This is a genomic window from Parabacteroides timonensis (assembly GCF_900128505.1).
Taxonomy (GTDB): Bacteria; Bacteroidota; Bacteroidia; order Bacteroidales; family Tannerellaceae; genus Parabacteroides; species Parabacteroides timonensis.
Window position 1 is genome coordinate 2,920,560 of the sequence record NZ_LT669941.1, and the last position, 57,671, is coordinate 2,978,230.

General features: G+C 42.8%; 40 protein-coding genes and 2 rRNA genes (1 of these 42 only partly in view). 20 read left to right on the plus strand and 22 right to left on the minus strand.

Features of this window, described 5'->3' with window-relative positions:
- Window positions 1-140 precede the first annotated feature (140 nt).
- The 10 genes from pstC to BQ7394_RS19460 all read left to right on the plus strand — a co-directional run bounded on the left by pstC (window position 141) and on the right by BQ7394_RS19460 (window position 13,445).
- Window positions 141-1,328 (plus strand): phosphate ABC transporter permease subunit PstC, encoded by a 1,188-nt coding sequence (gene pstC, locus BQ7394_RS19415; RefSeq protein ID WP_075558903.1) that lies wholly within the window; start codon window positions 141-143, stop codon window positions 1,326-1,328.
- Between the two features lie 7 nt (window positions 1,329-1,335).
- The gene (gene pstA, locus BQ7394_RS19420) at window positions 1,336-2,223 is read left to right on the plus strand and encodes a phosphate ABC transporter permease PstA (protein WP_075558904.1); all 888 of its coding nucleotides are present in this window, start codon (window positions 1,336-1,338) and stop codon (window positions 2,221-2,223) included.
- A 43-nt stretch (window positions 2,224-2,266) separates the two neighbouring features.
- Complete coding sequence (gene pstB / locus BQ7394_RS19425) at window positions 2,267-3,019, plus strand: phosphate ABC transporter ATP-binding protein PstB (RefSeq protein WP_075558905.1); 753 nt, start codon at window positions 2,267-2,269, stop codon at window positions 3,017-3,019.
- Between the two features lie 39 nt (window positions 3,020-3,058).
- A complete protein-coding gene (phoU, locus tag BQ7394_RS19430) occupies window positions 3,059-3,733 on the plus strand; it encodes a phosphate signaling complex protein PhoU (RefSeq protein WP_075558906.1) in 675 nt (224 codons plus the stop codon).
- An 84-nt stretch (window positions 3,734-3,817) separates the two neighbouring features.
- A complete protein-coding gene (locus BQ7394_RS19435; protein WP_075560132.1) occupies window positions 3,818-4,399 on the plus strand; it encodes an RNA polymerase sigma-70 factor in 582 nt (193 codons plus the stop codon).
- 94 nt (window positions 4,400-4,493) lie between these two features.
- Window positions 4,494-5,498 (plus strand): FecR family protein, encoded by a 1,005-nt coding sequence (locus BQ7394_RS19440; protein WP_075558907.1) that lies wholly within the window; start codon window positions 4,494-4,496, stop codon window positions 5,496-5,498.
- A gap of 144 nt (window positions 5,499-5,642) precedes the next feature.
- On the plus strand, window positions 5,643-8,942 hold the full coding sequence (locus BQ7394_RS19445; RefSeq protein ID WP_075558908.1) for a TonB-dependent receptor: 3,300 nt from the start codon (window positions 5,643-5,645) through the stop codon (window positions 8,940-8,942).
- Window positions 8,943-8,954: 12 nt separating this feature from the next.
- Window positions 8,955-10,562, plus strand: a complete 1,608-nt coding sequence (locus tag BQ7394_RS19450; RefSeq protein ID WP_075558909.1) for a RagB/SusD family nutrient uptake outer membrane protein — start codon at window positions 8,955-8,957, stop codon at window positions 10,560-10,562.
- Window positions 10,563-10,574: 12 nt separating this feature from the next.
- A complete protein-coding gene (locus BQ7394_RS19455) occupies window positions 10,575-12,182 on the plus strand; it encodes a LamG-like jellyroll fold domain-containing protein (protein ID WP_075558910.1) in 1,608 nt (535 codons plus the stop codon).
- A gap of 168 nt (window positions 12,183-12,350) precedes the next feature.
- Window positions 12,351-13,445 (plus strand): porin, encoded by a 1,095-nt coding sequence (locus BQ7394_RS19460; RefSeq protein ID WP_075558911.1) that lies wholly within the window; start codon window positions 12,351-12,353, stop codon window positions 13,443-13,445.
- Window positions 13,446-13,778: 333 nt separating this feature from the next.
- Here BQ7394_RS19460 and BQ7394_RS19465 read toward each other — a convergent pair whose 3' ends face one another.
- Window positions 13,779-16,244 carry a glycoside hydrolase family 95 protein gene (locus BQ7394_RS19465; protein ID WP_075558912.1) on the minus strand — a complete coding sequence of 822 codons (2,466 nt, stop codon included), beginning with the start codon at window positions 16,242-16,244 and terminating at the stop codon, window positions 13,779-13,781.
- A gap of 33 nt (window positions 16,245-16,277) precedes the next feature.
- Window positions 16,278-18,107, minus strand: coding sequence for an ABC transporter ATP-binding protein (locus BQ7394_RS19470; protein WP_075558913.1), 1,830 nt, complete (start codon window positions 18,105-18,107; stop codon window positions 16,278-16,280).
- Window positions 18,108-18,219: 112 nt separating this feature from the next.
- Here BQ7394_RS19470 and BQ7394_RS19475 point away from each other — a divergent pair, with 112 nt between their 5' ends.
- From BQ7394_RS19475 to BQ7394_RS19490, 4 genes are all read left to right on the plus strand, one after another.
- On the plus strand, window positions 18,220-18,708 hold the full coding sequence (locus tag BQ7394_RS19475; protein WP_075558914.1) for a radical SAM-associated putative lipoprotein: 489 nt from the start codon (window positions 18,220-18,222) through the stop codon (window positions 18,706-18,708).
- 146 nt (window positions 18,709-18,854) lie between these two features.
- Window positions 18,855-19,703, plus strand: a complete 849-nt coding sequence (locus tag BQ7394_RS19480) for a radical SAM-associated putative lipoprotein (protein WP_075558915.1) — start codon at window positions 18,855-18,857, stop codon at window positions 19,701-19,703.
- An 18-nt stretch (window positions 19,704-19,721) separates the two neighbouring features.
- Window positions 19,722-20,792, plus strand: a complete 1,071-nt coding sequence (locus BQ7394_RS19485; protein WP_075558916.1) for a TIGR04133 family radical SAM/SPASM protein — start codon at window positions 19,722-19,724, stop codon at window positions 20,790-20,792.
- A 46-nt stretch (window positions 20,793-20,838) separates the two neighbouring features.
- On the plus strand, window positions 20,839-22,596 hold the full coding sequence (locus tag BQ7394_RS19490; RefSeq protein WP_075558917.1) for a DUF4091 domain-containing protein: 1,758 nt from the start codon (window positions 20,839-20,841) through the stop codon (window positions 22,594-22,596).
- 93 nt (window positions 22,597-22,689) lie between these two features.
- On the opposite strand, the gene BQ7394_RS25730 is transcribed toward BQ7394_RS19490, so the two are convergent.
- Window positions 22,690-23,628 carry a hypothetical protein gene (locus BQ7394_RS25730; RefSeq protein ID WP_075558918.1) on the minus strand — a complete coding sequence of 313 codons (939 nt, stop codon included), beginning with the start codon at window positions 23,626-23,628 and terminating at the stop codon, window positions 22,690-22,692.
- 371 nt (window positions 23,629-23,999) lie between these two features.
- On the opposite strand from BQ7394_RS25730, the gene BQ7394_RS19500 reads away from it, so the two are divergent.
- Together BQ7394_RS19500 and BQ7394_RS25735 are read left to right on the plus strand one after the other, a co-directional pair.
- Complete coding sequence (locus BQ7394_RS19500) at window positions 24,000-24,470, plus strand: hypothetical protein (RefSeq protein WP_075558919.1); 471 nt, start codon at window positions 24,000-24,002, stop codon at window positions 24,468-24,470.
- A gap of 66 nt (window positions 24,471-24,536) precedes the next feature.
- Window positions 24,537-24,701, plus strand: a complete 165-nt coding sequence (locus BQ7394_RS25735; protein ID WP_235848784.1) for a hypothetical protein — start codon at window positions 24,537-24,539, stop codon at window positions 24,699-24,701.
- Between the two features lie 81 nt (window positions 24,702-24,782).
- Here the strand turns inward: BQ7394_RS25735 and BQ7394_RS19505 are convergent, their stop codons facing one another.
- From BQ7394_RS19505 to BQ7394_RS19555, 10 genes are all read right to left on the minus strand, one after another.
- Window positions 24,783-25,124, minus strand: coding sequence for a type II toxin-antitoxin system RelE/ParE family toxin (locus BQ7394_RS19505; RefSeq protein ID WP_075558920.1), 342 nt, complete (start codon window positions 25,122-25,124; stop codon window positions 24,783-24,785).
- Between the two features lie 465 nt (window positions 25,125-25,589).
- Window positions 25,590-26,672, minus strand: coding sequence for a DUF6383 domain-containing protein (locus BQ7394_RS19515; protein ID WP_139317730.1), 1,083 nt, complete (start codon window positions 26,670-26,672; stop codon window positions 25,590-25,592).
- 129 nt (window positions 26,673-26,801) lie between these two features.
- Window positions 26,802-28,115 carry a ribosome biogenesis GTPase Der gene (gene der, locus BQ7394_RS19520; protein ID WP_075558923.1) on the minus strand — a complete coding sequence of 438 codons (1,314 nt, stop codon included), beginning with the start codon at window positions 28,113-28,115 and terminating at the stop codon, window positions 26,802-26,804.
- 24 nt (window positions 28,116-28,139) lie between these two features.
- Window positions 28,140-29,030: a GTPase Era gene (gene era / locus BQ7394_RS19525; protein WP_075558924.1), complete on the minus strand. Its 891-nt coding sequence runs from the start codon at window positions 29,028-29,030 to the stop codon at window positions 28,140-28,142.
- Window positions 29,014-30,018 carry a beta-ketoacyl-ACP synthase III gene (locus BQ7394_RS19530; protein WP_075558925.1) on the minus strand — a complete coding sequence of 335 codons (1,005 nt, stop codon included), beginning with the start codon at window positions 30,016-30,018 and terminating at the stop codon, window positions 29,014-29,016. The genes era and BQ7394_RS19530 overlap by 17 nt, the downstream gene beginning before the upstream one ends.
- Window positions 30,019-30,121: 103 nt before the next feature.
- On the minus strand, window positions 30,122-30,307 hold the full coding sequence (gene rpmF, locus BQ7394_RS19535) for a 50S ribosomal protein L32 (protein WP_009859681.1): 186 nt from the start codon (window positions 30,305-30,307) through the stop codon (window positions 30,122-30,124).
- A 12-nt stretch (window positions 30,308-30,319) separates the two neighbouring features.
- On the minus strand, window positions 30,320-30,901 hold the full coding sequence (locus BQ7394_RS19540) for a YceD family protein (protein WP_075558926.1): 582 nt from the start codon (window positions 30,899-30,901) through the stop codon (window positions 30,320-30,322).
- A gap of 88 nt (window positions 30,902-30,989) precedes the next feature.
- Window positions 30,990-32,147: a sensor histidine kinase gene (locus tag BQ7394_RS19545; RefSeq protein ID WP_075558927.1), complete on the minus strand. Its 1,158-nt coding sequence runs from the start codon at window positions 32,145-32,147 to the stop codon at window positions 30,990-30,992.
- A gap of 189 nt (window positions 32,148-32,336) precedes the next feature.
- Window positions 32,337-32,447 (minus strand): 5S ribosomal RNA (rrf, locus tag BQ7394_RS19550).
- A gap of 115 nt (window positions 32,448-32,562) precedes the next feature.
- A 23S ribosomal RNA gene (locus BQ7394_RS19555) occupies window positions 32,563-35,387 on the minus strand.
- Window positions 35,388-35,455: 68 nt separating this feature from the next.
- Here BQ7394_RS19555 and BQ7394_RS19560 point away from each other — a divergent pair.
- Window positions 35,456-36,745: a 3-keto-disaccharide hydrolase gene (locus BQ7394_RS19560; protein ID WP_075558928.1), complete on the plus strand. Its 1,290-nt coding sequence runs from the start codon at window positions 35,456-35,458 to the stop codon at window positions 36,743-36,745.
- Between the two features lie 49 nt (window positions 36,746-36,794).
- On the opposite strand, the gene BQ7394_RS19565 is transcribed toward BQ7394_RS19560, so the two are convergent.
- The 7 genes from BQ7394_RS19565 to BQ7394_RS19595 form a co-directional block, all read right to left on the minus strand.
- On the minus strand, window positions 36,795-37,166 hold the full coding sequence (locus tag BQ7394_RS19565) for a Spy/CpxP family protein refolding chaperone (RefSeq protein ID WP_075558929.1): 372 nt from the start codon (window positions 37,164-37,166) through the stop codon (window positions 36,795-36,797).
- A gap of 107 nt (window positions 37,167-37,273) precedes the next feature.
- Window positions 37,274-38,866, minus strand: coding sequence for a beta-N-acetylhexosaminidase (locus BQ7394_RS19570; protein WP_075558930.1), 1,593 nt, complete (start codon window positions 38,864-38,866; stop codon window positions 37,274-37,276).
- A gap of 103 nt (window positions 38,867-38,969) precedes the next feature.
- On the minus strand, window positions 38,970-41,261 hold the full coding sequence (locus BQ7394_RS19575; RefSeq protein ID WP_075558931.1) for an alpha-L-rhamnosidase-related protein: 2,292 nt from the start codon (window positions 41,259-41,261) through the stop codon (window positions 38,970-38,972).
- Window positions 41,262-41,273: 12 nt separating this feature from the next.
- Window positions 41,274-44,225: a glycosyl hydrolase gene (locus tag BQ7394_RS19580; RefSeq protein WP_075558932.1), complete on the minus strand. Its 2,952-nt coding sequence runs from the start codon at window positions 44,223-44,225 to the stop codon at window positions 41,274-41,276.
- Between the two features lie 89 nt (window positions 44,226-44,314).
- A complete protein-coding gene (locus BQ7394_RS19585) occupies window positions 44,315-46,105 on the minus strand; it encodes a RagB/SusD family nutrient uptake outer membrane protein (protein ID WP_075558933.1) in 1,791 nt (596 codons plus the stop codon).
- A gap of 20 nt (window positions 46,106-46,125) precedes the next feature.
- Window positions 46,126-49,509 carry a TonB-dependent receptor gene (locus tag BQ7394_RS19590; protein ID WP_082212048.1) on the minus strand — a complete coding sequence of 1,128 codons (3,384 nt, stop codon included), beginning with the start codon at window positions 49,507-49,509 and terminating at the stop codon, window positions 46,126-46,128.
- A gap of 190 nt (window positions 49,510-49,699) precedes the next feature.
- Window positions 49,700-50,755, minus strand: a complete 1,056-nt coding sequence (locus tag BQ7394_RS19595) for a FecR family protein (protein ID WP_075560134.1) — start codon at window positions 50,753-50,755, stop codon at window positions 49,700-49,702.
- Between the two features lie 153 nt (window positions 50,756-50,908).
- On the opposite strand from BQ7394_RS19595, the gene BQ7394_RS19600 reads away from it, so the two are divergent.
- Entirely contained in the window at window positions 50,909-51,466 is a 558-nt protein-coding gene (locus BQ7394_RS19600) for an RNA polymerase sigma-70 factor (protein WP_075558934.1), read from the plus strand.
- Between the two features lie 208 nt (window positions 51,467-51,674).
- Window positions 51,675-54,476 (plus strand): TonB-dependent receptor, encoded by a 2,802-nt coding sequence (locus BQ7394_RS19605; protein WP_075558935.1) that lies wholly within the window; start codon window positions 51,675-51,677, stop codon window positions 54,474-54,476.
- A gap of 102 nt (window positions 54,477-54,578) precedes the next feature.
- Here BQ7394_RS19605 and BQ7394_RS19610 read toward each other — a convergent pair whose 3' ends face one another.
- Together BQ7394_RS19610 and BQ7394_RS19615 are read right to left on the minus strand one after the other, a co-directional pair.
- Window positions 54,579-55,865, minus strand: coding sequence for a Gfo/Idh/MocA family protein (locus BQ7394_RS19610; RefSeq protein WP_075558936.1), 1,287 nt, complete (start codon window positions 55,863-55,865; stop codon window positions 54,579-54,581).
- Between the two features lie 108 nt (window positions 55,866-55,973).
- Entirely contained in the window at window positions 55,974-56,567 is a 594-nt protein-coding gene (locus BQ7394_RS19615; RefSeq protein WP_075558937.1) for a rhomboid family intramembrane serine protease, read from the minus strand.
- Window positions 56,568-56,663: 96 nt separating this feature from the next.
- Here BQ7394_RS19615 and cls point away from each other — a divergent pair, with 96 nt between their 5' ends.
- Window positions 56,664-57,671: the 5' portion of a cardiolipin synthase gene (gene cls, locus BQ7394_RS19620; protein WP_075558938.1), read on the plus strand. Its footprint extends 432 nt past the window's final position; 1,008 of the gene's 1,440 nt are visible here — the first part of the coding sequence; it begins with the start codon at window positions 56,664-56,666; its stop codon lies beyond the right edge, outside the window.

A 57,671-nucleotide genomic window follows, 5' to 3' on the forward strand; every position in this document is an offset into this window, starting at 1 on the left:
TGCGTAGTCCGGCTTTTTTATTCCGCTCATTCCATGTGTAACATTTTTGCAACACCAATGTAACATTTACTTCAAAGCGCCTTAACCTGTTCTTAATACATGTTACCTTACTTTGCACTCAGAACAAACAGGTAAATGACGTGAGAAAGTTTTTTGAAAAAATTGTAGAAGGAGGACTCCTGATCAGCGGAAGTGTAACCAGTTTCACGATCCTGTTGATTGTCTTTTTTCTTTTTAAAGAAGCATCCGGTCTTTTCAGCAGTCCGGTAGTGGAAGAAGGATATGTACTTGCTGTGAATAAGGGGAATGACGTAAGCCATCTTTCACCGGAAACGATCATGGATATTTTCGATGCCAAGATAACCAACTGGAAAGAGGTGAACGGTAAAGATGAAGAAATCCTGGTTTTCCGTTTTTCCGATCTGACACAGTATTACAGTGAAGAAGAACTGGGCGACGAATTCCAGTATGTCCCCGAAAAGATCAGTGAACTGGTCGGCAAAGAGCCGGGAATAATAGCTTTCTTCCCTCAACAATATCTGGCTGAGCCTTTTGACGGGACAGTCCTCCCAGAAGAAAAGATCTCACTCTCCGATTTCTTTGCCGGAACAAAATGGTACCCGACCTCAGCACCAGCTCCTATCTTCGGATTGATCCCGTTATTATTGGGAACCTTGTTGGTCAGCATCGGGGCAATCGTTCTTTCTTTACCTTTCGGTATGGCAGTTGCCATCTACCTGGCTGAAATAGCCAACAAACGCACCCGGGAAATACTCAAACCGGTTATCGAACTTCTGGCAGGTATTCCTTCCGTTGTATATGGCTTTTTCGGACTAGTGGTAATTGTCCCGTTGATACAAAAAGGACTGAACCTTTCGGTCGGAGAAACAGCTTTTGCCGGCAGTGTCGTTCTGGCTATCATGGCATTACCGACCATTATCACCGTTGCAGAAGATGCCATGCGCACCACACCGCGGGCAATGAAAGAGGCTAGCCTCGCATTAGGAGCCACCCAATGGCAAACAATTTATAAGGTAATCATTCCCTACTCCATTTCGGGTATCACCTCAGCAGTGGTTCTCGGTATCGGCCGGGCTATCGGCGAAACAATGGCCGTACTGATGGTAACAGGGAATGCCGCAGTCATACCGACCTCGTTCTTTGAACCGGTACGAACCATCCCTGCCACGATCGCAGCCGAACTGGGAGAAGCTCCGGCCGGAGGCGCTCATTATCAGGCTTTGTTCCTGCTGGGAGCCGTTCTGTTCATTATCACACTGATATTAAGTATCACGGTAGAATATATTTCATCCAAAAGAAAAATCTAAATAAGTTATGGCACCTATTCTGAAACTAGGCAATATCGATATAAAGAAACGGACTTCACAGAAACTGGCATTCGGCATATTTACGCTTCTTAGCTATCTGGTCGTCGTTATTCTTTTTCTCATCCTCGGATTTATCATTATAAAAGGAGGTAAAGTAATCAGTTGGGATTTCCTTACGGAAGCTCCCGCAGAAGGAATGACTGCCGGAGGGATTTATCCCGCCATCGTCGGTACGCTTTACCTGGTACTGGGTAGTAGTCTGATCAGCTTTCCGATCGGGATCATGAGCGGTATTTATATGAATGAATATGCGACAAACGGAAAACTGATCCGTTTCATCCGTATCATGACAAACAATCTGAGCGGTGTCCCTTCAGTGGTGTTCGGTTTGTTCGGTATGTCCCTGTTTGTTGTTACATTGGGGTGGGGAGACTCGATCATTGCCGGTTCATTCACACTGGCATTGATGTCGTTGCCGCTGATTATCCGTACCACGGAAGAGGCCTTGAAAAGTATCGATGACTCGTTCCGTCACGGGAGTCTGGCACTGGGAGCTACCAAGTTACAGACTATCCGGCGAGTGGTACTCCCGATGGCTTTTCCGAATATCATTACCGGGCTGATCCTGTCGGTGGGACGTGTGTCGGGAGAGACGGCTCCTATCCTGTTCACTGTAGCCGCCTACTTCCTGCCTCAGCTGCCGGAAAGTATCTTTGACCAATGTATGGCATTGCCTTACCATCTGTACGTAATTTCAACCAGCGGTACGGACATCGAAGCATCCCGTGGAATGGCCTACGGAACAGCATTGGTCCTGATTGCAATCGTGTTAGTTGTCAACTTACTTGCCAATGCACTGAGAAAGTATTTCGCAAAGAAAGTAAAAATGAACTAACTGATATATTACAACTACAACAATAAAAAACAACAAAAAGAATATGATAAAGATTGATGCCCGTAACGTAGATTTCTATTATGGCGATTTCCATGCCTTAAAGAATATCTCGATGCAAATTGAAGCAAACACCTCCGTTGCCTTTATCGGGCCGTCGGGCTGCGGTAAGTCTACCTTCCTGCGATTGTTTAACCGTATGAACGACCTGATCCCCGATACTCGTATGACCGGCAATATCCTGATCGACAACCGTAATATTTATGATAAGGGAGAGAAAGTGGACCAGCTTCGTAAGAATGTAGGTATGGTATTCCAGAAACCGAACCCTTTTCCTAAAACGATCTTCGAAAACGTTGCCTACGGACTACGTGTAAACGGAATAAACGATAACGATTATATCGAAGAGACAGTTGTCAAAACTCTTAAACAGGTAGTTCTCTGGGATGAGGTAAAAGACAAACTGAAAGAGTCGGCCTTCGCATTATCCGGCGGTCAGCAGCAACGCTTGTGTATTGCCCGTGCATTGGCGATCTCCCCCTCTATTCTTTTGATGGATGAGCCGACTTCGGCCCTCGACCCGATTTCCACCAGCAAGATCGAAGATCTGATACACGAGCTCAAAAGCGAATATACGATCGTGATCGTTACTCATAATATGCAGCAAGCAGCTCGTGTGAGCGACAAAACGGGGTATTTTTATCTGGGTGAACTGATCGAGTTCGATAATACACGAAAGATATTTACCAATCCGGAGAAGGAGTCGACTCAGAATTACATTACGGGAAGGTTCGGGTAATTGAAAATCGAGAATTGAAAATTAAAAGATTATATATATATGAAAGTTATAGATCAGGAGATTGCCTCCTTAAAAAACAGTATCAGCGAAATGTGGGCTTTGGTCCACCAACAATTATATAATGCCGGCGAAGCGATGCTTACCGGAGATAAGGAACTGGCTTATAAAGTGATCAGCCGCGAACGTCGTGTGAATGCTTTCGAGTTGAAGATAGACAGCGATTGCGAAGATATCATCGCCCTTTACGCTCCTGTCGCCGTCGACCTGCGTTTTGTTCTTGCCATGTACAAAATCAATACGAACTTGGAACGCCTGGGTGATTTTGCCGAAAGCATCGCCCGTTTTGCAGGAAACCTGCCGGAAGGTGCCCCCGTCGATCCGCAACTGATCAAAGAGACACGGGTAGAAGAGATGCTGAAAGAACTGCTCAATATGCTTACCCTCAGCCAGGAGGCCTTCGAAAAAGAAAGTTCGGAAATAGCCTCCCGTATTTTCCTCAAAGACAACCTGATCGACGAGATTAACCATAACTCCACCCGGATCATTGCCGACTACATCGAGAAACATCCGGGAAGCGCCCTGGTCGGACTTTATATGGCAGGTGTGATCCGTAAGATGGAACGCTTCGGCGACCATTGTACGAATATCGCCGAAGAGTTGATCTTCTATCTGGATGCTAAAGTAATGAAGCATATCGGAAAAACAGAAAATTAAAATAGGCATAAATAAGATTTGTGTTTTACGTTTCTATCTCGTAATATTGTATCCCGAAAAGGGACCAACATCTACAATACTATCGTGGAGATTCATGAAACAGAATTAATAGACGGGTTAAGAAGTGGGGAAAGTAAAGCTTACCGTACTTTATTTGACAACTATTATCATCTTCTATTTCGTATTGCCTGTCAATATGTAAGGGATGATACGGTGGCCGATACCATTGTCGGAGACGTATTATCCCATATATGGGAAACACGCACATCTCTCCGTATTACCTCTTCCCTACAAGCCTATCTGGTTTGTTGCATACGTAACTATGCACTTAACTACCAGAAGAAAATATTCGCAGACCGGGAGATCAGCCTCGACGACTATGAAGAATATCCGGAAGCGATCCTTCAGGGTATGTTCCTGTCTGATGAATATCCATTGGGACATTTGCTGGAAAAAGAACTCAGTGAACAAATACTCCGAGAGATAGATAAACTGCCTCGCGAAACCCGGCAGGTTTTTATCTGTAGCCGGATCGAAGAACTAGGTTATGATGAAATAGCCGATAAAGTAGGTATATCCGTCAATACTGTCAAATATCATATCAAGCAGGCTCTTGCCACTCTCCGCAGTCGTATGAAGGGATATTTATCCTCCCTACTTTTCTGATTATTTACTGCCGGATTATTTTTTGAAAAAATATTTCATTTTCCACTACCCTCGCACTATTGGAATGTTGTCTTTAGGGTAAGAAGCAATAAAAATGGATCAGAAAAGACAACAAGAATACTACGACGAACTGATTACCGGCTATCTGAACCGATCGCTTTCCCGTGAACAGGAGAAAGAACTCGGTCGTTGGGTAGCCGCTGACGAGTCTCATAAAAGATATTATTATGAGATGACCGAGTTATGGTTATCCTCATACGACATACATCATAAGAAAAAAAGAAAGAACGAAGCCGTATTCCGCCGTTTCGCCGAACAGGCCGGATTACAGAAGCCTAAGCAGCTGTTCTTACGGAAATATACCCATATCGCAGCCTCCCTGTTAATCGGAGTTTTCCTGGGCAGTGCCGGATTATACCTGTTCGACCGATCCGGCCGGCAGGACGACCAGGCGATAGTACGCACCATCGAAGTACCGCTCGGTTCACGCAGCCGTCTCCAGCTGGAAGACGGAACTATCGTATGGTTAAATGCCGGCAGTAAGTTCAGCTGCCAGCCCGGATTTTCCCAAAAGCACCGGCAGGTAGCATTGGAAGGCGAAGGCTATTTTGAAGTTGCCCGTAACGAAAAGCTCCCCTTCATCGTCAATGCCAAAGAGATCGATGTAAAGGTATTGGGAACAAAATTCAATGTCAAAGCCTATTCCGACGAACAGGAGATCGCCGTAACCCTGGCAGAAGGTTCCGTGAATATGATCGATAAAGCTGCTCCCTCCAATTCCGTTATCATGGTACCCCAACAGCAAGCTATATATAACAAACTGACGGGAAAAACAGAAGTACGGAAAGTTTCTACGGAGGCTGTCTGTCAATGGACCACAGGAGCACACTTCTTCAACGAGATCAGTTTCGACGAAATTGCCGGACAACTGGAAAAAGCTTTCGACGTAACATTTATCTTCCGTAATCCCGAACGCCGGCAACTTCGTTTCTTCGGAGAATTCCGCAATACGGATACACTCGACGATATCCTGACAATCATGTCATCCAGTGAAAAATTCACTTACAGACGCAATAACAATATCATTGAGATATATTAAAACAGTTGATAACCCCATAAAGAAAGGAGAACCAGAAAAGGAAAGAGAAAAGCACAAAAAAAGAGCCGGAAAATGTTCGCACCATTTCCCGACTCACGAGTTCATTAAAACTTAATAGTTAAATTCTAATCACATTACAAAAGTATGGAAAACATTCTTTATAAAGAAAGAAAAATCACGCTAATTGTTTGCTCCAGGCTCCAGGTAGCCCTGTTATGTTTGATACTCTTTACAGCCAGTATCCAGCAAACATTTGCAGCATTACCACAAAATCAAAAGAGCACGTTGAATCTGCAGAATGTAACTCTGAAAGAAGCTTTCGAGACGATCAGGAAACAGAGCGATTACATTTTCTTTTTTGAGACCGGAGATGTCGATACCCGGCAAAAAGTCAGTCTGCAAATAAGCAGTGAATCTATCAACGATGTATTAAACCAGGTACTGAAAGGGAAAGGCCTGAAATACGAGATCAAGAACAAGCACATTATCATCAAACCGGAGAAAGCACCTCAACCGACTCAATCATCCCGCCAGTCGGGAACGATAAGCGGTACCGTCACCGACGAAAAAGGGGAACCGATCATTGGTGCCAATATCATGGTCAAGGGGACTACGAACGGGACTGTCACAGACCTGGACGGCAAGTTCACCCTTCAGGCTACTCCCGGCGATATCCTGGAGATCAGTTATATCGGCTATAACCCCTTACAGATAAAGGCAGGTACACAAACGACCCTATCCATTAAAATGACGGAAGACACACAAAATCTGGAAGAAGTCGTTGTCGTAGGATACGGTACACAAAAGAAATCGGACCTGATCAGCGCCATAAGTTCCGTTCGCGGGCAAGACTTGATCGAACAACCCGTGCCGCGTGTCGACCAGTTGCTTCGCGGACGTGTTGCCGGTATGCAAGTCGTTCAGTCAAACGGTACGCCCGGAACATCTTCATCCATTCGTATCCGAGGTGGCAACTCCCTTTCTGCCAGTAACGAACCTCTGTATGTGATCGACGGATTTGTTGATGCCGGTGACCTGAATTCATTAAACCCGAACGATATAGAGTCCATCGAAGTGTTGAAAGACGCAACATCCACGGCTATATACGGTGCTCGTGGTTCCAATGGTGTCATTCTGGTAACAACCAAACGTGGTAAAGCCGGCAAAGCAACATTCGATGTAGAAGCTTCCTACGGTTGGCAAAAACTACCCCATAAAATCGACTTACTTTCAGCAACCGAATATGCATCCTATTTGAACAAAGTAGCCCAGATCAACGGGACGACAATTCCTTATGCCGATCCATCCAAGGTCACAGGTGTTGACTGGCAGGATGAGCTTTTCCGTACTGCTCCGGTTTACAATCTCAACTTTTCCAGCAGAGGCGGTACTGAAAAGATCAAATATCTTGTTTCCGTCAATCATTTCGACCAGGAAGGTATTATGATCGGTTCCGGATTCAACCGCACAACATTCCGCACAAACGTGGATGCGGAGATCAAGCCGTGGTTCAGTATGGGAACGACCGTCAGCCTTTCTCATGAGTTTCATGATCTATCGACCATGCCTTCCGATCCCGACAACCATTTCGAAATGGCTGTATATGGCGTCGGTATGTCTCCTATAGGAAGTGCCGTGAATGAAGACGGTTCATACAACTATACGGAGCCCAGCCGTCCGACCGGACGTAACCCGTTAGCCGAAGCATTGTTGCCGACCGACGAAAAAAACGGATATTATCTGCTGAACAATTCTTATCTACAATTCAAACTCGACCCTCACTGGGTATGGAAATCGACATTAGGTGTAAAGTGGAATTACCAGCGTGAAGATTATTTCTCACCCAGAAAAGGTTCGTACCTGGAAAAGACGAATAGTGCAAAGGCCCTCACATCCGAGAGCCAGGACCTATTGACGGAACATACGTTGACATATAATCTGAAAAAAGAGGTACATTCACTTTCCGTTCTGGCAGGTTTTACCGCCCAGAAAGGGCATGACAAAGGCTTGAATACCGAAGTCTCTAATTTTGCCAATGACATCACAGGCTTTCACGACCTGAATGCCGCACAGGTAAAAGACAAGGTTGAATCCGGTTATCACAACTGGGGATACATGTCCTATCTTTCACGTATCAACTATGCGTACGATAATCGTTACTTATTGACAGTCGTTGCCCGTTATGACGGTTCATCCCGTTTCTCAGAAGGAAATAAATGGGCTTTCTTCCCTTCCGTATCAGTAGGATGGCGCATTACGGAAGAAGCTTTCATGAAAAAGCAATCCGTCATAAACGATTTGAAACTGCGTACCAGTTACGGTCGTGTAGGTAACCAGGCTATCGACATTTACTCCACACAATATCTCTTTTCATCCGGAAGTACGATTCTGGGTGGTTCCCAAATCGTCACCTATACTCCGAGCGAAGTTCCCAATCCTAACCTGACATGGGAAAAGACCGATCAGTTCGACCTAGGTATCGACTTCTCGCTTTTCAACTCCCGTCTAAGCGGTTCTTTGGATTTCTATCATAAGAAGACACGCGATTTGCTTTGGAAGATTTCCGTTCCTTCATACATCGGACAATCCACACAGCTACAAAACTTGGGATCATTAAAGAATACAGGATTTGAACTTTCATTGAATGCTTCATTGATCGACAATAAGGATTGGAAATGGGATGCTAACTTCAATATTTCAACCAACCGCAGTAAAGTATTGAGTCTGGGACCGGATAAATATAAATACGTAGGAGAACATTGGGGTGGTTATTACAGTAGTATACTGAAAGTAGGCGAACCTATCGGACTTTTTTACGGACAAGTATACGAAGGTGTCCTGACGCAAGAAGAAATCGATGCCAAAGGATTGAATGCCCGTCCGGGAGATGCTAAATTCAAAGATATCAAAGACGATCCCAACAACTCAACGGTCATAGGAAATGCCAACCCTGATTTCTTCGGAGGTTTCGGCACGACGGTCAGCTGGAAGGGACTCTCTTTAAATGCATTCTTCCAATACTCCGTAGGCAACGATGTCTTAAACCTGAACAGTGCTTACTTTCTGCCGGGTAATTCGGCTGTAAACTGCTACCGCGATCTGGCAGAACAGATCTGGACTCCTGAAAATCCGAACACATCGGTAGCTCGTCCGAGTAACGAATACATCTATGCGGTCGACACAAGATTTGTGGAAAACGGCAGTTTCCTCCGGTTGTCGTCCCTGACACTGGCTTACGACCTGCCGATGAAATGGTTGAGCCCCATCGGATTTTCCGCTGCCCGCGTCTATGCAACAGGAAATAACCTGTTCAACATCTGTAACTACCGGGGATATGATCCGGAAGTCAGCTTATATTCAAGTAGTCCTATTTTAAGAGGTTACGACTGGGGACAATACCCTATGAACCGTTCTTTCACATTAGGCGTTAAATTTACCTTATAATACTGATAGCATATGAAAATTTTCAAAATATTACCGTTTGTTTTTCTCCTGCTGAGCTCATGTTCAGGTTTATTGGATGAAAATCCTAAAGGGGATGTTGCCGGAAGCAATTTCTTCATCGACGAAAACAATGCTCTTTCCTGTGTTAACGACCTATACAATGCATTTGCCGATGCAAATGTATATACTCGCCAGGCCATGATGGTTATGGAATTCGGGACAGACATCGGGACCCGCTCCCCGACAGACAACTGGCCAACTCTCGACCCGATAGCAACTTATACTCATAATGCATCGGCAGAGCGTATCGGATGGACGTGGCGCGACGGATTCAAATATATTCGCAACGCCAACCTGGCAATCGCCAATATCGAAGCAATGGACGAAAGCTTGTTTAAACAGATACCTAAGGAACGTCTGCTGGCAGAAGCCCGTTTCGTCCGTGGTTTCCTGTACTTCCACTTGACCAACTTCTTCGGGGATCTGCCGGTAATACTCGAACCGGTAACAGATATAGATGCCTATCTGACATTAAGTCGCACTCCTGCATCCCAGGTCCGGAATGAGGTTGCTCTTCCCGATCTGCAATATGCAGCTGAAAACTTACCTGAGTTCGACGAGTATAGCACCTCTGATGCAGGAAGGGTAAGCCGTAGCAGCGCCATCGGGTTAATGGCTAAAATATACCTTTTCGAAAAAGAGTATGCCAAATGCGAAGAACTCTGTCGCCAACTCTATACTGAAGGTAAACGAGGATTACTGCCACATTACAGCGATGTTTTCAATTCTAAATACAACAACAGCAAAGAAAGTCTTTTTGCAGCCCAGGCATTAATCGAAAAGACAGAATTACCCAGTCAGACTACCTGCTACGGAGATTATACGGAAGAATCGGACAGTCCGTATAAAAACAGTGCAGCAATAGCCCCTCTTCTTCCGTTCGCGTCTTATTATGTACCGGATGAAGACAAGTGGTACGATACAGAAAACGACAACCGCTGGAAGTTCAATTTCCGCCTGGCTTCAGAAAGTAAATACAAGGAACTTATTGCAGGAACAGGTACTACCGCCCAACATCTGGGAGCAGGTATCAAATACAAAGGAGAAATTGTACGAACTCCTTATATTGTGAAATTCTGTGATGTGGAGAACCGCCGTGCCGACCGCGAAGGAACTTCCCTGAATTTTCCTCTCTTACGATGGGCAGACGTCTTATTAATATTTGCTGAGGCTTTGAATGAACAAAACAAAACGAATGAAGCCTTTACCTATATTAATGAAGTCCGCGAAAGAGCTTACACCAACGAAGACGGGACCATCAACCCCGGTTGGAAACTACAAGGCCTGTCGCAAGCACAATTACGTGAAGCTATCCTCAAGGAACGGGCCCTGGAGCTTTGCTATGAAGGGCACCGGAAATTCGACTTATTTCGTACCCATAACCTGGTCAAAGCGATACAGGGAGTTACTCATCTGAATGACATCGAATATCTTTTCTCTGAATCTTACTATCCGAAAGAAGCTGCGAAAAATGTAAAGGACTATCACGAACTGTTCGGTGTTCCTACAAATGAAATAACACTAAACAGCAACCTTCTTCCCCAGAATGAAGGTTATTAAACACAATACTTTATGTTCAACAAACTGATCACAGGCATATCTCTGATAGCCTTTTGCTCAAACATAGTAGCCCAAAGCCCCGAACAGGGGCTGGTCTACTATCAGTCTTTCGATGATCCGCAACCGGAAGCCATCCGGATGGCAGAAATTGCAACCCGCGATTCATCCTCCCTTTTCCTGGTGCATACCTCTTCCTACAGTGAAGGATTAAAGGGAAAAGCCCTCGACCTGACAGACGAGATAGCTTACCGTATTCCCCTTTCCCTGACCGCTAAAGAGCGTCCGTCTTTTGCAGCAGACTGTTCGTTCACCCTGCAAGTCTGGGTAAAAACGAAACCCGGCACCCCATTAGGTACACCGATCATGACGAATGCAACGACTGCCGACCCGACGGGCTGGTGTATCGGAACGCAGGAGAACGGAGCCTGGTATCTGAGCCTGAACGACGGGAAAAACAGTTACAGCTATCAGCCGACAGCCGGACGGCAGGCCATAAACGACGGGAAATGGCATCAATTGACAATATCCGTAGATAAGAAAAAGGGAGAAGTATGGATGTATCTGGATGGACGCAATGTTGCTATTTATCAGACAGAAGGACTCCAGTCGCTCGAAAGTAAATTCCGCACGATCGTAGGAGGGAGTGATGAGGAACAGGATTGGGAGTGCCGGGGGGAATGGATGGCCTTCAACGGAAAAATAGACGAAGTGAAGATGTGGGATCGTCCGATCAGCAGCCAGGAGGTACGGGAAAGTTACGGACAGTTCTTCCCATTATCTCCCTTGTATCCGTCTTACAAGCCCGACAAACTAAAAGTACAGGTATGGAATATATGGCATGGCGGAAGGCGCTTCGGCAAGCAGGTCGGCGTAAACCGTGTCATAGACGTCCTGAAAAAAGAGAATGCGGATGTGATCGGATTGATCGAAACGTACGGTTCCGGTACCATCATTGCAGACTCCCTCGGGTATTATTTCTACCTGATCAGTTCCAATCTCAGCATTATGAGCCGTTACCCGATAGACGAAACGATCCAACTGTTCCGTTCATTCAATTCGGGAGGAGCACTTATCCGCTTGAATGAGGAACAGCAAATCGCCTTCTACGACATCTGGCTTCATTACCTACCCGACGTTGCCGATCTGAATAAAGGAAAAGAGGCGATAAAGAAATACGAAGAGGATGAAGCGCAGACCCGCCTGCCGGAAATCAAAGAGATACTGAAACAAATGGCACCTCATACCTCACAGTCGGCAAAAACACCGGTCATACTGGTCGGAGATTTCAACTGTGACTCTCATCTGGACTGGAACGAGCAGACCCGACCGGCCCATCAGGGTGCTTTTGCCAAACTGGAAGTATCGAAACAGGTCATCGATGAAGGTTTCACCGATAGCTTCCGTCATCTTTATCCGGATGTTCTGTTGAACCAGGGAGCAACCTGGTCGCCGCTCATCAATCTGGGAGCTAAAAAACTGAGTTGCCTTCCCCAGCGGATCGACTATATCTATTACAAAGGGGAGAAACTAATACCCTATCGTTCGGAAGCCCTGAGCCATCATCCTGTGGGGTGGCCCTCCGATCATGGAAGCGTAGTGACGTCATTCTATCTCAAATAAATAAAAAGGCCCTTTGTCCCCTTCCTGATACGGGGATAAAGGGCCTTTACCATCCCCCTCTTTCGTAAACGACTATTGCATACCACTGCCGTGCTTCTTTCATACCACACATTGCGAATTACTTCTTTCTTTATATCTTTGCACCCCAATTACAAACATAAAAGATTCATGAAACGACTAACAGTACTCTATCTGTCAGCCCTTCTGGCGGGAACTGCCTTTACTGCAACTTCTCAAACATTGATTCCCAATAAAACGGAAGTCTTTAAACTTGCTCTCGAGACGCATGGATCTTATAACGAAGCACTTTCCGGAGAGGCCGAACGCGACCGTTTTTCACTTAACAGCTTCAAGGTGGAAGCCACAGGTACCGTCACTCCCTGGCTTTCCTACGCCTACCGCCAGGTGCTCTGCTACCAGAACGAATGGGTACGGGCCAACGGCTTCGGTTCTTATATCGAGAATGCCTGGGTTAACTTCCGGTTATCGGATAAGTTATCTGTGACAGCCGGTAAACAAGATGCTGCCTGGGGAGGCTTCGAATACGACGAGTATGCCTATAAGATATACGATTATAGCGATATGAACGAATGGATGGATTGCTATTTCAGCGGTATCGGCATCAGCTATGAGCCGGTAGAGACACAAGAGCTTTGCCTGCAAGTGACCAACGGCAACGATAACCGCAGGAAATCCCCTTCCTTCTATAATATCGGATGGAACAGCAGTTATCTGAATGAGTTGTTGTCTCTGCGTTACTCCATCACTGCCGGGCAGCAGGCCAAAGGGGAATGGATGTGGATGATGTGGGCCGGACAGCAGGTAGAATCCGGTAAATTCCTGGGATATTTCGATGTGATGTATACTCGCGGCAAATCCGATCCCGTCGGTATCCTTGCCGAACAATTCGAACCGGAAGATGAAGAAAACGGGGCATGGATCGCCAATACCGGCAACCTTTCGCTGGTGGCTCGCCTGAATTACAGTATCCATCCAAAATGGAACATTTTCGTAAAAGGAATGTATGAAACCGCTTCCGTTTACAAGGACAACGGCCCTTACGAATCCGGTAAATACCGCACAGCCTGGGGATATCAGGGAGGAGTAGAATTCTATCCGATGGGCGACGATAACCTGCACCTCTTCCTCACCGGCACCGGACGGGCTTACAGCCTGACAGAAAGAGCAAAGGCGCTCGATGCCTTCTCTGAGAACACCGGACGCCTTTCCGTTGGGTTTGTTTATAAGATCCCGTTATTTTAAGGATAGTTCAATTATTGTCAGTTTTGAGCCTATTTGTCTCATTATCTTTTATAGGGCAAAGCCCCATGCCGCAGGCTCTATTTTGCCGTCTGCTTCAGCAGACGGATATAAAAGACAGGAGGCAAAGCCTCTTCCTTTGTGGGCTTAAGCCCCTTTAAAGCAGGGGCTTCTTTCCTATATGAAAGGGGTTAAAACCCACAGAGGAATCCGGCAAAGCCGGAGCATTTAATCTATCCGTCGGTTAAAAACCGACGGCAAAAGAGAGCCTGCGGCATGAGGCAGAGCCTCATAAAAAAGGCTCAAATATTGCTCCTACTTGAAGCTCACCTTTTTCTAAAATTGCAGCAACAATGAATCGCCTTCGTTCATATCGACGGTCAGCATGCCATCGATAACAGGCAGGGAAACTGCTTTCTGATTCATCTTGATACTCATATTTCCCGAATAAGCCGGCAACTTGATACTGAATGTACCGGGAACAACCGCTTTCAGTCCGGCTTCCGTCAACTGTCCTTCTGCCCATTTGGCGGAAACTTCGCCTCCACCTTGTACTTTCAGACCTTTAAAACTTCCGGTCTGCCAGGCTGAAGGTAAAGCCGGGAGCAAATCGATACGTCCGGTCTGGCTCTGTACCAGCATCTCGGCGATACCTGCACAACCACCGTAATTACCATCAATCTGGAACGGGGGATGTGCACAGAACAAGTTCGGATAAGATCCACCGCCATTAACCATATTGGTCGTCTTTTCCACACAGGGACGAAGCAGGTCTACCAGCAACTTATAAGCATGGTCGCCATCGTGCAGACGAGCCCAGAAATTGATCTTCCAGGCCATCGACCAGCCTGTGCTCTTATCGCCACGCACTTCAAGGGTCTTACGGGCAGCTTCCGCCAGTTCCGGTGTATGTTCCAGGGAAATCTCATTTCCCGGATAAAGGCCGTATAGGTGGGATACGTGACGATGGGTGGGTTCTGCCTCCTCATAGGGTTCGAGCCATTCCAGGATACGTCCGTCTTTTCCGATCGTTGTCGGCATCAGGCGCGAACGTTTGTCGGCCAGTTCCTTACAAAATGCAGAATCGACACCCAGTATGGTAGCTGCTTCTATCGTGTTGGTAAACAGTTCGCGTACGATCTGATTATCCATGGTCGAACCGGCACAGATACTTACGACACTGCCGTTCGGCATGCGATAGCCGTTTTCCGGAGAAGTGGTCGGAGCAGTCACCAGATAGTTGTTCCGCGGATCACGTACCAGCATATCGGTAAAGAAAAGAGCCGCCCCTTTCATCACCGGATAGACGTCTTTCAGGTATTCTTTATCTTTCGTGTATTGATAGTGAGTGAACAGATGTTCACAGAGCCAGGCAGCAGAAGTATTGGTTGCACCCCACGAGGGATGTTCGCCCGGTGCGGTAAATTCCCATACATTACCCAGTATATGCGTCACCCAACCACGGGCATTGTAGAAGACTTTGGCTGTGCGTTCACCGCTTTCCACCTGTTGTTTTGTCCATTCGATCATCGGTATATGCAGTTCCGACAAATTGGTAACTTCTGCCGGCCAGTGATTCATCTGGAAATTAATGTTCAAATGGTAGTCGCCGTTCCAGGGCGTATTGATCGTGTTACACCATAACCCTTGCAGGTTGGGAGGCAACGAACCCGGACGAGTCGACGAGATCAATAGATAACGGCCGAACTGGAAATAAAGGGCTCCCAGGGACGGATCGTTATGATCTTCCTGAAATGCCTGCAAACGCTTATCGATCGGCAGATTATCCTTTTCGGTACGTCCCAGATCCAGATCCACCCGGTCGAATAAAGTACGGTAAGCATTGATATGTTCTTTTTTTAATGTCGAATAATCTTTTCTTTCGGATTCTGCCAATAAGGAGAATAGCTGATCGGCAAAACCTTCATTCTTATAACTTGTAGCCATACTGACCAACAAGATGGCTTCGGAGGCATTCTGAACACTCAGCGAACTGTCTCCTGCCGTAAGGGAACCGCCTTTAGGCAGGACAACCCGTACACGTGCTTCATATTTGATTCCTTTCATTTCGAGCGTATCCACACCGTCGAACAACTGTCCTTTCATCAACAGGTCTTTACCGTCGGTCAATACGGAATAATATTCCGGACGGTTCATTCCTATCCGGAAGTTCAATGCTTTATCAGCGTCTGCCTGTAGATGGATGATACCCAGGTCGCCGGAGAAAGAGGTAAAAGCTTCACGGCTATAATTCACTTTCCCTTTGCGGAAAGATGTCAAAGCAATAGCATTGTTCAGATCGAGCTCACGACGGTAGGCAGCGATAGAATCGGTCTCGTTATTATACGTATAATCCAGTACCAGGTTTCCCAATAATTGGTAACTGCCATAAGGAACTTTCGCTCCCTGGCCCTGTCCGCTACCGGCTCCGCCACAAACAAATGTGCGGTACATCAGTTCCTGAGCTTCATCGTTACGACCTTCGAAAAGCAGACGGCGAATAGTAGCCAGCGACATAACAGCCTGCGGGTTATCCGTATCCTGCTTACTTCCCGACCACATGGAGATTTCGTTCAACAGGATGTTTTCCTTATTGATACCACCATCGGGCATCATCCCCAAACGTCCATTACCCAAAGGCAATGTTTCTTCCCATATACGGGCCGGTTCATCAAAATGATAAGCGAGTTTATTACCGGTTTTTACGCCCGGCATATCGCAGGCTGCCAGCAAAAGTAACGAGGCAGCAATATAGGGACGGAATATTTTTCGCCCTATCTCCTTTAATCGAATTGAGTTCATAGTATTACAAATAAATATGTCTTTTAAACCGGATCAGAAACTTTGCATATCACAGAGTCTCTTATAATAACCGTTCAATGCCAACAGCTCTTCATGGCGACCGCGTTCCACAATTTCTCCTTCATGCATCACGCAAATCTCATCGGCATTGCGGATGGTAGAGAGACGGTGAGCAATCACCACGGTCGTCCTGTTACGCATCAGGTTCTCGAGGGCATCCTGCACCAGACGTTCCGACTCGGTATCCAGAGCCGACGTCGCTTCATCCAGGATCAGGATCGGCGGGTTCTTCAGGATCGCACGGGCTATACTGATACGTTGGCGCTGACCGCCGGACAGCTTTCCGCCACGGTCACCGATGTTCGTATTATAACCCTCTTCGCTTGCCATGATAAATTCATGGGCATTCGCGATACGGGCAGCTTCCTGTACCTGTTCCAACGTAGCTCCTTCCACACCGAAAGAGATATTATTGAAAAAGGTGTCGTTAAAGAGGATCGCTTCCTGGTTCACATTCCCCATCAGGCTACGGAGGTCGTAGAGGGAGGTATCACGAACGTCTGTTTCATCAATAGTAATACTCCCTTTCTCCACATCATAAAAACGAGGCAATAAATCTACGAGTGTACTCTTTCCTGAACCGGACTGCCCGACCAAAGCAACTGTCTTTCCTTTGGGGATTTCCAGTGTTACATTTTTCAATACCCACTCATTCTGATATTTAAACCAAACATTATTATATCTGATCGATTCATTCAAGTGGATCGGTTGCGGGTTTGTCGGATTCTGAATCGTACTTACCGTTTGCAGAATCTTATCCACACGTTCCATAGAGGCTAATCCTTTAGGGATATTATAGCTAGCTTTCGAAAATTCCTTCAACGGATTAATTACACTATATAATATAACCAAATAAAAGATGAAAGAAGGAGCATCGATTGTCGAATTATTGTTCAATATTAACGTTCCCCCAAACCAAAGGACGATAACGATCAATACGGTTCCCAGAAATTCGCTCATCGGATGGGCCAATTGCTGGCGGGTGTTAACACGACTGATTGTGTTACGGTAAGCATTATCGGCATTGATAAACCGCTGATCCATCTTATTCTCTGCATTGAAGGCTTTAATAATACGTAAACCTCCTAACGTTTCTTCCACCTGCGACATAAGATCGCTCCACTGGCTCTGAGCTTCCATCGATTTCCGTTTCAACTTCTTTCCGACCGTTCCCATTAACCATCCCATCAACGGAAGGACAATGATGGTAAAAAGGGTCAACTGCCAACTCACAGCGATCAGTGTTCCGAAATAAACAAGAATAAGGATAGGGTTCTTAAACAGCATATCCAACGAACTCATAATAGAGTTTTCGATTTCCTGTACGTCTCCGCTTATGCGAGCTAATATATCCCCTTTCCTTTCTTCGGAGAAAAAACCTAAAGGAAGGTATAATATCTTTTTATACAATTGATTCCTGATATCGCGCACTACTCCCGTTCGGATAGGAATCATTACGGCTGACGACAGAAAATAAGTACCGGTTTTCAACAACGTCATCGAAGCCAGGAATATTCCGAGGAAAAGTAAAGCCAGACTTGGGCCGTAAATACCGATCAGTTCCGCTATATAGTAATAGCAGTTATTGTACAGGATCTCTTTAAAACCTATGCCAACTGTATCCCAGGGGATAAACTCAAAAGTTTTGTTATTCAGTTTGAATAGTATCTGCAGGATAGGTACTAATGTCAGAAAAGAAAAGACATTCAATATGGCTGACAATATATTTAACAGGACAGCCCACCCCAGAAGCTTCTTATAAGGAGGCACAAAACGCCGTAATACCCGTATGAAATCTTTCATGTTTATTTAGTTCGATTGGATTTGGCTCGCAAGTTACTCATAAAAAACAGGAGGTGCAACGTTTCAAGTCATCTTTGCATCTATTAGGTATGACACTATAAACAACATTATTATGGATAAAGCATATTTTTTCTTCCTGACCGGCATGAATAAACTTCTGGCAGGGCTCCTTACCTTACTGGGTTTCTCGTTGGCTGCATGCGATAAAATAGGAGCAGACGAATACGGAGCACCTTATGTCGAATATGAAATCAAAGGAAAAGTGGTAAACGATAAAGGAACTGCCATTCCCGATATACAAGTAATCCTTCCCACTCCCTCCCAGTTTGAAGACAGCGAATACATGTGGGGAGATACGGTAACCACAAACAAATCCGGAGAGTTCGATATTAAACCTGCGGTTACTTCTTTCGGGGAAGATATCACATTCAAAATTAAAACAAAAGATATCGACGGGGAAGCCAACGGCGGTTTATTCGAAGACAAAGAAACGGAAATAGCTTTCAAAAAGGAAGATTTGAAAGGAGCCGACGGTAACTGGTATTATGGTAAGGCCACCAAAGAGGTCACCATCACAATGAAACAGGCCGTAAAAGAATAAAACAGAAACAAATAAACGAATTACGTATAGGAACAGACAATACTGCAATAATTTATAGCCGATAAAGGACAACCTATGCAGTATTTCTTTACTTTTGTATTCAGTCTTATATGCTCTCTAAGTTAGTAACAATATTATATGAAATAATGAAAAGACTTTACCCGCATTTATTGAAAAGAACTAACTGGTTGTTAGCTGGTTTACTTACCTTGCTAGGATTTTCATGCTCCAACGATTTGGATAACGATGACGATCTTGTATGCGAATATGGAACCCCTCATGCCAATTATGAGATCAAAGGAAAAGTGGTAGACCGCCAAAACAATCCGATCCCTAATGTACAGATCGAACTCAGAGACTCTGTTCCCTCCAGAGGTTGGGCGCACACTGATACCCTTTATACCGACAATGCAGGGGAATTCGTGTGGAAGACAGGAGAATTCCCGGGAAAGACTTTTAAACTGATGGCTACCGATATAGACGATGAAAGCAATGGCGGACTATTCGCAGCAGATACCTCTTTCGTATCTTTCAGAGATGCAGAATTTGTGGGTGGAGATGACCGTTGGTTTAGTGGTAGTGCGATTAAAGACATGAAGATTATATTGGATGAATTTGTCGATACACATAAAACATCTTATGCACAATATAAGATTTACGGCAAAGTTGTCGACGATAAGAATTATCCGGTTCCCGGTGTCGTGATCCGTACAACTCCGAGCTATCTTCCGGAAGGGGCTGAAAAAGATTTCACCCGCCTCGTAATCACTAACGAACATGGCATGTATAGCTTTACATACGATCTGGAAAAAGATCCGGCCGACGAATATAAAGTTCATGCCACCTATATGGAAGGCCTTTGGATCAACTATCCGTTCGAAGAAGTCACAAATACATTTAACTTTGAAGACATCGAGTTAACAGGCGGTAAAGGCATGCTGATCGGTAAAGGCTCTAAAGAAGTCAACTTCAGTATAAAATTAAAAACTAATTAAGAACCAAATTCAATTATAATGGATAAGCGCCCCGGATTTCGTAAACGCATTGCCCTGGAACTCTTTCGAAGTATACGGAGAAACAGGGCCAAGCTACACGAACTACGCACACTCTTTTGGGAATGTACACTTCGTTGCAACGCTTCCTGCCGTCATTGCGGCAGCGATTGCCACGTATCGGCCAGCATGAAGGACATGCCGATGGAAGATTTTCTGAAAGTAATAGACGATATTACTCCTCATGTCGATCCCAATAAAGTGCTGGTTATATTTACCGGAGGAGAAGCCCTCGTTCGCAAAGATATTGAAAACTGCGGACTGGAATTATACAACCGGGGCTATCCCTGGGGGATTGTCTCGAACGGCCTGTTACTTACCCGCGAACGGCTGGACTCCCTATTGGCTTCCGGGCTGCACTCGGCAACGATCAGTCTCGACGGCTTCGAGGAAGCACACAATTGGTTGCGCCGCCATCCGAAGAGTTTCGAAAACGCAGTCAATGCCATCTGCATGTTGGCCGAAGAGAAAGAGATTGTCTGGGATGTCGTCACTTGTGTAAACCAGCAAAATTTCAAGGACCTGAAACTATTCAAGGATTTTCTCGTGGAGATGGGTGTAAAACGGTGGCGTCTGTTCACCATCTTTCCCGTCGGACGCGCCGCCGAAGTACCGGAACTGCAACTCAGTAACGAGCAGTTTACCTGGATGCTCAACTTCATCCGTTATTGCCGGAAGGAGGGACTTATACATGTCAGCTATGGCTGTGAAGGATTCCTGGGTAACTACGAAGCCGAAGTACGCGACTCGATCTTCCAGTGTAATGCCGGGGTCAATACGGCTTCAGTACTGGCCGACGGCTCTATATCCGGTTGTCCGAGTATCCGTGCCAACTTCCATCAGGGGAATATCTATAAAGATAAATTCATCGACGTATGGAATAATGAGTTCAAACCCTATCGCAACCGGGAGTGGACCCGCAAAGGACAATGTGCCGACTGTAAAATGTTCAGATACTGCGAAGGAAACGGTATGCACCTGTATGACGATGAAGGGAATTTATTATTCTGCCATTACAACAGGATCGTATAATTTTTATATCTTTATCCCCGGTAAAAATTTTTAAAACGTAATATACATGAAAAACTCTCTTATTCTCTGCGCCCTGCTTACGCTCGGCCCGGTTTGTTACGCACAACAATCTGACAAAATCACAGATTATACGGAACTGACCGACACCAAGCCACACGACAGTGAGGCTGTATGGAATAAAATTACAACTCCTACGCAATTAAGCTGGGCTAGCACAGATGTTCGTTACCCGAAACTGAGTATCCCGACCGTTACAAAAAACTCCCGTTGGCAGACAAAAGCCTGGAAGGGTGAACGTGTCAACGCTCAGGCGGTTCTGTGGACTACCAATGACCTGTCGGATGCAACGATTACGGTTACCGACCTGAAAAACGGTTCATCCGTTATTCCTGCATCTGCCATCACCACCAATTTCGTTCGTTATGTAATGACCGACGAACTGAATAAAGATCGTAAAGGCGGTTGCGGACATCGTGAAAATAAAGCGGAATGGGACTCTTCCATCGTTGCCGATGTGTTGGATATTGTAAAACTCCACGACATTAAGGCGCGTACCACCCAGCCTATTTGGATGAATGTATGGGTACCGTCGGACGCCCGTGCCGGTAAATATAAAGGAACACTGACCGTTTCCGGTAAAAACTTCCAGCCGATGAATTTGCAGGTGGAGATAGATGTACTCAACCGTACCTTGCCGGAACCGAAGGATTGGAAATTCCATCTGGACCTGTGGCAGAACCCATACTCGGTTGCCCGTTATTATAATGTGCCTCTCTGGAGTAAAGAACATTTCGATGCCATGCTTCCGATCATGAAGATGCTGGCGAATGCCGGACAACGTGCCATCACCACCAGCATCATGCACAAACCGTGGGCCGGACAGACGGAAGATCATTTCGACAGCATGGTATTCCGCATGAAAAAGATCGACGGTACATGGGAATATGATTATACTGTCTTCGACAAATGGGTGGAATTTATGATGAACGAAGTAGGTATCAACGACCTGATCAGTTGTTACACTATGATCCCGTGGGCACTCAGCTTTGACTATTACGACCAGGCAACCAACCGCGTTCAGTTCATCGATGCAAAACCGGGTGATGCCGAATATGCTGATTACTGGGGTTCTTTCCTGAAAGATTTCTCACGTCACCTGCGTGCAAAAGGCTGGTTCGAAAAGACAGCTATCTCTATGGACGAACGTCCGATGGAAGCGATGCAGGAAGCAATCAAGGTGATCAAAGCCGCCGATCCAGAATTCAAGATCACACTGGCCGGCAATTACCACAAGGAAATCCAGTCGGATCTTTATTACCTGAGTATCCCTTATGGCCACAAATTCCCGGAATACGTAAAGGCTGAACGCGATCGCAAAGGCCAGATCAGCACCGTTTACACTTGCTGTTCGGAAGCTTTCCCGAATACATTCACCTTCTCTGATCCGGCAGAAGCTCCGTGGACAATCGTTCATGCTGTAGCCGGTGGCTATGACGGCTACCTGCGTTGGGCTGTCAACAGCTGGACGGCTGATCCGTTGCGCGACTCCCGTTTCCGTACCTGGGCTGCCGGCGATACTTACAGTATCTATCCGGGTCCTCGCAGCAGTATCCGTTTCGAACGTCTGGTGGAAGGTCTTCAGGATGCAGAAAAGATCCGTATCCTCCGTGAAGAACTGAAAGGCAGCAAACTGGCCAAATTGAACAAAACAGTTGCCATGTTTACACCGGAAGGTCTGGCTGAAACACAGAAGTCAGCGACAGAAATGGTGAATGAATTGAATAAGTTGCTGAATTCGTTCTGATAATACAACAACAGATACAGAAAGCGCAGTTAATTTATTTCCAATAAAATTAGCTGCGCTTTTTCGCATCAGTCAGTCTGCCCTGCGGCAGGTTTAATCTCCCCCGCCCCGTTTCATTCTCTTTTTCATTTCCACTCCTACATCAAAAAGGCTCTTAGGTTGCTCTTCTTTCTTTATTTTATCTACATAATCGCACATCTTATTCTGAAAGTCAATAAATTCATCCCAGTTATCCAGCATTTTCTGCATTAGCTCACCATCCTCTTTTTTCAAATCTGTCTTGCTTAAAAAATGCAATAAATATTTTTTTGCCTTGTCCGGATTGGCATACATCTTTTTATATAAGGCCTGCCATAACTTCGCATCCTCCTGGACATCCGCAAATTTCCGAAAATCTTTCCAATAAGATTCTTCCTCATACACCTGTGCTTTATACCGGCTCAGATTCTCCTGGTCGAGAAAAGTAATATAGACTACCATTTTGTCAATCACTTTCACCACCGACAGCCCCTGGGCAGAAATCAGGATCGTTTTCTCCTTCAAGTCTTCCTCCGTCCAGTTTGTGGGGAGATAGTAAATCTGTGTCCGGTCTTCATTCTTATACATATAATAAAGTGCCGGATGCATGCCAAGCCGATTGACCTGGTTGCAATTGAGATAACGCTCCTTGTAACGTTGCAGAAAATGGCAGGAAAGCCTTTGGAGCAGAAAATCGGGAACAATATTCATAAACAGGAAATCAACATGCTCACCCCGGTGGAGAGGGAGATAGATAAGGCAACTGACAAAGATCCTATCGCCCATCTGCGTGCAACAATTATCATTTATAAAGCAGACGTTCCATGTATTTTTCGCCTTGGTACGGATTGTTTTCGTTTCCATCAGCGAATGGATCATTCTTTTCTGCCCTGCTTTGAGTTGCAGGCTGTGAGCAAACTGTTCAAGTGCGATCCTGACTTTCATTTTTATCTCCAGAAAGTCCTGATAGGCGGCAGCCCGAAGTTCTTCGTCGGTCATGGAGGGTGTGATCATGGTGGTATAAGTTTAATATTAATGGGATAAATGTACGAATATAAATTAAAAGTTAACCAATCAAAGCATAAGAACAGGGAATGCAGGTGGCAAATAATACCGACCTAAAAAACTCTCATATTCGGAATTTCTTATTGCCTGTTTTAATTATTATCGTATATTTGCCGTGCATTTCTTACTTCCTGGCGGGTAAACCTGCCAATTTCCGTGGCAGGCATTTTTATGCCTGTTCGGTTCATTCTATATGGCGGTTCCGTACCCCCGTGTAGAATGTTAATGCATCTACTGCCAGGAAGGTGAAATGCAACGGGACAGGCGGAACCGCTCTTATATTCAGAAAATCTTCGCCTTCACATCTAATATTAATATGTATGGAAACAGATTTTTTAACTGTCCAACAAAGCGAAGACTTGCAAAAGCTAAGTAGAAATCCCTCTCCTCTTTCCGAAGAGGAACTAAAAGATTTTTACCTCAAACTGGCCCGCCTGATTAATCCAAGTGCCTGTTCCACTAATCGCAATGATTTTGAAGTATTGAATATACTCCACAAAGAATTGAAGAGAAACCTCGGATTATTATACAAATATACGCAACATGCGTGGGACCAAGGTATGCTGGAAATACAAATGGCCTGCGGAGTCTATTCCGTACAGGATTCTATCCAAAAGAAAGAACGATTAGAGATGAATGCTTCTCTGGGTAAGCATTTACAATTCCTTGCACAAATGGCATCTGCCTGTTCGGTTGCAAGAAAGATGCATGCGGAATATACCCGGCATTTTATTAATGTGGAATATCTTTTGAAACAATTTCCGAAAGAGAAAAAAGGCTCCGACAAGTGAAAGTAACCTCCCGGAAATCCGGAAAGCATATTTAAACGGTGTAAAACGGTTTCCGGAAACCCGGAAATGAACTTTCACCATTCAAAAGGCATTTCCGGAAATGTTGAAACGGCATTCGTCAACAACCTGAACCAACTGATCACGGAAACCACCACCGCCTTCAACCAGCGTAGCAAGAAAGGCTCCGGATCAAAAGGCAGCGGAGCAGACGACCGCCCGGTGATAGATTAAAAACAAACGGGAAAAGGGAATAAAAAAAGGGGTATCAGAACTGAAAGTAATTCAAATATCCCTTTCTTTTTTACAATGAAACTATTCTATCTGTATTTTCCGCGTTTGTTTGATTCGATTTATGCTTGAAGCAGCATGAATAATATTCAATATTTCTATACGGTTATCAGTAATACGGTAAATAATCAGATGAGAGTCCAGGATAACATTTCGATAGATACGGCTTTTGGTCACAAGATGGCAGCATTCCGGATAATATGGATATGCCCAGTTTAATTCATACAAAGCAGCCTTTATCTTAGCAGCATATGCTTCTGCTTGAAAATACCCAAATAAGTCAAGGCCTTGTTCGTATACGGAATTATAACTTTCCCAAAAGCGGTCACTAACTACAACCGGCTTTTTAGGAGCGCCGTTTTCCATTGCTCAAATTTTTGGAAACCTTCGTCTAAAGGAGTAAACCTTCCCCGTTCTATCTCATGGATATGTTCCCAAAATTCTTCTTGGGAAGTTTGAAGCGGAACATTCGGATTCCATTTATCGGAATTCCGACATGCACAAGACTTATCTTTTTGAGTTGATAAGTCCGAATCTGATGAAAAATGATTAATTTTTGTCATAGTTGTAATTGTTATTAATTAGAATGCGATAAAGATAGATATTCTTTTCCGAATAAAATCTATAAAAAAAAGAGATACTGTAACAGCATCTCTTTTTTGTCTCTTATTTCTCGCGAATAAAGATAAGTGATCAAACCTTATATCGGGATCTCCGGAAAGTCTCGGTGAGCGACTGCCTGCAACTCATCTTCGGTCATGTGTGGTGTAAACATATCCGTAAAATTTAATATTAACGGAGCTAAATGTACGAATACTTTTACAAAATTACTCAGCGCACGCCGAGCTTTACTGTTTTCCCGTTTACTGAGATTATGTAAATACCAGCCAGCAGATTAGCGACAGTTACATACCCATCGGCAATGGCATTATAATGGCACTTCCCTCTAATGTCATAAATCTGCACCTGCATTTTTTCCGGAGTATCGACACTGATTGTGCCTTCGCCTGTAGATACTTGAAAAGACGGTTCAGCAACAACAGGCTCATTGGATGTTCCCGTTCCGGAAGGGTAATAAGCATAAACCTGGTTCATCAACTCCCATGCTCCGGACTCATTTTTTATGAAAGCGGATGTTATTTCGGGATTCTTACCGGTCACTTCTATTTTGCTTTCATAAACAGTCCAATCGGTATCTGCGACGTTCTTATTACGCTGCACAAATAATGTATTTTTCCCTGTATACGTATATTCGGCTTCCGACCAAAAAGCAGCCTCTCCATTTTGCGTGTAGCCTGTGGATGTCTCTTTCGTCATCCTGTTTTCTGCATCATATTCCCACTGGGCGACCCGGGAAGTAAACCACGACTCTTCATAATAAGACTGGGCAGTAGATTTAATTTCATTACCTGCACCATTCAACGTTATCTCTTTTTTGTTCAAAGCAACAGAATAAATAGCCCCGTCTTCGTTCCATGTCGTATCCGAGAGAAGGACAGATATTTTATTTTCCGAATAGGTCAAATCTTCCACATGAACGCTATTCATTGTCCCCAGCAATTTCCGTTCCTTATGTATCGGGCGATTCTGATCGTCATAAACGGCAATGTCAACTTCCAAATCTTTATAGGTTTCTCCATACCGAATCTGAAAAACCTGCTTGATGTTATTACCTGCAGCATCGTACGTATTATTCGTTTGGGAGTGAGGCACCCAATCGGATATGGCTGAATTCCACATGAAGACTTGTTGCTGTTCACTCCTTTTGTCTTCGCCGTACTGCGTAATTGTTTTTGAATTTTTCTCCCCCTTGGCGTTATACTGGATAAGACTGTCCGGCTGTACTATTTCAGCATTCGCAACCGTGTTATATGCCAATCCTGCTGCAATCATTAAAAAAAAATGTCTTTTCATCTCTTATATTAGTTTATTATTGATCCTCCTACTCTATTTTAGCTTTTCGGCTCTGCTATATGAAAAAAGCCACTTTCCCGGAAAAGGAAGCGGCTTTTACTATGTTATATATTTATTTTAGTCAGAAGACTATTTCTCGCGAATGAAAATATTGATCGGTGTCCCAGTGAAATCCCAGTTCTCCCGGATCTTGTTTTCCAGGAAGCGTTTGTAAGGCTCCTTGATCCATTGCGGCAGGTTGGCAAAGAATACGAATGACGGAACCTGTCCGGCTGGCAATTGAGTGATGTATTTGATCTTGATATACTTTCCTTTCCATGCTGGAGGCGGATAGTTCTCTATGATCGGCAACATGATCTCGTTCAGTTTTGCTGTCGGGATACGTTTCTTACGGTTATCGTATACTTCCTTCGCTGTTTCAAGCACCTTCAGGATACGTTGTTTCGTCAGTGCCGAGATAAACAGGATAGGAAAGTCGGTAAACGGTGCCAGGCGTTCGCGAATCGCATTCGTATAGCTGTCGATCACCTTCTGGCTCTTATCTTCTACCAAATCCCATTTGTTTACACAAACAACCAAACCTTTTTTATTCTTTTGAACCAGGGAGAAAATGTTCAGGTCCTGACTTTCGATACCGCGCGTTGCATCCACCATCAACACGCAGACATCTGCATTTTCAATGGCACGGATCGAACGGATCACCGAATAATACTCCAGGTCTTCATTCACCTTACCCTTTTTACGGATACCGGCCGTATCGACCAGATAGAAATTTAAACCGAATTTATTGTACTTGGTATAGATCGAGTCGCGTGTCGTACCGGCAATATCTGTTACGATATGACGTTCTTCGCCGATAAAGGCGTTGATCAGGGACGACTTACCCGCGTTCGGACGACCGATAACGGCAATGCGGGGCAACGCTTCTTCTAATTCTTCATTCTTGTCTTCCGGAAGGATCTCGACAATCTTGTCCAGCAAGTCGCCGGAGTTAGACCCGTTGATAGCCGATACACAGAAAGGATCACCCAGACCGAATGAATAGAATTCGGCCGAAGCAGCATGCATCTCAAAGTTATCCGCCTTGTTTGCAACTACAATGACCGGTTTTTTATTACGGCGTAGTATCTTAGCAACTTCAACATCGAGGTCTGTAATTCCATTCAGTACATCTACAACAAACAAGATCACATCGGCCTCGTCGAGAGCGACCTGTACCTGCTTATTTATCTCTTCTTCAAAAACATCATCCGAATTAATTACCCATCCACCGGTATCGATCAGCGAAAACTCTCTACCGGTCCAGTCTACTTTACCGTACTGGCGGTCGCGGGTTGTCCCTGCTTCGTCGTTTACAATAGCCTGACGCGATTGTGTCAGACGATTGAACAGGGTGGACTTTCCTACGTTGGGCCTACCAACAATTGCTACAATATTTCCCATAAATCTCTTTTCTGTATGCTGTTTTTAATCCAGCTGATAACCAAAATTCTTCAATAAGTTATCCCTGTTACGCCAGTCTTTCTCTACTTTGACAAACATTTCCAGGAATACCTTCTTCTCAAAAAAGCGTTCAATATCCTTACGGGCCATGGCGCCTACTTTTTTCAGTGCCTGTCCCTTATGCCCGATGATAATCCCTTTTTGGGAATCCCGTTCCACTATAATGAGCGCCTTGATATGAATCATTTCTTCTTCTTCCTTGAACAGCTCTACAACGACCTCTACCGCATACGGTATCTCCTTCTGATAATACAGGAGTATCTTCTCGCGAATGATCTCCGTAACGAAGAAGCGGGCCGGCTTATCAGTAAGCGCGTCTTTCTCAAAATAAGGAGGAGAGTCGGGCATCAACGCCTCCACCCTTTGCTTTACATAATCAATATTAAAATTTGAAAGCGCTGAAATCGGTATGATCTCTGCTTTCGGAAGAATCTCTTTCCAGTGGGCTACCAGCTTTTCAAGGTCTCCCTGATTACTTGTGTCGATCTTATTGATCAACAGAAGTATCGGACATTCGACCGTCTTCACCCGCTGCAGGAATTCTTCATTTTTATCGATTGTCTCAACGACATCAGTCACATAGAGCAACACGTCGGCATCACCTAATGCCGACTCTGAAAAGTTTAGCATAGATTCCTGCAACTTATAATTAGGATGCAGGACTCCCGGTGTGTCTGAATACACGATCTGCATATCGTCGGTATTCACAATCCCCATGATACGATGACGGGTAGTCTGCGCCTTCGACGTAATGATAGAGATACGTTCCCCTACCAAACGGTTCATTAGCGTAGATTTACCTACATTTGGATTACCTACGATATTAACAAAACCGGACTTATGCTTGTTTTCCATCATAACCCCATTTAAGATAAATTGCACCCCAGGTAAAACCTGCACCAAACGCAGCAAGGATTAAATTGTCTCCTTTCTTCAGTTTGTCTTCCCACTCCCAAAGGCAGATAGGAATTGTTCCGGCACTTGTATTACCGTACTTCTGGATATTGATCATTACTTTGTTCATATCCACACCCAAACGTTTGGCTGTTGCATCGATAATACGCAAATTTGCTTGATGGGGGACGATCCAGGTAATATCGTCGTGAGTCAAATTATTTTTTTCTGCTATCTCTGCTGCCACATCGGCCATATACGAAACAGCATATTTGAATACGTATTTACCATCCTGCAGAACGAAATGTTCACGATTATCCACTGTTTCGTGACTGGAAGGATAAGCCGAACCACCGGACTTCATAATCAAGTGGGAATAACCTACTCCATCCGTACGCAAAATCGTATCCAGAACACCGATTTCTTCCGTCGTCGGTTCCAACAAGACAGCACCACAGGCATCACCAAACAAAGGACAGGTTGAACGGTCCTGATAATCGGTAATTGAGGTCATCTTATCACCTGCAACTACGATTACTTTCTTGTAACGTCCCGAACGAATATAGTTCGCTCCAGTCTCCAACCCATACAGAAATCCGGCACAAGCTCCTTGCAAATCGAATGTCATTGCATTCTTGCAGCCGGTATGATAAGCGATGATTGAAGAAGTTGTAGGGAAATGATGGTCAGCTGTTGTCGTTGCAGTCAGGATCACTTCAATCTCTTCAGGATTTACTTGCGTCTTTTCGAGCAATTGCTTCACAGCGCGAATGCCCATGTAAGAGGTTCCTACCCCTTCACCTTTCAATATTCTGCGTTCTTTGATGCCAACACGCGTCATGATCCATTCGTCCGTTGTATCGACCAATTTAGAAATATCTTCATTTGTCAACACATCTTCGGGAACGTATCCGCCTACACCTGTTATAACCGCATTTAATTTATCCATAACTTAAAAAATAATAGAGACTATCCCAATTAAAAAATTAGCCCTAAAAAGACTTTTAGGGCTATTTCTTTCGTTTATCAAAATCAATATGATAGTGACAAACTTACACAGCTGCTTCTTTTACGATAGCTAACTTACCTCTGTAGTAGCCACATTCGCCGCATACAGTGTGATAAATATGCCATGCGCCGCAGTTCGGGCAAATAGCCATTGTTGGAGCGACAGCCTTGTCATGAGTTCTTCTCTTGGCTGTTCTTGTCTTACCTTGTCTTCTTTTAGGATGTGCCATGTTTTAATTTATTTAATTGTTATCATTCTCTATTAAACCTTTCAGGGCATCCCAGCGAGGATCAGAATTAGCGCTTACGTCATCATCCATGGAAACATCGTCCACTTCTTCTTCGTAATCATCATCTCCATCATCTGTGCTTCTGGATGTGTGCTTCTTGAGCTTCGACGACATAGCTTTATTACATTTTCCCGGAGCATGAACATGCTTCATCGGTACTGCCAATGCAATAAACTCATAAAGGAACCATGCCAGATTGATGGCACCTTCCTCTTCAGGTATTACAACTACCTCGTCGCTTTCTTCAGCATATTCTTTGCCGAATTTCACAACCAAGCGATTATGGGTATCGATCGGAATCTCCATATCGTCCAGACATCTGTCGCAAGGAACGATCGCTACACCTTCAATCTGAAAGTTCATTTCAAAAGCCACTGACGTACGTTTCACCGTCAGGTGAACCTTGACTTTACCCTTCTGGACCTCGTCTCCGTCAATGTCCACAAAAAACTTGTTCTCCAGTAAATACTCGAATTCGTGTACTCCTGGAGTGAGATTTTTCAAATCTACGTTATATAATTTAAATTTCCCCAAAGCCTTTTAGTGTAAAAACCTTGCAAAGGTACGAAAAAACTAAACACAAATGCAATACCTTTACAGTTATTTTTTATTATTGAATTATTTAGCCTTTATATTTACGAAGCTCTATACGAAATGTCGTGCCTTTACCGACCTCTGAACTCTTCACGAATATCTTACCGCCATGATAGGATTCAATGATACGCTTGACAAGCGACAAACCTAGTCCCCATCCGCGTTTCTTGGTTGTATACCCCGGATTAAACACGGTCTTATATTTCGATTTAGGAATGCCTTTTCCCGAATCGGAAATGTCGATCCGAACAGTCTTTTCGCGCTCTTCCACCTGGAAAGTTATTTCTCCCTGACCTTCCATTGCATCCACTGCATTTTTAGTCAGATTCTCAATAACCCAGGCAAACAAAGAATCATTCATCAAAACCAATACCGGATTCTCCGGAAGATGGGTATATATCCTGACCTTGGACGAAATACGCGTTTCCATATAATTTAAGGCCATTTGAATGGAGTTACTGATATTGACGGGCACAGGGTCCGGATTCGATCCGATCTTTGAAAAACGCTCCGCTATCATCTCTAAACGCTTTACATCCTTTTCCATCTCACTCAACAAAGAAGGGTCAATCTCCTTCGTTCGAAGATATTCTACCCAGGCAATCAAAGAAGAAATAGGAGTACCCAACTGATGAGCTGTTTCCTTCGACAAGCCAACCCATACTTTATTTTGTTCGGCTTTCTTCGTACTCGCCAATGCCAGAAAAGCGATCAGAATAAAAATAAAGACAACCGCCAACTGTGCATAAGGATAAACAAGAAGTCTTTTTAAGATGATCGAGTCGTCGTAATAAAGATATTGGAAAGTCCCGTCCTGCATATCGATCAGGATCGGCGGATTCTTACTTTTAAACTCCCGTACTTTCGCCTTCAAAAACTGATCGAGATCTTTTTCCGGAAGTTCAATATTCTTTTGATCCATTACACTATCCTTCTCGTTACACCATAACACAGGAATAGTTGTATTACTCTGTATAATCTTCAGGATAAGTGCCATATTGGAACCATTCGTTTCAGAAGCAATCATACGCTGCGCCTCTGCCCAAATCTCAACCTTCTGACGCTCTTCCTGCGCCAAACTTTTTACGATCTGGTCAGATACAAACACCGAAACAATTGCGATCAATGTGGCTATTAAGATAAAAAGATATTTCAACCGTTGCCGGGAATCATATATACTGCTCATAATTATACATTCATTCTCAATGTATATTAAAACGGGAAAGATGATAGATTATTATAGGAAAAAAGTTAATTCATAAGAAGAAATAGATCCATTCTTTCCCTCTGAGAGGGTCAAGAGGGTATAAAACAAGAAAAGGAACCAACCTTTCGATTGATTCCTTTCTACCTTTTCAGTCTTTCGACCTGACTAAAACGGCGGCTATCTACTCTCCCACTTTTACGCAGTACCATCGACGTGGTTGGGCTTAACTTCTCTGTTCGGAATGGGAAGAGGTGGATCCCCAACGCTATAACCACCTTAATTTCTTTTTAAGATGTTTGACCTTGGACAACGCTACTTTAATAGTAACCTTTCGCTATATGGCTTTGTTGTTACACTCTACCACATCTGCTGATATATCAATCCTTCCTTCCGGAAAAAGAAAGTCTCGGGCTATTAGTACTACTCGGCTTCGACATTACTGCCCTTACACCTGTAGCCTATCAACGTCGTAGTCTACGACGACCCTTGAGGGATATCTTATCTTGAGGCTGGCTTCGTACTTAGATGCTTTCAGCACTTATCCAATCCAGACTTAGCTACCCGGCGGTGCACCTGGCGGTACAACCGGTAAACCAGTGGTCTGTCCAACACGGTCCTCTCGTACTAGTGTCAGAGCCTCTCAAATATCCTACGCCCACGATAGATAGAGACCGAACTGTCTCACGACGTTCTGAACCCAGCTCGCGTGCCACTTTAATGGGCGAACAGCCCAACCCTTGGGACCTTCTCCAGCCCCAGGATGTGACGAGCCGACATCGAGGTGCCAAACCGCTCCGTCGATATGAGCTCTTGGGAGCGATCAGCCTGTTATCCCCGGAGTACCTTTTATCCTTTGAGCGATGGCCCTTCCATACGGAACCACCGGATCACTATGCTCTAGTTTCCTACCTGATCGACTTGTATGTCTCCCAGTCAAGCACCCTTATGCCATTACACTCTACGACCGGTTACCAATCGGTCTGAGGGTACCTTTAGAAGCCTCCGTTACTCTTTTGGAGGCGACCACCCCAGTCAAACTACCCACCATACAGTGTCCCCACATTTCGCGGGTTAGAACTCAAACAACCAAAGGGCCGTATTTCAACGACGGCTCCACAAATACTGGCGTACCTGCTTCATAGCCTCCGGCCTATCCTACACATTAGTTGCCCAAATTCAATGTAAAGCTATAGTAAAGGTTCACGGGGTCTTTTCGTCCCATCGCGGGTAATCGGCATCTTCACCGATACTACAATTTCACCGAGCTCACGGTTGAGACAGTGTCCAGATCATTACACCATTCGTGCAGGTCGGAACTTACCCGACAAGGAATTTCGCTACCTTAGGACCGTTATAGTTACGGCCGCCGTTTACTGGGGCTTCAATTCAAACCTTCTCTTGCGATGAGCTCTCCTCTTAACCTTCCAGCACCGGGCAGGTGTCAGGCTGTATACTTCATATTTCTATTTCGCACAGCCATGTGTTTTTGTTAAACAGTTGCCTGGACCTATTCTCTGCGCCCTACCTTTCAGTAGGGACCCTTTATCCCGAAGTTACAGGGTCAATTTGCCTAGTTCCTTAACCGTGAATCACTCGAGCGCCTCAGTATTCTCAACCCAACTACGTGTGTCCGTTTACGGTACGGGTACTTTATAAATATGCTTAGCGGATTTTCTAGGGAGCCTGCTTACATCCATATTACCTTGTACAAGTACTCGGTATACTGTCAGGTTCGACTCTCATGGCGGATTTGCCTACCACGATCAACGTCTACACCCTTTAACCAACTATTCCGTCAGTTGGCAGGATTGTCACTTCTCCGTCTCCACATCGCTCTATAAAGTAGTATGGGAATATTAAACCATTCTTCCATCGGAATCGCCGTTCGGCTTATCCTTAGGTCCCGACTTACCCTGATCCGATTAACGTTGATCAGGAAACCTTAGTCTTTCGGCGAGGAAGTTTCTCACTTCCTTTATCGTTACTTATACCTACATTTGCTTTTCCAGTCGCTCCAGCAAGGGTTATCCCTCACCTTCTACGCCACTGGAATGCTCCCCTACCATGTCTTACGACATCCATAGCTTCGGTAAACAGTTTATGCCCGAGTATTATCCACGCCAAACTCCTCGACTAGTGAGCTGTTACGCACTCTTTAAATGAATGGCTGCTTCCAAGCCAACATCCTAGCTGTCTCTGCAGTCTGACTTCGTTAGTTCAACTTAACTGTTATTTGGGGACCTTAGCTGATGGTCTGGATTCTTCTCCTCTCGGACGCGGACCTTAGCACCCGCGCCCTCACTCCAGGGCAATATATAATACGCATTCGGAGTTTATCTGGACTTGATAGGCGGTGAAGCCCTCGCATCCAATCAGTCGCTCTACCTCATATTATACTAACCCTAGGCTGCACCTAAATGCATTTCGGGGAGTACGAGCTATCTCCAAGTTTGATTAGCCTTTCACCCCTACCCACAGTTCATCCGAAAGCTTTTCAACGCTTACCGGTTCGGTCCTCCAGTTAGTGTTACCTAACCTTCAACCTGACCATGGGTAGATCACTTGGTTTCGCGTCTACTCCCTCCGACTATACCGCCCTGTTCAGACTCGCTTTCGCTTCGGCTCCGTATCTGAAATACTTAACCTTGCCGGAGAAAGTAACTCGTAGGTTCATTATGCAAAAGGCACGCCGTCACAGCTTACGCTGCTCCGACCGCTTGTAGGCAGACGGGTTCAGGGTCTATTTCACTCCTCTGTTCGAGGTTCTTTTCACCTTTCCCTCACGGTACTGGTTCGCTATCGGTCTCTCGGGAGTATTTAGCCTTACGGGATGGGCCCCGCTAATTCACACAGGATTTCTCGTGCCCCGCGCTACTCAGGATACTACTAAGCTTCGTCAGTAAGTCGTATACCGGGCTATCACCGTCTATGGCCGTTCTTTCCAAAACGTTCTACTTTACTAAGTTCTTGCTACATCGTAGTCCTACAACCCCGATATTGCCTAAACAATATCGGTTTGGGCTCTTCCGCGTTCGCTCGCCACTACTTGCGGAATCATTTTTATTTTCTTCTCCTNATTCGTACTTAGATCCGTTTCACATATATCAAACGAATGGAACATAATTATCAAACGAATAAAGCATATATGTGATCTTTGCGTTTGATATATATCGAACGCATCTTTTGATAAGAAGAGAATCTAACTTCAATACGTTTTTTAAGAATTTAGCTAAAGATCTTTTTCTATCTTTGTCACAATATCATTATCAATTTAAACTTAATCTAAAATGGAATCAGTAATGAAAAGAGTAACGGCCACTAGCCTGCTAGCCTCTTGTGCAGTATCATTAGCTCTGTTTACTTCATGTACAAGTACAGAACAAAACACTCTTACTCCCGAAGAGGTCGCCGACGGTTGGCAGCTCCTTTTCGACGGAAAAACACTCAACGGTTGGAAAGATTACAATGGAACTACTCTCACCCAGCCGTGGCATGTAGTAGACGGATGTATCCAGGCCAAAGGCGATGGCAGTGATGCTAGTGGTTATATCGTAACCGACAAACAGTATGAAAACTTCGAATTGTCATGGGATTGGAAACTTTCTAAAGGTGGCAACAGTGGTATGCTTTACCATGTAGTAGAACGTCCTCAGTTTGCCGTCCCTTATGTAACAGGACCGGAATATCAATTAATCGACGAACCGAACTTCCCGGAACCATTGGAAGAATGGCAAAAGCTGGGTGTTGATTACGCTATGCATTTGCCAGACAAGTCTAAAATGAAAGTCAATCCGCAAGGCGAATGGAACAACTCAAAAATTGTATTCGACAATGGCCATGTAGAACATTGGTTGAACGGACAAAAGATTTTAGAATTTGAAGCTTGGACAGACGATTGGTATGAAAAGAAAAATAGTGGAAAATGGTCCAATGCCCCCGAATATGGTTTGGCAAAGAAAGGTGTCCTTTGTTTACAGGATCATGGTTATCCTGCCTCTTTCCGTAATTTAAAGATCAAAGAACTCCCCCGCAAAAGCCAGGAAGTGAACTTATTCAACGGTGTAGACCTGAAAGGCTGGGAAGCATACGGAACTGAATTATGGTATGTGAAAGACGGCTTACTGATTTGTGAAAGCGGTCCTGACAAGAAATATGGCTATCTGGCAACTCGTGATTACTACGATGATTTTGATTTAACTGTTGAGTTCAAACAAGAAGCAGACGGTAATTCAGGCGTATTCATCCGTTCTTTTATTGAAGAAGATGTAAAAGTAAACGGATGGCAGGTTGAAGTTGCTCCTAAAGGACACGACACCGGAGGAATTTACGAATCATACGGACGCGGATGGTTGGTGCAGATTCCGGATGAAAAAGAAACAATCCTAAAAGAAGGTGACTGGAATACCATGCGTATCAAAGTTCAGGGAGATAACGTACAAACCTGGCTGAACGGAGAAGAAATGGTTAACATTAACGATGAAAAAATTGGAGCCGGACAAGGCCGCATCGCTTTGCAAATTCATGATGGCGGCGGAATCAAAGTTCTATGGCGTAATCTGAAACTGAAAACGTTATAACACACAAAAATCCCCGGCAGAATATTCTGCCGGGGATTTTTTATTTTTATCACTTACGTCCATGTCCTTTTTTACGAGGGCTATCCACTTTTTTCTGTCTTTCCAGATATTGATTGTACTGTTCATCAGTTAGAATCTTCTTTATCTGAGCATCTTTCTCAGTACGCATAGCTGTCATTTTTTCACGCATCTTTTCACGATCTTCTTTTACAACTTCACGTTCCTTTTTCATCTGCTCTCTAAAATCAGCTTCCACTTTACGAAAATCCGCAGCTTGCTTATCATCGAGTTTCAATTCTTCGATTATTTTCTCACTACGTTTTGAAGGATCTCCTTTCCTTCCTTGTCGATTACCACTCTGGGCAAAAACGGTTGTTGAACTAATCAGGATAACCAAAAACAATCCTATTACCTTCTTCATAAACTATTACTTATTACTAAATTAATATATCTTTGTTTGTGAAGCGCTTCGATATAATAGACTCGGCTATCCGAAAATAGTTTAATCAACCTCGTAAAAAAATATCTTTATTCAGTCGGACCTGTCACAATACCTTCCGATGACCACTTATTTTTAAAGTAGTTAAGCGAATTCAGGAAACGGTTGTAATCTTTTTTATCCATACTAGTCCACCCGGTTTCTGCGTAGGCAGCAATACGCGGATAGATTTTCTGATTCATGCTTTCAACCGTAGGAATAAATTCTCCCCACATCTGGCAACCGAGTCCCAGAACACGACTTTGTTCTTCAGGAGATAATCCTTCCGGCACCGGATTAAATGCATAAGCTTTAGATAGCGGAATAGACTCATAGCTATAATCCACATAAGTGTATTCATGATAAGAGTTTACCACATCGTATCCTTTATCAATCGTTTTCTTGATAAGAGCCGGATCGCCTTTCCAGAAATGAACGATCGTCCCTTTAGCCAGTTGCTGATCGACTTCTTTTGTATCTTCAGCAGACTGATATTCATGCAGTTTATCTCCAGTGATCTCATTCCATCCCATCATACGCTTTCCTTTTGAAGCCAACATATTGGAAATCTCATTGGTAAAATAGATCTGAAGTTCGGCAGGTGTTTTCAAACCATTCTTAGCCATATAGCTACGTATAGCCGGAGAGGCCTTCCATTGGTCATATTTCACTTCATCACCTCCGATATGAAATACCGGACTGGGGAATAAAGCAATAACCTCGTTTGTCACATCATCCAAAAATTCCATCACCCTAGGATCGGAAACATTAAAAACCTCGTAATGAACACCAAATTTACCCGGCACCCTGATCTGTTTTCCACTCGTACCCAACCAAGGATATGAAGCAATAGCCGCACTAGCATGTCCAGGCATGCTGACCTCCGGAACAACCGTAATGTGTCGTTTTGAAGCATAGTCGACAATTTCCTTTATATCTTCTTGTGTATAAAACCCACCATGCGGTTTTCCATCATACACATTACTATTAAAATGGTTAATTTCAGAAGAATCACGAAAAGCACCAACCTCTGTTAGTTTTGGATACTTCTTTATCTCTATTCTCCAACCTTGATCATTTGTGAGATGCCAATGAAAAACATTCATTTTCAACCCGGCCATTTCATCCAGCAATTTCAGCACAACATCTTTACCTTTAAAATAACGTCCTTCATCCAACATAAAAGCACGCCAGGAAAAAGCCGGATAATCAGAAATAGTAGCTCTTTGCACCAAATATTTCCCGTCTTTTTCCTTTATGATCTGACGTAAAGTTTGTATTCCGTTTAAGACACCGGCAGAAGTACTTGACTTTATTGTAATCTTACCGGAAGCCACTTCCATCTGATAACCTTCCGGTTTATCCTGCAAAACAGCAGGATCGAGAATCAGATTAATAGAACCTTTCCCTTCCTCTATGGTCGGCTTAATTGAAAAATCGGCTGTAAGTGCATTCTGCAGGTACTGAGCCTCATTAGCCAGATCTCCGGAATAAGAAATAGCCGGATGATTACCCATTTTAAAAACCCCCGGAGTATAACTGATCTCCTGAGGTTGAGGAATGACCGAATATTCTTCAACGGGAGGAGCCTGGCAGGCACAAAGGAAAAGAAAATACAAGGTTACAAGAAAACTAGATTTCATACATGATAGATTTAAATGTTATACACTATTTCAAAAAAGGAACAATATCTTCACAAATTTAAAACATAAAAATAATATCTAATCAACAAATGAAACTTTATCTTCAATTTCCTCCAAATTCTATTTCAAACTGATATACACCAGATCCAACATCTTCAAGGAGAATATATCCATCTACCTGTTTTAGCTTTTGAATTCTTTCTCCATTCATCGCCACACTTTTGACTTTCTTCCTCACCGGTAAGTAGATATCAGCCAAAGTATTAGAGGGGATACGAGCCAGCAACTCAAAACTAGCTGGTTTATTTATAAATGAAACTTCAATCTCTCCACGAATAGTTGGCATTTTTATTGAGGCGCTTTCCAAGGTTGAAGGCTGAGGCTTGACCCTAAAGGTTTCAAATGCCGGACTAAGAGGCTCAATTCCCATCAGTTTACGGGGAATAATATTAGCTGGAGCACTTCCCCATGCATGGTTCCAGTCTTGATTCGGTTTATATTTATTATCCCAAGCCTCCAAAGAAATCGTAGAGCCAACGCGAATCATATTATACCAACTTCGGTCATCAGTCTTTGTCAACATCTGTAAAGCATAGTCTGCCCCTCCAGCATTATAAAGGGCATCCATTAGAAACTGAGAACCATATACGCTGCAAGCCATATCACGAGTTTTCAAAAAGTCCAATACCCCTTTCTTATTTCCCTCTGGTACCATATTAAAAGTCAGGGGAAACATATTCCCATGTAAAGAAGCATGCTCTGTTGAAATACCATCCCGATAAACACCTCTTCTTTTATCAAAGAAAAGTTGATTATATCGTTTCTTAAACATTTCTGCTTGTCGTTTATAAAAATCAGCCTCTTCTATCTCTCCGATTACTCTACCGATGTCTGCCATTTGCATCAGAACCTCATAATGAAAAGCATTCGTTACAACATTATAATCTGTGAAAACAAAACCATCTGTTTCACCACCTTCTTCATTATTTAATCCTAATATCCCTGTATGAGGCCAATCCACAATATCCCGGATCTCTCCATTGAAGTGAATGGACTTCCGAAATTCAGGGGTTTGTAATCCTGTAGTCGTACTAATCAAACCATTTTTTTCTCTCAATTGCATCAATGTCCGAGGTTTCAACTGTTGATAAGTCGCTTTCAAAGAGCGATTATCGCCAGTATATAAATAATCATACCAGGCTATCATAATAGCCTGCAAAATCCATTCTGTAGGCCAAGTTGGTGATTTTAACAAATACTCATAAGACCGTCGAGCCAAAGAATATTCCCTATCTACACTATAATGACTTAATTGGTTGATCAAAGCATCCGCTTCATAAGGAATACGTTCCCGATCTCCATCGACATATATACCCGCAAAAGATGTCGCTTTTATGGAATACTTACATAAATCCCATATCTGATTCAACGTATCATTGCTACAATAAAAAGAAGATGCTGTCTCGTCAAAAGGATAATGAATATATTCACGGGTTATATTTTCCTGTTTCAGAACAGGTTCATATCCCTCAATTTCACAAAAACGAAAAGGAACAACCTCTCCAACATAAGTAGGCATCAACACGGCAGCCTGACTTGTATTCCGTTTGTCTTTTGCGATTTTAATCCGATAGGTATGTGTACCTTTCAATAAAGACAACGAATAACTATGATAACGAATAGTTCCTCCAGGATTACGATCCACGCGCCCGTTAGTGATACATTCTCCCAAATGCACAATCACTTTATCCTTATCGGAGTTGGCCGTTAAAGTTATCAATAATTGCCCAAAAGCATCTTTACCAAAATCGGCTAGCCATACCTTCTTTTCCACCAAATGAATATTAACAGGATGATCTGCTGTTTTCACCTGTGGATAATGACTGGCTGCATATTCAGACAAAGAGTCAGCTGTAAGGAATGCCTTCACATCAGACCATTCACTCTCACCATCCGTATTTGTAACGGTTTTTACCCGCCAAAAATAAACCTTATCTTCCCGTAAAGCAGTTCCCTTATACAAAATAGCTGTCGATCGTCCATCTCTAATCTGTCCGCTATCCCAAATCGTTCCATTACCTGAAACAGCTTCTGCATAATTATCAGATACGATAATACGATAAGCTATCTGCCTGGTATTTTGTTTTTCTCCCGGAACAATCCAACTAAATGTCGGATGTGTTGAACATATCTTCACAGATTCAATAGGCTCAATCACTTCCTCCTTTTGCCAGACAGGAATATTAGACAAGATACCATTTATCCAGGTCCGATCGGTATGTTCTATCAAATCGGTTAAAAGTCCTGACGGTTTAAGTTCTTCCGCCTGGGATAACACATTTAGGCAAACAGCCAAAAACAAGAGAAGAGTTCTGTTTAATATTTTATGTATCATACTTTTATATATTTATTCTAAAATTCCTTTTCTTATTGTTACAGGACCTAATAATCCGGAAGGCTCTAACGGTATTTGCTGAATAGTCCTACCTGCAAAATCATGCCCCAAAACAATGTTTGTATTTGTATATTTCTTTCTATCCTGTCCCATTTCATCTCCAGCAACACGGTTATACCAAGAGTTTATGACTTCTATCTCTAAAGAGTTTTCACCTTCCCGCAATTCGTTTGTAATATTTACCCGAAAAGGCTTCGTCCAAAGAATACCTTTATCTTTACCATTTAATCGGACGGATGCAATCCCTACATCTTTCACATTTTCCAATTGAAGGAAATAAGAAATATCCTTTTCTTTCGAGAAAGATACGTTAAATGTTTTATTATAAACAGCTGAACCTGAATAATATTTAATATTTTCATTTGTATTCGTTGTCCAATCCGCTAATTCTGGGAAAGAAATAGAAGCTGGAGCTCCTCTTTGCGAATTAAAATTCACTATCCAAGGGCCTGAAATTTCTTGCAGAGTCTCATATTTCGGATAATTAGATATACCCTTTCCCTGTGTACTCTTGTCAATCTCTCTGTTAAAAATGACGAATATTGAACCATAAGGTTCAAGAGAAAGAGGCACAGTTGTACTTCCTTCCTTCTGGTTGAAAGCTTTAGCTTCACGTATCTCTCCAGTCAAGGCATCCCATAGTTCAGGTTGAAATCCGGAAAGACGAAATTGGGCCATAATATTTCTACATTCCCCTGTTTGATTGCTTATGAAGTAAATATGAGTAGTTCCAATTGTATAATGGATATAATCATAATCTGTTTCATTTTTATTTTCCCATATAGAGAAATCAGCAGGAATATTCAGAGAAAACAGATAGTTTTTTGCACTCACTCCCCATATTATTTTACCTTTTCCATATTTTCTCTCACCACTCCCTTCTTCATTTGTTCCCCAAATATCATCACTTAATTCTTTAAAATGCTCTTGAGCAGAATTTCCTCCTGTCAATGAAATCATTTTATCCGGTTTATAACCTATAATGTGAGCACCCTGCTCTAATAAATCTTTTACTTTTTCCAAGACAGTTAAAGATAACACCCGATGATTTGGAAGAACCAACACTCGATAAGAGATTCCTCCGGGTACAACTATTTCCCCATTTACAACTTTAAGCTGTGTAAAGATAGTTTCATCTGTTACATCATAGTCAAAGCCAGGCATAACTCCTGCAGGATCCCAATCTTTGAAAGGGAAAACATTAGGCACATGATCTCCATAATAATACAATACATCTGCTACAAATCTACCATTTTGAACCAACATTTGTATGCGTTGTATATAATTAATCAGTGCATCAGATTTTTCCCACCAGGTAACTTGTGGATTAATATGCGTACCTGCAAAATACTCTTGTCCAGGCAATCCCATTTCCGCAGGAGAACATGTAAAAGTATGAAAATACAGACGATTAAGTCCTGAACAAATTTCATGATCAAACGATGGCTTTTGTTCACTCCACAATTCATCATTCCACTGCGGACCGATCGTTGTAAACGATTCAGCACCCACAATTTTCTTCCCGTAAATATGTGCTGCGGAAGAGGCCTGTTTCAAAAAGAAACGGTCTCTAGCTCTGGGGCGGTGAGGTGATGGTGACCAAAATTCACTCATGACAATATCGCTGAAACCATAATTTTTTATTCCATCCATAGGACCGGCATGCGGACCGGCCGATTCCGGCTGTATTCCCATATTGTAATGATGAGCATGTTCAGCAAACTGCGCATAATGATTATGAGCGACTAATTCACCTAATGTTTTCCTGAAATCAGCCAGAAACGCATTTGAAGTATCAATATCATCAACAACATACCCAGCTATAACAGGTAAATAGGTTAACAAATCATATCCCCGATAAGAACGAAATTCATCCACAAAATTGTCAGTCCAATTCATTCCCCCACATTCCCAACTATCGGTTTCCATAAATTTCAAAGTGGTGCCAACATGATCACCTGCTGCATTAAATATCGGTTCTACAACATTGTTCCAATAAAAATCAAAAGCCTCTTTACTCATATAGTCTAGTACATTCCCCTGCCAACTATTGCTTGATGTAGAAACCTCTGAATTTGTGCATGTATAACCAATACGCATAATACACCATTCTCCTGGCGGTATATCACATGTAAGTAAACCTTTTTTATCCATTTGTGCCGTCAAATCAATAATATTACTCCGATCTATTCGATAAAATTTTCGACCAGTTTCCTGTGTAGTCTGATAAGGAGTATTCGTTAATAAGAAACGACAGTCCGGAGCAGAGCCTCCTAATTCGTGAAAACCTAACTTCAAATCAAGTGACTCTATACCTTCATCAGTTTGTAATGTTTCATCTATTGGGAAAGCCAACACTACGATATCTTTATAAAAACCTTTACGAATAAGAGGATCAGGCATTTGTTGCGTGATTACTTTTCCTCCGGATACTTTAAACTCCGTATATGTCAGTTGTTTAGCAGCATACTGAGGGGTGACACACGGACCACCCAAATTCCAACCACTTTGTATATTAAATCCAACTTCCAATCCAACTCTTTTAGCTTCGTCCAAAGCATATACAAACAACTCATTCCATTCTTTACTTCCAAATTCAGGCCCTTCCGGGATATCTTTATTTCCACGTTGATTATGGCCTCCTGCATCAAAAATCATAGCTCCTTGAAAATTTTTCGATTTCATGGCTTCCAGATCTTTGGTGATAGCCTCCTTTGTCACATTTCCATTAAGCCACCACCACCAACAATTTACCCCATAAATTCTTTCCGGTTTTTGAAAATGGGATTTCAAATAATTATAGTCAATGTCTTTACCTGTCTGGACCTCTCCTTGTTTTGTATTTTGGCAACTACAGCATAAAGTTAGTACAATAAAGAGCAGTCCGGTTATTTTCTTTCTCATTATTATCATGGTATTAGTAAAACCAAAGGTTGTGCCTTGCCTTTCTCGTGAAGAAACCAGCATGAGGCACAACCTTTATCTTTATCTCATCAATTCCAGCCTGGATTTTGCTCCATAACAATATCCTTATTTGTATCTATTACAACCTGAGGAATAGGCCAGAGATTAAATTGTTTTGTCAATGTCGTACGTGGATCGTCCCAATATGCATATTTTTTGATCCGATCCGTAGCTACTGTACCTCCCATACGAAGTAATGTATTCCAACGACACTCCTCATATACCAGTTCACGGGCACGTTCATCCAAAATCAAATCGACATTGACGTCTGAAGCCTGTACCAAATAAGCACATTTTGCACGCTTGCGCAAAAGATTGAGATCATTAGCAGCCCCAGCATTGTCACCTGCACGCATTTTCGCTTCCGCACGAAGAAGGATCGTTTCCGGTAAACGAATCAAATATTCATCACGAAATAAATTACTACGATTTTCTCCATCATTCAAACCAGTATACTTATCTGTTGCTATTTTACAGGAAATAGGAAAACATTGTGTTTTTGCAGCATCTATTGCATCAGAACTTTCTCCGTCGCGATAAATAACACTCCAAGGCACCGGTTTTCCATAATAGGGAGATGAAGGAGTATTACCAACAAGAGTTCTTCTGAAAACAGCATCCGAATTTCTCATATCATCCCCCCATTTACCCTGATAAATAATATCACGGGTATACATCGTAGGTGTAACTTGTACGATACCACGTCCACCAACATCCTCCAACATTCCTCCTAGATGAGCAGACATAGGATCACGATAAACTGGTCCAAAAACACGGGAATACTGAAGTTTTGAATTACCGTCCTCTGTTTTATATGCAGTATAATCAACCTGAGCAACCCAAATTGCTTCCTTATTTCCATCTTGATAATTCTGATTTCCCTCCTGAAAAAGATCCCAGTAAACATTTCCCTCTATATTTACTCCTGCCGAAGAATAAGAATGTGCCGGATCTTGTTCTGTTGCATCTGATGTATAATAGAATTCTGGATTTTCATTCATTCTACTACCAAAACGTTCTGTCATCAAATTGTATATTGAACCGTCGATCACATCATTTCCATATGTAATAGCTCTTCCATAAGCGTTTTTTGCATCCGCCAAGTTTCCTTCTTCTTCCAAAGTCACACCTTTGTCAATATAAAGTTGACAGAGATTATGCAAAGCAGCTCCTCTTACCAAACGTCCACCGATTGCTTGTGTTTCAGGCAAATCATTCAGGATAGCTTCCATTTCATCTATAGCAAACTGATAGGTTTCCATACGGCTCGAACGAGCAAAATCATAACGAGGTGTAGTAGTTATTTCAGTAACAATAGGGACACCTCCAAATAACTCTCCCAAATTTCGATAACAAAAAGCCCGAAAAAAACGAGCTTGAGCGATAGCGTATGCTTTATCAGCTTCCGATCCCCATACGATTTGTGGTAATTCAGCCGCATATAAAGCCAAATTTGCTTTAGAGATCAATTGATACCAATGTGAATAATTAGTATAAAAAACCTCGTCAGTAGCATTCAATATACTATAATCATTAAAACGATTACTACGACGAATAGTTGCCACATCAAACATGTCAGTACCATTTCCTCCCCTGAAGGCAAATGCAGTTTTTCCTTCTTCCAACATACAATACATAACACGGATATGCGAATAACAGGCTACTAGAACCTGGTCAACCTGTTCGGATGTCGTAAATGCATTCTCAATAGTGTAAAACGTATCTGGTTTTTCCGCTAAAAAATCAGCATCATTACAACTCATCATTGTCATCAAAAAAGATAGAATGCAAACATAATATTTAATTGTTTTCTTCTTCATAATTTATATTGATATAGAGGTTAGAAACTTAGATTTACACCGAGGCTGTAAGAAGTAAGGACAGGGTATTTATCATCCCGAACAACAGTACCTACTTCTGGATCCCCACCTTCCCAATTAGTAAAAGTAGCAAGATTTTTTGCTGTTAAGAATAACTTAAAATTCTGAATATTCAACCTTTTCACCCATGCTTCACGGAATGTATAAGATAATGTAACATCTTGTATACGTACAAACCCGCGATTCTGTAAACCCTGAAAACGACCACCATCCCCAGAAAATGTAGCAGAAGGATATACATTACTTCTATTTTCCGGTGTCCACCAGGGAATATAAATACTATTGGAATTAAACAGACCAGAACCATTTGTCATATAAGCAGCAGTATTTGATTTCAAATAATAACCTCCGCCACCGAATGTGCCAGTAAGCATAATATAAAGATCCCAATTTTTATAAGTAACAGTATTACTCATATTCAATTTAAAATTCGGAGTAGTATATCCCAAAATATCGCGATCCATAGATGTGATAACCCCATCGTTATCTAAATCTTTATACATTGGAATCCCGGCCGTAACACCATTTGCTTTGATATATTCCAAATTATCTTCTTGCACAATACCATTCTGCACATAACCATAAATAGCCCCTAGTGGTTTACCGATAAACCGGCTGTTGGAAATATCGTCATCTTCTTTGCCATCGCCATCAAGGTCTTCGCCATAAAGATGTACAAGTTTATTACGATTTAGCCAGAAAGTTATACCAGTTGTCCATCTCCAATCCCGATTGTCTATATTAACAGAGCGAACAGTCATCTCAACACCTCTATTATTCACTTGCCCCATAGAAGATTTTATATTCTTGAACCCTGTCATAACCGGGATATCACGAGTGAATATCTGGTCGGTTGTTTTAGAAAAATAAAGATCCAGATCAAAAAACAAACGATTACCCAGCCAAGCCGATTCTAAACCTGTATTCCATGATTCAGTAGATTCCCATCCCAGATTTGCATTACCTAAAGCATCGGCCTGTAAACCGTAGATAATATTACTACTATTTGCAAACTCGTAGCGGATTCCTCCCGATGACCCATTTTTAACAGTGGAAAGTGTTCCATAAGGATCAAGTCCTTGGTTACCGTTTTTACCCCAAGACAATTTAACTTTCAGATTATCTAAAAAATGAATATTTTCCATAAAGCTTTCGCGGGTGATATTCCATGCAACACCTGCAGCTGCAAAGTTTCCCCATTTTTGATTTGCCCCGAAAACAGAAGCACCATCACGACGGAAAGAAGCTGTTAAAAAATAACGATCATTAAACGAATAAGAAGCACGTCCAAGATAACCTATATTAGAACGTCTATTCTTATCGAGTTCTACTTTCTGCGTTGTTGCTTTGTGCAATCCGTTGATACCTAAAGTAGTATTTCCATTCGCTGCAAAATCACTTCCTTTTAGGGTATTCTCTTCATAATCTTTACGGTCGCGTGTAGCTACAGCTGTTAAATCAATCGTATGCTTACCAAAAGTATTTTTATAATTCAAGATATTATCAATCACCCAACTATCCGTCATTTTATGCTTGATCGTACCATTGGCTTTTGCCAGTAAATTCTGATAGGCAGCCGGAGTATACCTGCTTTCATCATCATACGCCCCTTCTCTCACATAATTGGATTCATAATAGAAATCTCCCTCCTTATTCTTACTCATATTACCTGCATAATTTATACGATAACTAAGTCCCTCTACCCAAGGTAATTTAACTACAGCATAAGCATTAATACGATAATTATTGCGTTTGTCTATGTTATCACGTGAACCATCAGTTACTCCCCATAACGGATTAACTATAGACTGTGTTTGCGGATATTTTTCCAATAACCCATTTTCTTCGTCATGATACATCATTCCGTAAGGAGTTACCATAGTTGCCATATTCAAATTGGCTCCCACACCTGAATAGTCCGAAAAAGTATAAGCAGCATCCACTCCTATCTGAAACCAGCTGGTTATATCAGCATTAATCTTTCCAAGTACTGATATACGTTTATAATTATCCCCAATGATTACACCTTTATTATCGGCATAAGATGTAGACAAATAATAATTCAGTTTTTCACCAGCTCCAGAGACAGCCAATTGATAATCCTGTACCCATCCTGTACGGGTTGATTCATCAAGCCAGTTAATTTCTCTTCCAGCATCTCTATTCAATGCTTCCTGCGGAGTAAGCCAACTCAAGTCAGAACTATTATTTCTAGCCATAACCGATTCCAGCCATTGTTCACCTTTCATCAATTCTGGACGATTCTGCCAAGTCTGCATACTACCGGTAGCATTAAGTGTAATGACCGGTTTCCCGGTACGCCCTTTTTTTGTCGTAATAATAATTACACCATTCGCAGAACGAGAACCGTAAGCTGCAGCCGAAGTCGCATCTTTCAGAATATCATAAGAAGCAATATCATTCGGATTGATATCATTGATACTTCCCATAAAGATTACACCATCCACAACGATCAACGGATCATTGGATCCTGAGATAGATTTCTGACCACGCATTTCCATAGAAGGTTCCCCACCAGCAGAGTTAGTTGCACCAATATCAAGTCCAGCCACATTTCCTTTAAGAGATTCAAGTGCATTCAGATTACTGGCTAAAGCAACTGGAGAGTCTTCCAATCTAACGGAAGATACAGATCCTGTGAAATCCTGTCTTTTAGTAGTGCCATAACCAATGACAATCACTTCATCCAGAGATTCGGAATCTTCTTCTAGTTGTACCGACAGATTATGCTTGCCATCAGCCAAAACTTCTTTTCTTTCATATCCGATATAAGAAAATATCAAAGTCGCATTAGAATTTACATCCAAAGAAAAGTTTCCATCAATATCAGTAATTGTCCCATTCGTTGTTCCTTTCTCTACAACATTAGCCCCGATAACCGGTTCGCCTAAGTGATCTACAACCCTACCTGTTATCCTTTTTAAATCCTGAGAAAGTTCTCCGGATGTAACCGCCGTTAATATAACATCTTTATCAATAACTTTATAACGGACATCCGAACTTTTGAACAAACGGTCCAAAATAACAAAAACATCCTCTCCGTTCGCTTCTAAAGATACTTTACGATGAACATTCACCAATTTACTATTGTAGAAAAACTTGAATTCTGATTGTTTTTCTATTTCATCCAACACTTCCATTACTGTCTTCTCAGTTGCTTTAACAGAGAGAAGGGCAGATTGTGCATACACATGAGAAGCTAAAACTAAATTTGCAGACAACAAGAACAATAAACAAGTTAACTTCGTAATTCTTCTTATTTTAGGAATGATTCTAAAGACACAAATATTACTATCCCGTTGGATATAATAATTCTTTACCATATTTTTGTAATTGATTTAAGATTAAAAAATAATTTCGTTTAGTCCCGTTTTAAGACTAACTATCGATTATTTCATACGGGGATATGCTGATAACATATTTCCGTATGTTTTTCAATAGAGTCTATTGTTTTTTTCATCTATTCATAGGCATGCACATTTAAAGTTTAACATTTATACTAGTGTAATAATACTATTCCATCTGTAACACGACAGTAGAATATTGAACTCTTAAACTATCATCTGATTTTATATGATTAATCGTGTATTTTATTCGTGATGATATTTTCAAATAGTCCAGAACCTGCGATAACTGCTTGTTATCAAATGTACCAGTAAAGCTATAACTATTTATAGCTGCATCTTTCACTTCAAACTTAACATTATAAAAATAAGCCAGTTTATTTAAAACTTCAGGTAACGGCATATCCTTAAATATCAAACGTCCATCTTTCCACGCAGTGTCAAACTCTGTATTTACCGTAGATACAGACATAATACCTGAAGTTATATCATAAACAGCTTTTTCAGAAGGCTTAAGTTTCGTCCTAGAAACAATATTCCCTTTTTTTACCATTTCTATATTTACAGAACCAGAGACCAATGTTGTCCGTACAACAGTTTCTTCTTTATATGATTGTAAATTAAACTCCGTTCCTAGAACTTTCACTCTCATCTTGTCATTAGCAACACTTACGACAAATGGTTGTTCCGAATTATGCACTACCTTAAAATAAGCCTCCCCTGTGAGTTCTACTCTTCTTTCTTTTTTATTATAAGATAAGGGATATGAGAGGACACTTCCTGAATTCAAATAGGCAATAGTTCCGTCAGGAAGATTAAAAGACGTACGCATTCCTGCATTTGCTTGCACCGTTACCATTTGTGTATTTATATTTACATCCTTCTCTCTCCAAAAAACAATAGCTGTAGACAGTATCAATATACCCAAAAAACAAGCTACTGCCTGGTAAACAGGATATAACCAAACTTTTCGTCGTGGAAGTGATATACGCTTTTGGACTTTAACATAAGCATCCAAAGGATCACGTGCTTCTATACGTCGCTGTGTATGAATCGCATAATATATATTGGCTAATTGCAACAACACCTTTTCGTGTCCTTCATCATCTTGTAGCCAGTTATCCACCCACACTCTTTCCTCGGCCGAAACTTTCTCCCAGATATATCTTAATAGGAGCGACTCGTCAGGTTCAAATCCTTCAATATGTACATTTTTTTCTTCCATTCTATATATACGACAAAACTGGATAAGCAATACCCTAAAAGGAATTCAATCTTTTTTCAAATTTTTCTGTACTATACAATTGCAATCCTAACTGACGAATTATTTAAAATAAAAAATCTACCTTTGTGAACTGCATATCAAGATTTACAAGCAATGACAAATGATGTATCCATAATCAACCAATTACAAAAAGGAGATAAACTCGCTTATAAACAACTGTTTATTAAGTATTACTCGCCTTTATGCGAATATGCATCCCAATATATATCTGACGAAGATTCCGAGGAACTCGTGCAAGATTTGATGTTATTCATCTGGGAGACAAAGGAAAATCTCGTCATTGAAACATCGCTGAAGTCTTATCTTTTCATATCGACCAAACATCGCTGCCTGAATGCCATCAAAAAGAACTTATACCATGAGCGGGTACATAACGTAATTTATGATAAGCTCAAGGATCAGTTTGAAGATCCTGATTACTATTTTGTAAACGAACTGACTGAAAATATAAACAAAGCCATTAGCGAACTTCCCGACACCTATCGTGAAACCTTTACCTTAAGCCGCTTCGGAGAACAAACCAATGTCCAGATAGCCGAAAAACTCAACGTTTCCGTCAAAACCGTCGAATACAGAATAAGCCAGGCCCTAAAAATACTACGGGTCAAACTGAAGGACTATCTCCCCCTTTTGTCATTCTTATCCCTGTGAAATCCTTTAATTGATTTCCCCGGTAACAAAATCAATTGAAGGGAGGATCTTTTTTATAAATCCACTGTATTGATCGTCTCCTTTTTTCGTTAATAAATCGAAATCGTCACATATATTTTTAAACTTAATCCAATTCCTTTTGTCTATCTTCTCGTACCCGGAAACCAGTCTGGGAATACATTTGTTAGATACAGATAATACATTAGTTATGAAATCGGGAAGATACTTTTTATGGTTATTTCTTATTCTCTTTTCTTTGCCGGCATTTGCACAGCGGGGTGGAGTTGATGTCACTGGAACAGTGGTGGAAGAAGGGAACAACGAGCCTATCGAACAGGCTACGGTCCGCTTATTAAATGTAAAAGACAGTACAATGGTCGGAGGCGTGGCCAGTTCGCGTAACGGGAATTTCACGCTGAAGGGGATTAAGGCCGGTAGTTATCTGTTGCACGTTTCTTTTGTTGGTTTCGATCCTTTATACCAACCTTTACGGATTACAGGAAAAAACAACCCTGTCAATGTCGGTAAACTGGCACTCAGCGACGGTTCCATCATGCTGGGGGAAGCCATTGTTATAGGTAAGGCACCGGAAGTGGTTGTCCGCAACGACACCGTCGAATATAATGCCGACTCTTATAAGACGACAGAAGGCTCCGTTCTGGAAGACCTGTTGAAAAAGATGCCTGGTGTGGAAGTCGACAGCGAAGGTAAAATCACAGTTAATGGAAAAGAGATCAAAAAGGTTTTGATCGACGGAAAAGAATTCTTCTCCGACGATCCGAAGGTTGCTTCCAAGAATCTGCCGACCAAGATGATCGAAAAGGTACAGGTGCTCGACCGTTTGAGCGATATGGCACGGATGACCGGATTTGATGACGGGGACGAAGAGACAGTTATCAACCTGACCGTCAAGCCAGGAATGAAACAAGGCTGGTTCGGAAATGCTTTTGCCGGCTATGGCAGCAAAGACAGGTATGAAGGAAACGCGATGATCAACCGGTTTATCAACAACGACCAGGTCACCTTCATGGGAGGTTTGAATAATACGAACAACATGGGATTTTCGGACATCGCTTCTACAATGTTCTCCGGAATGGGTGGACGACGCGGAGGACGGGGAGGCGGTGGAGCCGGGAACGGTATCACCTCTTCCGGTAATGCAGGGCTGAACTTCAGTAAAGAGTTCAACAAAAAAATGACGCTAGGGGGTAACGTACGTTTCTCCCATTCGGATAATGAAGCAGAAAGCAGAACCAACCGGACGAATTTTTTACCCAACGACAGTTCTACAATCAAGAACGAACTGAACAATAACAATACAAAAAGCGATAACATCGGCGCTGATTTCCGTATGGAATGGAAACCGGATACGGCTACCCAAATCATTTTCCAACCTAGTTTTACTTACAGCAACAGCCATAACCGCGAGTTTGGTTCATTCAACACATTGACCAATCGGGGAGATTCGGTCAACCTGGGAAAATCCGATTACCTTTCCGACGGAGAAGGTTACAATGTGAATGCCCGTTTGGAATTCAGCCGGAAGCTAAATAACGAAGGTCGTGTACTTAGCGGATCTTTATCCGGAGGAGTAAGTGATTCATATAATAAAGGATTGAATTTCTCGAATACGGAATATTTTCTGGGAGATACTCCGGACGAATTAATCGACCAACAGTTCAGATACGATAACAAAGGCTTCAATTACCGGGCTTATTTGTCGTGGGTTGAACCGATCGGACATAATAATTTCATCCAAGCGACTTACAGTATCAGCCAGAACAAACAGGAGTCACTAAAAAATTCGTATGTAAAAGGAGAAGATAGTGAAGATTATAATGTACTGGACACGGCATACAGTAAAAGTTACCGCAACAACTTCATCAACCAGGAAGCCAGTCTGGCTTTCAAGGCAATACGCGAAAAATACGATTATACTGTCGGTATGAACTTTGCTCCTTCCCACAGCGTAAGTGAAAACTTTGTCGGCGACTCGGTTCTCTCCAAGCTGACACGTAATGTGTTCAACGTATCACCAATGATCCGTTTCAATTACCGGTTTGACAAACGTACAAATTTAAGGATCAACTATCGGGGACGCACCAGCCAGCCGAGCATGACACAGTTGCAACCGGTAGACGATATTTCCGACCCGTTGAACACTATCACCGGTAATCCGGACCTGAAACCGACCTATTCGAATAACCTGTTCGCACGTTTTCAGAAATTCGTTCCTGAGAAACAGACCGCTTTCATGGTTATGTTGAATGCCAATTACATAGTAAATGACATCGTTACCAAATCTATTTACCTGGGAGAATCCGGGAAAAAGATGACTACTTATGAAAATATAAACGGCAACTACAACGGAAACGTTCGCGTTCTGTTCAACACGCCGCTGAAGAACAAGAAGTTCTCTGTCAACTCCATGACTATGGCCTCGTATGCCAACACCAATGGTTTCATCAATGAAGAAAAAAACACGAATAAGAATTTCACGGCAATGGAACGTGCCGGCTTCGATTTCCGGTCGGATTATTTAGACTTGGGAATAAACGGGAATATCCGTTACACCGGTGCTCAAAACTCATTGCAGGGACAAAACGATCAGAATACGTTCAACTACGGTGTTGGAGGGACAACGGCGATTTATCTTCCACTCGATTTCAAGATCGAAAGCGATATCACCTGGTCGGCCAACTCCGGCTATGCAACAGGATATAAACAAAAAGAAGTTTTATGGAATGCCTCCGCTTCCAAATCGTTCCTGAAAGGCAATCAGGCTACATTACGTTTCAAGATCTATGATATCCTGCAACAACGCAGTAACATCTCCCAGACTATAAATACCGAATATACGCAATATTCCGAGTATAATACGTTGAGCAGTTATTTCATGGTTCACTTCATCTACCGGTTCAGCATCTTCAAGGGAGGTGCCAGTATGAACGATGTTCGCGGACCGGGCGGCAGAGGTCACGGTGGTCCCGGTGGACCTCCACGATTCTGATATAAGAATACGAAACTTTTCAGAATATAAAATAGTAAGCGGTGGTTAAACTCTTACGAGTTTTTACCACCGCTTACATTTTCCTATACATTATTATATATACTATACTTTCAGGCTATACGGTTCGCGTATCGGATTACCGCGCCGCTTGTTCGCTTCGTCATCAAAGAAGAACTCCTCTTTTTCCGGATTCCAAACCAATTTACGATCGAATTCGTAGCACAGATTGACGATATGGCATAGGGAAGCCGTACGATGTCCGACCTCAACGGTACTGAGCGGCTGTTTACGTGTCTTCATTGCTGTAAGGAAATCATTATAATGATCGTCACTTTTATAGAGTTTGATCTTATCATCACCTATCACTTCATCCTGCAATTTTGCAGGGATAGTATCCAGGAAGCTACGGCTAATATCGATTACACCATCCGAACCGATAAAGCGGACTGCATTACCATCAGCCTTACGGAAAGGCTCATGCGTCATAACCGTTCCATTGGCATAACGCATACTGAGTGGTTTCAGTTCGCCTTCTTCGGGAGGAGTGAATTCGATCGGGCCGGAGTCATCCATGCCCAGCGCCCATTGGGCGATATCAAACATATGAGCCCCCCAGTCGCAGATCATACCACCACCATATTCCCGATAGTTACGCCAGTTCGGGTATATATTCCGTTCCATAGGAGGAGCCAATTCATCATTATATACATTCATTGGAGCCGGGCCGATCCACATTTCCCAATCCAGTGTTTTAGGAACAGGTTGTGCCGGTAGATCGTATTTTACAGGAGGAGGTCCGATGGAAACTTTCACTTCTTTGATCTCCCCGATATATCCGTTACGAACCAGCTCACAGGCATGGCGGAAGTTTCGCCATGAGCGTTGCATATTCCCCACCTGCAATACACGATTGTATTTTTCCACAGCATCGGCCATCGCCCTGCCCTCTTCTATACTATGCGACATTGGTTTCTCCACATATACATCTTTCCCTGCACGACATGCTTCGATGGTTTGTACAGCATGCCAATGATCGGGGGTTGCTATGATTACACCATCGATATCGCTTCGGTTCAATAGTTCATGATAGTCTGCATAAAGTTTGAATCCTTTATAAGCCTGTCCTTTAGCCTTCGTTGTTTCTTTTTCGACAATTTCCTGCATGGCTTTCAACTGGCGGGACTCGCAATCGGCAGCAGCAATCAGATTGGCGCGCCGGGCAAACTCCGGCCCAAGTGTCCACCGCCCCTGTGCTCCACAGCCGATAATTCCCAGATTAATCTGGTCGCTGGGAGCTACAAAATTAGTTCCACCTAAAATGTGACGAGGTAAAATTGTGAAGCCCGCAATCGCCAGAGCTCCGCTTCGGATGAAGTTTCTTCTTTTCATTGTGTCTGTCTTATGGTATTATTAGAAATTGAGATATTTCTACAAATCTATAAATAATCCCCTAAAAAGCAAACACTTGAACGGCCTTAAATACTGAAATTATTCAGGTTAGAAGTGAGCTAGAAAGGCTGTTATCAACGAAGGATTAAGTAAAGCCGGGTACAGAAAACCATAGACAGCGCCGTAGAAATGGGCATTGTGATTGATATTGTCCCCACTACGTTTAGCCATATATTGACAATAAGCCAGATAGAGCACACCGAAGATAATTCCCGGAATCGGAATAATGGCAAACAGCAATATCTTACTCCACGGATCGAAAAGGATAGAAGAAAATAAAATAGCCGACACCGCACCGGATGCTCCGATAGAAACATAATACGGATCATTATGATGTTTCAATACATCATATATAGAAGCAAAGACCATTCCTCCGAAGTAAAGACCAAGATATCCCCAGGTTCCGAACCCGAGATAACCGAATATACTTTCTATATACGTTCCGAACGACCAGAATGTAAACATATTCACCAGCAGGTGCGTCATATCCGCATGTACAAAACCATGTGTAACCAAACGATACCATTCGTTATTCTTCACCGTCCGGTAAGGTATCAGTGCTAATTTGCGAAACAAATCCTGATTATTGAAACAGAGATACGAAACAACGACTGTTATACCTATAATAATATATGTAATCATCTTCTTTTCTTTTATATATCCGGCAAATGTAGTAAAGATTTGTTATTTCCGAATTACCTTATTACCTTTATCAACCTGTAACAAATTATAAAAAGAATGCTGGCAGCCATACATATACAATGGATCGTTGGGGTAATATTCATTATATTATACTCCATCACGATCATGGGGCTGGTATTGGTTATCATCGCAGAAAACAGAAACCCTTTAAAAACCATACCTTGGGTTATTGTATTATTGCTGGCTCCCGGTGTAGGTTTGCTCTTCTATTTCTTCTTCGGACAGGACAATAGGAAACAGCGTATTATCTCACGCAGAACATATAAACGTATTATGAAGCGTCCGCAGGAAGGCAAACTTCCCCAGGATGCCTGTACCGTACCCGGCCCATACCAACCGTTGGTTACGCTTTTAAATAACAGCAACCAGTCTTCCCTCCTTTACGGGAGCGAGATCAAAATTTATACAAATGGAGGCGAAAAGTTTAAAGACCTGCTTAAAGATATACAGGGGGCAACACACCACATCCATTTCCAATATTATATCTTTTGTGATGACGAAGTCGGTATACGCTTCAAAGATGCCCTGATAGCAAAGGCCAGGGAAGGTGTCAAAGTGCGGCTCCTATACGATGATGTGGGCTGTTGGAATGTAAAAGACAAATTCTTCAATGAGATGAAGGAAGCCGGAATAGAAGTTCACGCCTTCCTGAGAGTAGCATTCCCGGTCTTCACCAGTAAAGTGAACTATCGAAATCACCGGAAAATCGTCGTGATAGACGGACAGATCGGTTATATGGGAGGTATGAATATCGCTGACCGGTATGAAAAAGGGACCGAATGGGGGACTTGGCGCGATACGCATTTCCGGATAATAGGCAAAGGAGTGCATGGGCTTCAGTCTGCGTTCCTTATCGACTGGTATGTTGTCAGCAAAAACCTGTTGAACGATAAGATCTTTTATCCGCCGGCAAAAATATATAACGACGACAATATCATGCAGATTGCGACAAGCGGCCCGGTCGGACAATGGCGCACCTTGTTGCAGGCCTATATCTTCACAATTGCCAATGCCAAAAAGTATGTCTATATACAGACCCCTTAT

What these genes read in the sequence shown, in the direction of transcription:
- BQ7394_RS19465 (WP_075558912.1), bottom strand. Translation starts at nt 16,244, where the DNA reads ATGAACTCAATTCGATTAAAGGAGATAGGGCGAAAAATATTCCGTCCC.
- BQ7394_RS19480 (WP_075558915.1), top strand. Translation starts at nt 18,855, where the DNA reads ATGAAAAGACTTTACCCGCATTTATTGAAAAGAACTAACTGGTTGTTA.
- BQ7394_RS19455 (WP_075558910.1), top strand. Translation starts at nt 10,575, where the DNA reads ATGTTCAACAAACTGATCACAGGCATATCTCTGATAGCCTTTTGCTCA.
- BQ7394_RS19575 (WP_075558931.1), bottom strand. Translation starts at nt 41,261, where the DNA reads ATGATACATAAAATATTAAACAGAACTCTTCTCTTGTTTTTGGCTGTT.
- der (WP_075558923.1), bottom strand. Translation starts at nt 28,115, where the DNA reads ATGGGAAATATTGTAGCAATTGTTGGTAGGCCCAACGTAGGAAAGTCC.
- BQ7394_RS19470 (WP_075558913.1), bottom strand. Translation starts at nt 18,107, where the DNA reads ATGAAAGATTTCATACGGGTATTACGGCGTTTTGTGCCTCCTTATAAG.
- era (WP_075558924.1), bottom strand. Translation starts at nt 29,030, where the DNA reads ATGGAAAACAAGCATAAGTCCGGTTTTGTTAATATCGTAGGTAATCCA.
- BQ7394_RS25735 (WP_235848784.1), top strand. Translation starts at nt 24,537, where the DNA reads ATGAACTTTCACCATTCAAAAGGCATTTCCGGAAATGTTGAAACGGCA.
- BQ7394_RS19605 (WP_075558935.1), top strand. Translation starts at nt 51,675, where the DNA reads ATGAAATCGGGAAGATACTTTTTATGGTTATTTCTTATTCTCTTTTCT.
- BQ7394_RS19610 (WP_075558936.1), bottom strand. Translation starts at nt 55,865, where the DNA reads ATGAAAAGAAGAAACTTCATCCGAAGCGGAGCTCTGGCGATTGCGGGC.
- pstB (WP_075558905.1), top strand. Translation starts at nt 2,267, where the DNA reads ATGATAAAGATTGATGCCCGTAACGTAGATTTCTATTATGGCGATTTC.
- BQ7394_RS19570 (WP_075558930.1), bottom strand. Translation starts at nt 38,866, where the DNA reads ATGAAATCTAGTTTTCTTGTAACCTTGTATTTTCTTTTCCTTTGTGCC.
- BQ7394_RS19580 (WP_075558932.1), bottom strand. Translation starts at nt 44,225, where the DNA reads ATGAGAAAGAAAATAACCGGACTGCTCTTTATTGTACTAACTTTATGC.
- BQ7394_RS19560 (WP_075558928.1), top strand. Translation starts at nt 35,456, where the DNA reads ATGGAATCAGTAATGAAAAGAGTAACGGCCACTAGCCTGCTAGCCTCT.
- BQ7394_RS19505 (WP_075558920.1), bottom strand. Translation starts at nt 25,124, where the DNA reads ATGGAAAACGGCGCTCCTAAAAAGCCGGTTGTAGTTAGTGACCGCTTT.
- BQ7394_RS19460 (WP_075558911.1), top strand. Translation starts at nt 12,351, where the DNA reads ATGAAACGACTAACAGTACTCTATCTGTCAGCCCTTCTGGCGGGAACT.
- BQ7394_RS25730 (WP_075558918.1), bottom strand. Translation starts at nt 23,628, where the DNA reads ATGATCACACCCTCCATGACCGACGAAGAACTTCGGGCTGCCGCCTAT.
- BQ7394_RS19440 (WP_075558907.1), top strand. Translation starts at nt 4,494, where the DNA reads ATGGATCAGAAAAGACAACAAGAATACTACGACGAACTGATTACCGGC.
- BQ7394_RS19600 (WP_075558934.1), top strand. Translation starts at nt 50,909, where the DNA reads ATGACAAATGATGTATCCATAATCAACCAATTACAAAAAGGAGATAAA.
- BQ7394_RS19595 (WP_075560134.1), bottom strand. Translation starts at nt 50,755, where the DNA reads ATGGAAGAAAAAAATGTACATATTGAAGGATTTGAACCTGACGAGTCG.
- BQ7394_RS19500 (WP_075558919.1), top strand. Translation starts at nt 24,000, where the DNA reads ATGGAAACAGATTTTTTAACTGTCCAACAAAGCGAAGACTTGCAAAAG.
- BQ7394_RS19515 (WP_139317730.1), bottom strand. Translation starts at nt 26,672, where the DNA reads ATGAAAAGACATTTTTTTTTAATGATTGCAGCAGGATTGGCATATAAC.
- BQ7394_RS19490 (WP_075558917.1), top strand. Translation starts at nt 20,839, where the DNA reads ATGAAAAACTCTCTTATTCTCTGCGCCCTGCTTACGCTCGGCCCGGTT.
- rpmF (WP_009859681.1), bottom strand. Translation starts at nt 30,307, where the DNA reads ATGGCACATCCTAAAAGAAGACAAGGTAAGACAAGAACAGCCAAGAGA.
- BQ7394_RS19615 (WP_075558937.1), bottom strand. Translation starts at nt 56,567, where the DNA reads ATGATTACATATATTATTATAGGTATAACAGTCGTTGTTTCGTATCTC.
- pstA (WP_075558904.1), top strand. Translation starts at nt 1,336, where the DNA reads ATGGCACCTATTCTGAAACTAGGCAATATCGATATAAAGAAACGGACT.
- BQ7394_RS19445 (WP_075558908.1), top strand. Translation starts at nt 5,643, where the DNA reads ATGGAAAACATTCTTTATAAAGAAAGAAAAATCACGCTAATTGTTTGC.
- BQ7394_RS19590 (WP_082212048.1), bottom strand. Translation starts at nt 49,509, where the DNA reads ATGGTAAAGAATTATTATATCCAACGGGATAGTAATATTTGTGTCTTT.
- BQ7394_RS19545 (WP_075558927.1), bottom strand. Translation starts at nt 32,147, where the DNA reads ATGAGCAGTATATATGATTCCCGGCAACGGTTGAAATATCTTTTTATC.
- BQ7394_RS19585 (WP_075558933.1), bottom strand. Translation starts at nt 46,105, where the DNA reads ATGAAGAAGAAAACAATTAAATATTATGTTTGCATTCTATCTTTTTTG.
- BQ7394_RS19485 (WP_075558916.1), top strand. Translation starts at nt 19,722, where the DNA reads ATGGATAAGCGCCCCGGATTTCGTAAACGCATTGCCCTGGAACTCTTT.
- phoU (WP_075558906.1), top strand. Translation starts at nt 3,059, where the DNA reads ATGAAAGTTATAGATCAGGAGATTGCCTCCTTAAAAAACAGTATCAGC.
- BQ7394_RS19475 (WP_075558914.1), top strand. Translation starts at nt 18,220, where the DNA reads ATGGATAAAGCATATTTTTTCTTCCTGACCGGCATGAATAAACTTCTG.
- BQ7394_RS19530 (WP_075558925.1), bottom strand. Translation starts at nt 30,018, where the DNA reads ATGGATAAATTAAATGCGGTTATAACAGGTGTAGGCGGATACGTTCCC.
- BQ7394_RS19565 (WP_075558929.1), bottom strand. Translation starts at nt 37,166, where the DNA reads ATGAAGAAGGTAATAGGATTGTTTTTGGTTATCCTGATTAGTTCAACA.
- BQ7394_RS19450 (WP_075558909.1), top strand. Translation starts at nt 8,955, where the DNA reads ATGAAAATTTTCAAAATATTACCGTTTGTTTTTCTCCTGCTGAGCTCA.